A 57,671-nucleotide genomic window follows, 5' to 3' on the forward strand; every position below is an offset into this window, starting at 1 on the left:
GCCCAGTGATGCGCGCCCCCGCAGGCTTCCATGCCGACCTGGCAGGGCGGGAGTTTTTTGAAGAAATCGAGGACTTGCTCCCGGCGCAATTTCCGGGTGCAGACGACCTGTTCGTTGGCGTTGACGCCATGAACCTGGAAGACGTTTTTGGCAAGGTCAATGCCGATGCGGATAATGGTCATGATGGGCTCCTCGTTCCGTTTGGACTGGTTGGTGACACGTCCCAGTCTGGCACTTGATGCCGTTTCAGGAGGGAGGAGTCCATCCCATTGGCTTTCGCCGGAATGACGAACTGGACTTTGCTGAGGTAGCTACCTAATCAGGTTATGCTTTGGGCGCGGATTGTCCCGCCGTCCTCCATCCTGATGCCCGAGTGATTCGCGTCACGGTTGCTTCCCCGTTGATGGTGCGCTGCAAAAGGCGATGCGACAATGCCGCATCCTCCCTTAGCCAGGACTCGCCGTGACCGTTGCCGATTCCCCCTTGCGCCGCATGCCCGGCTGGCTGCAGCCGCGCCGCGCCTTTTCGCCGGCGCGCTTGCGGGCGACGGTGGCGGGGCGGCTGGTGCTGATTACCGGGGCGTCGTCCGGCATCGGCGCGGCGTGCGCGCGGCTGCTGGCGGCGCATGGTGCGCGCGTGCTGCTGCTGGCGCGCCGCGAGGATGAGCTGGCCGCGCTGTGTGCCGCCATCCGCAGCGCAGGCGGGCAGGCCGAATATCGCGCGCTCGATCTGAATGATTTGGCTGCCGTCAACGCGTTTGCCGAGAGCCTGACGGCAACGCCGCCCGATTTCATCATCAGCAATGCCGGCAAGTCGCTGCGCCGCAGTGTCATCGACAGCTGCACGCGCCCGCAGGACATCGGCCGCTGTCTGCACGTCAATTTTCACGGCCCGGTGCTGTTGCTGCAGGGCCTGTTGCCGGCAATGCGTGCGCGTGGCAGCGGCGGCATTGTCAATGTGTCCAGCGTGGTGACGCGGCTGCCGCCAGCGCCCTTGTGGTCGGCGTATCAGGCCAGCAAGGCCGGCTTCGATCTGTGGTTTCGTACTGCCGGAGCCGAGCTGGCGGGCGACGGATTGCGACTGGGCTCGCTGTATCTGCCACTGGTGCATACGCCGATGAGTGCGCCCACCGGCATTTATGCGCGCGTGCCGGGGATGACGACGGATGATGCGGCGGCCTGCGTTGCGCGGCTGGTGTGCCGGGGGGATGCGCGGCTGGCGCCGTGGTGGCTGTGGCCGCTGGAAGTGCTGGCGCCGTGGCTGGGGGCGGGCTGGCTGTGGCTGGCACGCCGGCAGTTCGCGCGGGGGCGGCACTGATGCTGGCCAGCGTGCGCGCCGTTTGGCGCATCCGCCATGCGCTGGCGCAGGCCGGCGTGTTTGCACCCGGCTTCTGGCGCGTGTGCGGCTGGCTGTTGTTGGCGGCGCTTCGCGAGGGGCTGTCGCTGTACACCCTGCTGGCGCTGGCCGTGCGGCGTGATCCCGGCGCGCTGGCGCTGATTGATGACGAGGGCGAGCTGGATTACGCCAGCCTGCAGGCGCAAACGCTGGCGCTGGCCAGTGCCTTCCACGTGCGCGGCATCGGCCGTGGCACGAAGGTGGCGCTGCTGGCGCGCAATCATCGCGGCTTTGTGCTCGGTCTCTTGGCTGCCAGCCGCGTCGGCGCCGATGTGCTGCTGCTCAACAGTCGCGCCGATGCGCCGCAACTGGCTGGCTGGCTGCGCCAGTTCAGCCCCGATCTGTTGCTGCTCGACGAGGCGCAATGCGCGCTGCTCCCGCCGGGCTATGCCGGCCGCGTGCTGGTGGCCGACCGGGCACTGGCGCATCCCGTTCCCGGCCTGGCGCACTGGCTGGCAACGCCGCCGCGCGCGCTGGGCTGGCGTTTGCCCGGTGGGCTGACGCTGCTGACCTCGGGCAGCACCGGCGCAGCGCGCGGCATCCGGCGCAAGCCCGATCTGGCACAGGTGGCCGGCGTGGTGCAGGCGCTGCTGCAGCAGCTGGGGCTGGCCTGCGGCCAGCGCACGCTGGTCAGTGTGCCGCTGTTTCACGGCTACGGACTGGCGTCACTCGCGCTGGCGCTGGCCTTGTCGGCACCCTGCATCATCAGCCGCCATACCCGTGGCGCCGCGCTTGCCGGGTTGCTGCGCCGCCAGCGTCCCGACGTGCTGGTGACCGTGCCCACGCTGCTGGAGCGCCTGCTGGCCGAGCCCGACTGGCCCGCGCCCGCGCGGGTGCTCAGCGGCTCGGCACCGCTGCCGGCGGCGCTGGCGAGTGCGACGCTCGCGCGTCTTGGTCCATGCCTGTTCAATCTGTACGGCAGCAGCGAAACCGGCATGCTGGCGCTGGCCACCCCGGCCGATCTGCAGGCCAACCCGGCGTGCGTGGGACGTCCGATCAGCGGGGTGACGCTGCGGCTGTTCGACCGTGCCGGCCAGCCGGTCGCTGCGGGTGAACCCGGTGAAGTGACGGTGAGCAGCGACTTGCTGTTCGACGGCTATCTGGGGCAGGCAGGCCGCGGGCGCGGCGCGTGGCGCACCGGTGATCTGGGGCGCTTCGATGCCGCCGGGCGGCTGATGCTGCTGGGCCGGCTGGATGATCTGCTGATCATCGGCGGTGAAAACATCGTCCCGCAGGAGGTGGAAGAACGGCTGCGCGCGCTGCCCGGTGTGAGCGATGCGGCCGTCGGCCTGTTGCCCGGCTCGCACGACCGGCTGGCCTGCTGGCTGGTTGGCGCGGCGCCGGCGCTGGCCGAACTGAATGCCGCGCTGCCCGGCCACTGGCGGCTGACGGCGTGCTTTGCCGTCACGGCCTTGCCGCGCAATGCCATCGGCAAGCTGCAGCGCCGCCAGCTGGCCGCACCGCCAGCCCAGTCTCAGGCTTGAGAAGCCGGGGGCTGTCATTGCCGTGTCATCACCCTGCGGTGTACTTGCGGGCAAATCCTGGCGGGAATCCCCATGAATCGCGTCTTGCAGTGTGTGCTGCCCCTGTTGGTTCTTCTTGTGCTGAGCGGCTGCGCAGCGGTGCCGACCACGGCACGACAGCCGCTGGCAGGTGGCGAGATCGCCGTGTTCAGTCGCCCGGGCAGTGCGCCGATCGTGGTTTTCGAAGCCGGGCTGGGTGATGGCAAGGCCGTATGGGGGGCGGTGATCGAGCGCTTGCCGAAGGGCCAGGCCGTGCTGGCCTATGATCGCCCCGGCTATGGCGACAGTGCCGCCCGCAACGGCGAGCGCTCGCCCTGCACGATTTCCGCCGAGCTGGCCGAATTGCTGGCGCAGCAGGCCGCGGATGCGCCGGTGATTCTGGTTGGCCATTCGCTGGGCGGGCTCTATGCCTATTGCTTTGCGCGCCAGTACCCGCAGCGGCTGGCTGGGCTGCTGCTGCTCGATCCCACGCACCCGGAGCACTGGCCGCGCATCCAGAGCGGGGCGCCGGAAATGGCGGCACTGGTCACCGGTTTGCGCCATACGCTGTTTACGCCGGCAATGCGGCAGGAATTCGACGAGCAGGCGCTGTGCCCGCAGGCCGCCGCACGGCCCGAGCCGCGCGCCGTACCCACGGTGCTGATGTTCAGCGGCCGGCGGCGTCCGGAAGAGCTTGGCCGCTTCCAGACCGTGCTGGAGTCCCTGCGGCGCGACTGGCAGGCGCGCTTGCCGCAGGCACAGGTACTCACGCTGCCGATGACCGGGCATTACATCCAGACCGAAGCGCCGGAGCGGGTGGCCGCGAGCATCCGCACGCTGCTGGCCGGCGCAGGCAAGCCGCGCCAGCAGCAGTAACGCTAAAGCCGATCAGGGCAGGCGGGCGAGTGCCTGCTCCAGTTCCGGCGCCAGACCCGTGTGTGCCGGGTCAAAATGCCCGCGCAGCGCCGTGGCCTGCTGGCGAAATGCCGGCTGATCGAGCAGCCTGCCCAGTGTGCGTGCCAGCCTTGCCGGGCTGAGGCGGCTCGCGGGCAGGCGCAGGCCGCAGCCCAGTGCGGCGATGCGTGCGCCGTTGTCGAACTGGTCCCAGGCAAACGGCGTGATCAGCTGCGGGATGCCGGCGCGCAGCGCTTCGGCGGTGGTGCCGATGCCGCCGTGATGCACCAGTGCCGCGGCGTGCGGCAGCAGCTGGGCCAGCGGTACATACGGTTGCCACAGCACGCTGGCTGGCAATTCGGCAGGGATTTGCGCGCGCTCGCGGCTCAGCAGCAGCGCACGCTTGCCCAGCCGCTGCGAGGCGGCGAGCGCACAGCTGAAAAAGCGCGCCGCGTGCAGATTGCCGGTGCCGGCGGTGAAGACCAGCGGCGGCGCGCCGTCCGCCAGAAAATCCGCCAGCTCGCGCGGCAGCGGCCGGCCGGCGTCGAGCTCAAAGAGTGGAAAATCGCCGCGCAGCAGCGGCTGCGGCCAGTCGGGCTGCGTGGGCGCGAACCAGTCGGGAAACAGCGCCAGCGACAGATCGGGGGCGTGCGCCAGGTGATCCATGAAGGACGTGACCGGCGCCAGCCCCTGCTCGCTGCGCAGCGTGTTGACCTCGGCCAGCGCCACCGGGTCGATCCAGCCGCGCTCGACAAAGCGCCAGTAGGCGCGCCGCCAGCTCAGGGGAACCCAGCGCGGTACGCTCAGCGGGCCGATGGTCAGCGGGTCGTGGCAGGTTTTCAGGTTCGACGGCGCGAGGATGCCGGCCACCACATGCGCCACCAGCCCCTGCTCGCGGGCGATGGCGGCGGCCGGCACGGCAAACGGGTGGCAGATCACCACGCTGGATGCCGGTGCGCCAAGCTGGCTGATCGCCGTGCCGATTTCGCGCAGACCATCGGCGTAGTTGGCCAGCAGCGCGGCAAACGATTTCTGCGGGTGCCAGATGTCGGGATTTTTCAGCAGCGCCAGATAGTCTTCGTCATTGCCTAGCGCGATGCAGCGCAGACCGGCCGCTTCGACCCGTGCGGCATGGTAGCTGTGCGTGAGCACAGTGACCGTGCGCCCCAGTGCCTGCAGCTGGCGGGCGAGGCTGACAAAGGGGTGCAGATCACCCGTGGAGCCGAGGGTGAGCACGAGGTAATGCGGTCTGGCTTGCGGCATTGGTGGCCTGCGATCTGCGTTGTCGCGATGTCGCTGAGTGTAGTGCTGCAGGGCCAGTGCAGGCTGCGCCGGGATTGCGATTGTGCCGTGTGGCAGTAAGGGCAGGAGGTGTACTTCTGAAGCTTGGCCATGATCAGGAATGAAGTCCCGGATTATGTCTCTGCTTCAGAATCGCCATTCCCGCGGACGCGGGAATCCAGATGAGGGTGTGAAATCAAGCTTTGCTCTGGAGGCCCGCCTTCGCGGGCATGACGAGAAATGGGTTTCTGAAAGATAGACATAATCAGGAATGAAATAAGGGTATATCGCCGTAGCCATTTCGCATAAATGGCTGTGGCGACATACCCGTCAAGTTGCTGCCTGAGGAAGAGCGTTCCGGCCGGTCTGGTTCCGGCCGGGAGGGTTACTTCGCGGCGACCTTGGTCAGCCGCGCATTCCACATCCTGGCGGCTTCTTCCAGCGCGGCCCTGGCCGGCTTGCGGCCTTCGATGGCGAGCTGCATCTGGTCGTTGAACTGCTTCATCATCGTCGTTTCATCGGGCAGCGCACCGGGCGGCAGCATCGGTGTGCGGGCGTATTGCATCGATTGCGCGGCGGCGGCGCGGGCGCGCTCGACCGGGGCCTTGCTGGTGGCGCCGGCGGTGAAGTATTTGTCCTGCAGCGCCTGCGCGGTGGACGGGAAGGTGGTTTCCGTCGTGCGGGCATAGGCGAGCTGGCGCTCGTCGCTGGTCAGGAACAGGCCGAGTTTCACGGCGGCTTCCGGTTTGGCATAGTTCTTCGGCACCACAAAGCTCATCAGCCAGGCGCCCATGGCCATCTTGCCGCCGGCGACCGGGAAGGGCATCACGTCGGTCTTGTTGTAGACGGCGTTGTTGTCGATCTCGACACGCTTGAGCGCGGTGGGCGAGGTGGTCATCATCGCCAGCCTGCCGGAGGTGTAGGCGGCGATTTCCTGTTCGTATTCCAGGCGGAAGCTGTCTTTCGGAATCACGCCGCTGCGGTACAGCTCGGCAAACTGCTCGACGGCCTTGACGTGCTCCGGCCCGGTAAACACGGCCTGGCCTTTGTCCACGATGGGCAGGCCCAGGTACATGAACCAGCGCAGCATGCCGCCGTCACCGCTCTTGGTGGCGAGCTTGGGCGAGAAGGCCGCGACGCCGGTTTTCGCCTTGATCTGCTTGGCCTGGGCGATGAACTGCTCGAAATTCTGCGGCTGGCTGCTGATGCCGGCCTTGCCGAAGACATCCTTGTTGTAGGCAATCACCGACACGCTGTTGTAGAACGGCAGGCCGTAGAGCTGCTGGTTCACGGTGAGGTCGTTCAGCGCCACCGGCAGGTAGACCTTGCGCTGCGCGCCGACCAGTTTGTCCAGCGGCTGAATCGAGCCCTTGCGGGCGAATTCGTGCGTCCAGGGCACGTTGAAGTTCACCAGCGCCGGCGGCGTGCCGGCGGCCATGGCGGTGATCAGCTTTGGCTGGATCTGGTCCCAGTTCATGTCCACCCATTTGGCTTCGAGATCGGGGTTGCTGGCGTTGAACTGTTTTACCGATTCTTCGAAGTAGGGCGCGAAGCTGGCCAGATTGAAGGTCCAGAACTCGACCGGGGTTTTCTGGGCGTGCGCGAGGCCGCTGGCCAGCAGGGCGATCAGGGGCAGGCAGGTGGCGAATTGGCGTGGGTGCTTCATTTGAGGTCTCCGCATGGGCAAGGCAGGAATGGGATGCTCCGGCAAGGCAGCCGCTGCATGTAATGGCATTTCCGGCACTACATGTGCTGCATTGTCGGGAAACGCCCGCCACAAAACTCCTGCTTTGGCTTGTTTTTCTCCATGATCGGCTTGCTCTTGCTGACGACAGTGTGGCAGTTTGCTGAAATTGTTGAGTTGCCACCTGCGAACCAGCCCATGCCCTTTCGTGAATGGATCACCAATCCGCGCCACCAGCCCTGGCACTACCAGCAATACATCGTGCCGGAGATCCCGTTTCGCGTGCATTACCACCCCGAATTCGAGCTGACGCTGACGCGCAATGCCTGCGGCTTGCGTTATGTCAGCGGCGAGATGGCGCGCTTTGACGGGCCGGATCTGGTGCTGGTGGCGCCCAACGAGCCGCACAGCTGGCAATCGGCGCGCAACACGGATGGCAGCAGCCAGCAGTTGCAGATCGTGTTTTTCAATGCCGGCTGGCTGCAGACGCTGGCCGAGCAGGGCCTGCCCGAGCTGCGGCAGATTTGCGGCTGGCTGGCGCGCGTGCGCCATGGTCTGTGTTTCAGCCCTGCGGCCATTGCGGCCGCGCTGCCGCTGTTTGCCCGGCTGCACGAGGCGCGCGGGCTGGAGCGCGTCAATCTGCTGTTCACGCTGTTCGCCGCCCTGCAGCGTGATGAGGGCGCCCAGCCGCTGGGCGACCCGCTGGCCCGGCAGGTGCCCGACGCGCGCATCGAGCTGGCGCTGGCGCATCTGCAGGGGCATTACCGGCACAAGGTGACGCTGGCCGAGGTGGCGGCGGCCGCGCGCTGCAGCGAGGCGACGCTCAAGCGCCTGCTGGCCGAGAAGCTGGGCCAGAGCGTGACCGGCATCCTCAATCAGCTGCGCGTCACGCATGCCTGCAATCTGCTGATCGGCAGCAAGCAGAGTCTGGACAGCATCGCCGCCGACAGCGGCTTTCCCAGCCCCAGCAATTTCTACCGCCTCTTCGCGCGGCAAACCGGCCAGACCCCGGCCGACTACCGGCGCAGCCGCCGGGTTTGAGGAGGATCGTGGTGGCGGCCTGCTGCTGCAGAGCGGCTGATGCTACGCGGGACTTTGGCGCAAGCACCGGGCTGGTCTGCAAGACTGCCCGACCAATGCTTTACCTGATGGTGTTGTTCTTTCAAGAGGCAAGGTTTTCAGCGCATGCGGCGCGATGTGTTGCATGCCGGGGGTGCCCGGCGGCACGTCAGGGGGCTTGTCTTGCCAAGCCCCCCGACACCCCCAAGGCGCGCCCGGCCAGCCGCCCCGCTGCGCGGGGTTCCTTGCGATGCTCGTTTTTCCGGGGACGCGGGACAACTCGGGCTTCGCCCTCAGACACGTCCCGCGCCTGATCCCGGAAAAACTGCGCTTCTCTTCAGGGCTGGGCGTGCTAAGCAATGCCGTTGTTTCTCGGACTTCCTGATTGGAAAAACATAATCGTGAAACCATGAATCAACAAAGGCAAAGCGGCACAGCGAAAACCTGCGCCGAACAGGCGGCATTGTCGCGCTTGTTGTCCGGTCTGGTTTTGCACTGTGCCGCTGCGGGGATATGGCTTGGGGCCGGAAGGTCGTGCCAATCAGCCCAGGCAGCTGCGCAGTTGCGCGTCCCAGTTGACCGTCTGCCAGTCATTGCTCATCACGAAGCTGCGGTAGCTGTCGCCACGGAAGCGGCGGTCGATTTCCACCAGCACATGCACGCCTTCCGGGCGCGGGATGCAGGTGATTTCCACTTCCTGCACGCTGGAGAAACCGCCCTGCACGGGGCGGAATTCGAATTCCTGATAGCAGCCCAGCGTGCTGGTGACATGGCCGATGCGCGCGGTGCCGGCTTCGACATCGGTACTGGCGTGCGCATAACCGAGGCGGGCCATGGCGGCGATCAGCGCCTGCATCTGCGGCAGCGGCTGTACGTCCAGCCAGTCGCGGTCGCTGGCGTCCACGGCGCTGGCGATGGCCAGATCGGTGTGAATCCAGACGGCGGCGCGCACCTGCGGCGCCCAGGGGCTGCCGGGGCTGGCCAGCGCCTGCGGGTTGTTGACCGGGGTTTCCAGCGGCAGCGGCAGGGCGAAGGGCAGGCGGATTTCCTGGCCGGCGGCGATGCGGGTACTGCCGGCGGCGCGAAAGCTCGCCAGCGGCCGCGCGACGCGCGCTTCGTGGTCGCCGCTTTCGGCTTCCACTTCAGCCATCAGTACCAGGTCAACGTGCTCGATGGTCTGTTCGACACTGCCGCCCTTGATCTGCACATGACCGCGCAGCGTGTCGCCGGGGCGCAGGCTGGGGTTTTCGAGGACGGTATCGACTTCGGCGCCGCCAACACCCATGGCGGCAAACAGTTTCTTGAACATCTCATTTCTCCAGTGTGAGGCGAGTAATGCGGGGTATATGGGGCGTGCCTTTATGATTTAAAGGCCTGCAGGCAATAGGTATGGCTGTATCAGCTGATCGCGCAGCCGCAGCGCCGCATTCGACGAATGCGCCCGGCAGAGGTTCCCGGTGCGTCTCAGTCTGTCGCGCCGGCGCGCCAGGCCAGCAGGCGCAGGTAGGCAAATCCGGCCAGGCCGGCCACGACGGCGCCCAGCAGCGTTTCCAGCGCGCGGTACTCGATGGTGACGAGCGCCTCATGACCATGCAGGCCCAGGAGGCCGAACAGCATCATGATCAGGAAGGTGGCGTTGGCCGCCAGCCAGGCCATGCCGCTGGCAAACGCGAGCGGCAAGAGGCAGATCGCCAGCGCCGAAAGCGCGGCATACACCAGCACATCATGGCTGAGCAGGAATACGGCCAGTGCGAGCAGCGAGGCGAACAGCACGCCGCAGACGCGCTGCCACACCAGCAGCAGCGTGCGTTCGTGATCGGGGCGCAGCACCATCAGCGTGGTCATCGCGGGAATCGCCGGGTGCAACAGCTGCAGCCGGCTGGTAATGACGAGGCTCAGCAGCACCGCCAGCATCATCACCACGCCGAACAGCCAGCCGACAAACTGGCCCGAGCGGCCACGCTGCCAGTCGGCGCGCCAGAACGGCGCGGCCGGAATCGGTGTGGGGTTGTGTGCGCGTGGCGCAAACAGCGTGCTCAGCGCAATCGTCCACAAGGCGCCGCCGAGCAGCCAGGGCAGCAGCGCCACCGGCAACAGGATGGGCACCTTGCAAAACAGATAGCCCAGGCCGATGTTGCGCAGGTGCATTTCCAGCGCCAGCCCGGCATTGAAGGCCGCACCCAGCATCACGAAGCCGGCCACGCCCAGCCACCAGGCCGGCGCGCTGGCGCTGCTGACCAGATAGCCGGCCGCGCCACCGGCCAGCAGGCAGGCCAAGCCGACCAGCATGTTTTCCATGCGCTCGCGGCGGCGCTCGCCCATGTCCAGCAGCAGCATGTAGAACACGCCCAGCCCGAACAGCGCCATCGCCGGCCAGCGGCCGCTGCTGCCCAGCACCAGCAGCGGCAGCATATAGGCCAGCACGATCAGCAGCACGCGCTGGCGCTGCCAGGGACGGCCATCGGGACGAAGGGCGGCAAGCAGCGGTGGGGGCATGGGTGATCAGGGCATTGGGCGGGAGTGTCCTTGAGTGTAGCGGCTTGGCGCACGATTCTCTGTGGACAATTTCCCGGAGGGCTGCAAGCACGGCGCGAGTACCCCAGCGGCTTGCAGGGCCGCAATCGGCCTGCCAGCCTGCGCCCCTGCAGAGCCACGGCATGACACACGCATTTCTGTGCAGTACGCCTGGTGCCCGGGGCTTGGCGCAGGCGTGAAGAAGCCCGTCAACGGGCTCTCAGGGCATGGGCCTGGTTTCAAGGCGTACGCCGTCGGGAGGCAAGAGCCGGCGCCGGTCGAAGCCTTTCAGGCTGGATGGGGTGAGCAGTTGGGTGACCGGATTGACCTCCTGCGCGAATTCGCGGCCTTCAAGCTGGCGTACCGCGAGGTCGACGGCAATGCGCGCCTCGATCACCGGGGCGTTGACGGCGACCGCGTCGAGCTGATTCTGCTGCAGTGCGCCGATGACCGCTTCGTTGCCGTAATAGGCCGCGACCGGCACGCGCAGTGCCGGGTTCGCCCTGAAGAGGCGTGTCGCGGCCTCGGCCGCCGGGGCGTTGAGCAGCAGTACGTCGGGGTGCTGCTTCAGCAGCCCGCGCAACAGCGTCATCTGCTGGCCCAGTTCCGGGCTGGCATAACCGCCGTGCAGCAGCACGGCCGGCGCGTCCTGCAGCGCTTGCTGCACGCCGTCTTCAGCGGCATCGACCCAGTCGGCGCCGCGCGGGCCGGGCAGCCAGCCAATTCGCAGCAGCAGGTAGGCGCCAGCCTGCCTTGCCATCTCTTTCGTGCTGCTGCGGACATGGGCACTGATGCCCGGCCTGTCGATGCCATTGCTGAGATCAATGACCGGTATGCCGAGCCGGTTGGCACTGGCCAGCTCGGCATCCAGCGCGCTGGCATCGATTGCCGCCAGCAGGATGGCGTCGGCCTTGCTGCGCAGGCAGCCGGCGAACTGCTCGCGCTGCCGGGCCTGATTGCGGTAGTCGCCGGCCTGGTAGATGCCCAGCTTCACGCCCTGGCGGCGCGCTTCTTCGTCCAGCCCCCAGGCCACGCCCCACCAGAATTTGTCCTTGCCGTGTGGCAGCAGCGCGCACAGCCGCCAGGGCCGGCTGGCGCCGGGCAGCGGCTCGTAGCGTTGCGGCTTGCCGTCGGCGAGCACGTCGACGGGATACCAGGCCTGCGCCGGTTGCAGGTGCAGCGCGAGCCAGAGCAGCGTCAGGATGCGGACGAAAATGGGTCTCATGCTCTTCATGCTAGTCCGTCGCCCGCGATCCGCGCGCTGACCGCGCGGCCGGCGCATCGTCCGGCATGGGAGGATGCAGCTTCTTGCCGCTTTTCGCCGGGTATTCAGTTGTGGCTGATTGTGTGAAAGGGCTGTGTGCTTATGGGGGGGGTGGGTATCTGCGAGGTGTCTGCCAGCGCCAGCCGGTAAATGCGCGTGGGCTGGCCGCTGAACAGATCATAGCCATCCTCGATGCGCTGCCAGCCGTAGCGCTCGTAATAGCCGTCGTGGTCGGTATTGATGTAGGCGGCGGCAAAGCCCAGCGCCGCGGCATCCCTTGCGGCGTGCGCGATCAGCCGGCTGCCGAGTTGCTGCCCGCGCTCGGAAGGGTCGACGAAGATGCCGCAAATCCACGGCGAGAGATCGCCCCGGCTGACGAAATCCGCGCTGATCAGCCCGCAGCAGCCGACGATGCGCTCGTCTTTCAGCAGCACGTAAAAGCGCGGCAGATGCGGCGCGCTGTCGGACGCGTGGCGCATGGCGTCGTCGAAAAAGGCGAAGTTGTCCGGCCCGCCCCACTGGCCGTGGTAGTAGCGGATGGCTTCGTCCGGATTGTGGTGCTGCTTGAAATTGATGATGCGGTACATGACGTTTCTGGCGATTGACCCGGTCTCGGGTAGAGGGAGCGAGCTTGCTTAGCGATCTGCACGGCTTCGCGAGCAAGCTCGCTCCCACGGGGTTCAGATTTCCGCTGGCCGGATCGACAAGCGGCCAATCGGTCAGGCGGTTTGCGGTGCTGCCAGGCGGGCTTCCCAGGCCGCGCGCAGTTCGGCGTAGGGCACGCCGGCTATCAGCAGACCGTCGAGCCGGCCGCCCTCGATGCGTGCGTCGCGCAGATCACAATCGACGAGCCGGGCGTCGCGCAGCTCGCAATCCGCGATGCTGGCGCTGCCCAGATCAACACGCTCCAGCCTGACCGGAGCATGATCGTCGTGCCAGCCACGGGCGAGATCGTGCAGGTAGGCGCCGCCCCACGAGGCATGGCAGAGCTCCAGCCCGGCCAGTCGCGCATCGCCGATGCGCAGGCCCGTGACATTCACATTGTGAAAGTGCGCGTCGATCATGGTCGAATTGGCAAGCCTCAGGCCCGGCAGGGCGCAGTCATAAAACAGCGCCTCGTTGAGCAGGCTGTCGTGCCAGTAGGGCTGTGCCAGTGCCACGCCGGAATAATGCCCGGGCTGGGGCTGACTTTCGCGGCGTTGCCGGCGGAAATAGCGGAATGCCGCGTCGCAGCCGGTCTCCTGATAGCCGCAGCGCAGGTAGAAACGCCGATTGTCTTCGCTGCGCAGGCTGGTTCCCAGATTCCAGCAGTCCACCTCGGGAAACTGCGCATCCAGTGCGGCCAGCGCCTGCTGGCCCAGACCCTGCTTGCCGAGTGCCGGATCAATGAATAACCAGGCGATGTAGCCCTCGCGACCGTAAGGACCTTCGACACAGACCGCGCCAGCCATCACGCCGCCCGCCTCGATGACCAGATAGTGCGCGCTGCGGATCAGGTAGCGGATCAGCTCGGGTGAATCATGGCCGCCGGGGCCGGCGGCAGCGCTGGCGTCCGGATTCCAGGGGCCCCAGCGCCGGGCGTGTTCGCGATAGGCTGCGGTCTGGAGTGCTGCCAGCAGTCCGGCTTCGCTTTCGCGTGCCGGGCGCAAGCGCACCGGAAAGCGGCGCGCCAGTTGCGGGCGCGGCAGCACGAAGAAATCGAATTCACCGTCATCGGGCAGGGTCGCAGTGCCGCGCGGCAGGAAACCGGCGCGCGTCACCACGCCGCGTGACGCGGCATGCCAGTCCTTGACGATGGCGACAATGGCCGGCAGGTCAGGGCATTGGGTATGCAGCTCGGAGCAAGCAGCAATAACGGCCTCGGACATATACCCTTGCCTGCGATGGTCGCGCGACAGCGCGTAGGCCACTTCGGGGAAGGGCGAGTCCAGCCCTTCCTTCGGCCACAGTCCCACCCAGCCGATCAGCTCACCGGAAGCGGTCAGGCACACCGCGTACAGCCAGGCAGGCTTCTGCGGATCAAACTGCGGGTAGTTGTCCTGCCACCAGTGCAGATAGTCCTGCAGCTGCGCGGCGCTCATCGCCCAGTCGGGCAGGATGTCGGTGATTTCCGGCTGGCGGGTCAGCGCAAACAGCGCGTCGAAGTCAGCGGGGGTAAAGCAGCGCAGCGTCAGCCGCGCGGTGGTAAGCGAAGAGCGCATCGGTATTTCCATGACAAAAGAGTGAACAGGCCCGTCCGCGCCGCTTGTCGAGCGCAGGGAGAATCGGGCGATGGGCAGCCGGCACCGGCTTGCAGCGGCAAGGCGGTGATGCAGGCGGCGGAGTGTTCAATCAATTCGGCACGGGATGCTCGCAGGTCGGAGGGGAACACGCCTGCGGTGGATACGACAACACCGCAAGGCTGCCGGCATGATGCCAGTGCCTTGCGGTGCCGGTTTGTCGGAAATTGCGTTTTCTGACCGCTTACTTGCGCGGGTCGCCCTCGTCGACCAGATTGTCGGCGCGCTCGACCCAGTAATCGGCATTCTGGATACCCAGCGGGCGCGGGTCGAATTGCGGTTCGATGCCTTTCGCCTGCTGGGCTTCGTAGTCGTCCAGTGCCTTCAGTGCCGGCTTTTGCAGCATCAGGATGGCGACGATGTTCAGCCAGGCCATCAGCCCGACGCCGATGTCGCCCAGACCCCAGGCCAGATCCGAGGTGCGCACGGCGCCATACACGACGGTGGCCAGCAGCATCACCTTCAGCAGGAAGAGCGCCGTGCCGCTGCCGGCGTGCTTTTGCACCAGATAGGTGAGGTTGGTTTCGGCGATGTAGTAGTAGGCCAGGATGGTGGTGAAGGCGAAGAACAGCAGGGCTATCCCGACAAAAATCGCACCAAAGCCGGGGAAGATGCTCTCGACCGCCGACTGCGTGAAGCCGGTGCCGGCCTCGATGCCGGGCAGGCCGCTGAACAGGAAGCCGCCGGCCGGATTGGCGACGTTGTACTTGCCGGTGATCAGGATCATGAAGGCGGTGGCCGAGCAGACGAACAGCGTATCCACATACACGGCAAAGGCCTGCACGATGCCCTGCTTGGCCGGGTGGCTGACTTCGGCGGCGGCGGCGGCATGCGGGCCGGTGCCCTGGCCGGCTTCGTTGGAATACACGCCGCGCTTCACGCCCCACTGGATGGCCAGGCCGATCATCGCGCCGAAACCGGCGTCGAAGCTCAGCGCCGAGCTGACGATCAGGCGCAGCACTTCGGGCAGGTCACGGATGTGCAGCGCGATCACCACGCAGGCCATCAGGATGTAGCCCAGCGCCATGAAGGGCACGACGATTTCGGCAAAGCGCGCGATGCGCTTCACTCCACCGAAAATGATCAGCCCCAGCGCGATCACGATGCCCAGTGCGCTGGTGGCCGGCGTGATGCCGAAGGCGTTGTTGAGGCCGCTGGCAATCCCGTTGGCCTGCATGCCGGGCAGCAGCAGACCGCAGCCGAGGATGGTGGCCAGGGCAAATACGACAGCGTACCAGCGCATGCCCAAGCCCCGCTCGATGTAGTAGGCCGGGCCGCCACGATACTGGCCGTCGACATTGGTCTTGTAAATCTGCCCAAGGCAGCATTCGACATAGGAGGTGCTGGCGCCCAGAAAGGCCACCATCCACATCCAGAACACCGCGCCGGGGCCGCCAAAGGCGATGGCGGTGGCCACGCCGGCGATATTGCCGATGCCCACGCGGCCCGACAGCGTCATCGTCAGCGCCTGGAAGGACGACACACCCTCGTCGGAGGCCTTGCCGTCAAACATCAGGCGCACCATCTCGCGCAGGTGGCGCACCTGCATGAAGCGGGTGCGGATCGTGAAATACACGCCCACGGCCAGACACAGATACACCAGTGCCGGGCTCCAGACGTAGCCATTGATCAGGTTGACAAGGTCTTGCATGGGCGACTCCCCCGGAATTGTTATGGTCTTCCTGGGGGCATTCTGTGCTGGTGTCGTGCAACTTCCTATCAGGGATGTCGGCAAGGTGGCGACATCGCCGGACCGGATTGGCAAGACTGCCCAGCAGAACCCGAATTAAGCACAGAGGCACAGAGATCACAGAGCAAAGCGGGAGCAAACCATCGGCATTGCTCAGGATTTTGCTTCCTCTGTGCCCTCTGTGTCTCTGTGGTTCAATAGGTTTTCTGGTTTGCCGGGCTGGGTTGCCAAGCAGGTCGCCGGATGCAAAAACGCCGGGCTGAGCCCGGCGTTGGGTGGCGGCATCCGGCCTCGCCGGAGGTCTGAGGTCTCGCCCGCTCAGAGCAGGCGGAAGGCGGCGGCGGCAACCAGTGTGGGCAGCAGGGCAGCCAGCGCCAGATAGCCGGCGTTGACCGCGCCATTGGCGAAATGCCCGCGCAGGATGGTGAGACCCGCCGGGTTGGGCGCGTTGGCAATCACCGTCAGGCCGCCGCCGGTAACCGCACCGGCGACCAGCGCGTACTGGAATTCGGGGCTCAGCCCCTCCACCAGCGAGCCCAGATAGGTCAGCGCGGCATTGTCGGTAAAGGCGGTCAGCGCGGTCGCGCCAAAGAACACCGCATCACTGCTCATGCCCATCAGCACCGGCTGCAGCCACCATTGCTGCAGACCGCCCAGCACGACGAGGCCAGCCAGGAAGAAGGCCACCAGCAGGCCCTCGCGCAGGATCAGCCGGTCCTGATGGCGGGAATAGGCGTGGGTGAGGCCCAGGAAGAACAGGAAGAGCCCCATGAACAGCGGCGGATAGTGGGCAAACACGACGACGCCGGCCAGGAAGGCAAAGTGGGCGATGGTCAGCGCCAGCGGCACCGGTGCGGCGGCGGCGCTGTCATCGGGTGGCGCCAGTTTTGCCAGCTCGTGCCGGAACAGCATGGTCAGCGCCACGGCGTTCACGACCACGGCAATGGCGGCCTTCCAGCCGAAATTCTGCAGCATGAAGCTGATGTCCCAGCCCCATTTGCCGGCAACCATCAGCACCGGTGGCGCGGCAAAGGGAGTCAGCGTGCCGCCGATGGAAATGTTGACGAACAGTACGCCGAGGATGGCGTACTTGAAGCGGTTGGAGATGCCCTGCGAGAAGAAGCGCTCGGCCAGGATCAGCGCGGCCAGCGTCATTGCCGCCGGCTCGGTGATGAAGGAACCCAGCAGCGGCACGGCAATCATCACGACCAGGAAATAGGCCATGCTGCCCGGCAGCGGAATCAGCTTCGCCAGCACGCGGATGCCGGCCGCCGACGCCTGCAGGATGGGGCGGGTGGCGGCAATCACCATGATGGCGAAGACGAACAGCGGTTCGGTGAAGTTGCGCGAATTGATGTATTCCTTGGCGGGCGCCGGGCCTTCGATGGCGAAAAACAGCACCATCAGCACCATGGCCCAGAAGCCGAAAACGACTTCGACCTCGGCAAGCAGGTGCCAGATGCCGGCATGCCGCGACTCGCCGTGCGCGAGGTTTTCGAAAAACTTGGTTGAAAAGGTGTGCAGGATCGCAATGGCGAACAAGGCCGCCGCGATCATCTGGATGGTTGTGGCTTGCACCGTTCTTCCTCCGGTTTTGTGATGCGTGAATGCGTATGCCGACCGACCGCAACGCCCGCGCGGGTGATGCCCGCCGGTCAGGTTTTGAATTGTGCTTTCTGAGCGACCCCCTGATAGCCCGGGGGTTCCATATCGCCGCGCATTTCGGGGGCAATTATGCCGGCAGAACGCCGCCGGGAGTATTTTCCGGCGCCGCATCCGCGCCCGGCATGCTGCAGCTGCGGTTGCGACCACCCGCCTTGGCCTGATAGAGCGCCAGGTCGGCCATGGCCAGCAAGGCATCGAGTGTGTCGCCATTGTCGGGGTAGCTGGCCACGCCCGCCGAAAAGGTGACCGGCAGCAGCCGCCCGTTGCACGACGGCTGCTGCTGCTGCAGCCGGGTGCGCCAGAAGGCCGAGCGCAGGACGGCGAGCTCGCGGCTGGTTGCCGGCAGCAACAGCAGAAACTCCTCGCCGCCGAGGCGGAACAGGAAATCGCTTTGCCGGATGGCGCCCTGCAGCAGCCGGGCCAGGTGCACGAGCACGGCATCGCCGGCGGCATGACCATGCTCGTCGTTGATGCGCTTGAAGAAGTCCAGGTCCAGCATTACCACGGCCAGTGCCTGGCCCGAGCGCTGTGCGCCCGCCAGCAGGCTGGGCGCCACTTCTTCGAGGAAGCGGCGATTGTAGAGGCCGGTCAGCGCATCGCGGATGGCGGCTTCGCGCAGCCGGGCGTGCAGCGCGGCGTTGGAGTCCAGCTGTTCTTCCAGCGCCTGCAGCGCCTGGCGCAGCTCGATCTGGATCTTCTGGTGCGCGCTGATGTCGCGCAGCAGCAACAGGCGGCCGATGGCATGCTGGCGGTAGAGCACCGGGGCGGTATGCAGGTCGAAGTGCTGTTCGCCGATCTGCAAGCCGCCAGCCAGCGGGGGCGTTCCGCTCGCCAGTTGCGGCGCCAGCGCACCCAGGCAGGGCAGGTCGGCCAGGCGGCGGCCCTCGGGGTGCGGAGCCAGGCCGGGCAGTGCGGCGGCGGCCCGGTTGCACTGGACGATGCGCTGGGCATCGTCGATCAGCAGCACGGCGTCGGGCAGGGCATCCAGCAGGATGTCGTGGGCGACCGGGTGCATGTCGAACAGCTGGCGCTGGCTGATCAGCCAGTAAAACACCGCGCCCATCAGCAGGAAGCTGAAGGGGGTCGGGTCAAAATCGAAGACCAGCAGCAGGCCCGAGACATGTGCGGCATTGCTCAGCCAGGTCAGCGCCATGGCCAGTGCAAAGCCGAGGTAGTGCCGGCGATACAGCGGTGTGGCGCGCGCCAGCGCGTTGATGATGACCAGCATGCTCAGCGCCATGTAGCCATACAGGTAGAGCGTGCACACATAGAACCACGGGCCGTGGCTGTAGCGGATGGCAGCGCCCGGTGCCGGGCTGACCGGCGTGGTGGCGGTGTACATCAGCAGATGGCTGTCATTGCTCAGGGCGATGGCCACGGTGAAGAGCGGCATCAGCAGCATGGCGGCATGCCACAGCGGGCTCGGGGGGCGGTAGTCGCCCTTCACATAAGTCCAGATGAACAGTGCCCAGTAGCTGGGCGCTGCCACGATGCCGGGCCAGGCCAGCTTGGCTAGCAGCACTTTTTCGGCCGCACCGGGCAGGGCCAGTTCGAGGCCGGCCGCACCGCTCCACCAGCTGGCCGACAACAGCATGCCGATGAAATGAAATTTCCCCGGAAACAGCCGCCGGCGCCAGGTATGGGCTGCCAGCCCCAGCGTCAGCAGGGTGGCGGCAAGCAGCAGAAGCGCGGCGGCATTCACGGAACGCTCCCGGGGCGGAGTGTGAAAAGGCGCAAAGCTTGCTTTTTCAGCAAGCTTTGCTGCAGCTGCCGATTATGCGCGCAGGCACACCGGCAGACAACACTGCACCGCAGGGGGACGTGCGATCCGGCTCAGCGCGGGAAGAAGCTGCTCAGCGGCTGCTTCAGGTGCAGCAGCCACAGGGTGGTGGCTTCCCGGTTGGCCTTGAGCGCGTAGCGGCCTTCCTGCAGCTTGCCGTCGATGATCAGGCCGTCTTCGGCATCCTTGCTGGCCGCGCCGCTGATCTCGGCTTTCAGGCCGAAATCATTGTCGTTGATCACCGCGATGCGGCCTTCGACCAGCGCCAGGCCTTCGGCCTTTTCCGCCTGCCAGCCCAGCTCGCGCAGATCGAGCACGCGCTGCTTGCGGACGGTTTTCAGACCGGCCAGTTCTTCAGCCTTGGCGTATTCGAATTCGCGGCCATCGGCGAGCTTCTTCTCGCCCAGATCGTCGGCGCCCGCCAGGTCGATGACATACAGCACATTGCGCATGACCTTGTCCGCGCCCTTGCCCTGCTCGACGGTCAGGAAGCGCGTGTTGTCGATGGCGACCAGATCGCCCAGCTTGGCGTCGCCGTTTTTCTTGTAGCCGCTGTCGATCGGGTAGGCGAACATGCGGGTGGCGCCGCTGCCCGGGTCGTATTCGACCACGCGCACAAAGGCAGCCTGATGGCGGGTTTCCCGGTTGATGTCCAGCGTGGACTGCATGATCGCGTAAACCTTGCCGTTCGGAGCGACGGCAACCCCTTCGAAACCGCGGTTCGGGTAGCGTGCCGCCAGCACTTCGGGCAGACCCTTGCCCGGCGCCAGTTGCTTGAGTACCGCGCCGCTGGACGGATCGATGCGGGCAATAAACGGACCGTATTCGTCGCTAACCCAAAGCTTGCCTTCCTTGTCGGGCGATACCCCTTCAGGATCGATGCCAAGCGGCGAGTTGCCCAGCAGCGCCAGCCGGTCGGACAGCGCCGCTTCGCCGGTCGCGCCGGTCGTGCCATCCGGCAGCGGCAGGCCGCTGGCCGGCTTGCCCTCATAGCTGATGGCCTGGCTGGCGGTCACGCTTGCGCGTTCGGCCAGGCTGACGCGGATTTCCGCCAGGCGCGGCACATAATCCGGCGTCGGGAAGACCTTGCCGCTGCGCTGCTTCTCGCCGGCGTTCACCTTCGGGGCGTCACCGTTCGGGCCGCGGTCACCCACCGCCCAGAAGACCAGCGCGCCATCCTTGTCGATTTTCTTCAGCGCCAGCCCCGAACCGGGGGCAAAGGGAAAGCCCTGCGGAAATTCGCTGCTGAATTCGCCCTGATAGGGCACGTTCAGCGCCGGCGGGCTTTGCAGCTCGTAACGCTCGACCACACTCACCACCGGGTGCGCCGGGGTATCAAGGGCGTAGGGCGCGGCAAACGCGGCGAGGGGACTCAGCAGCAGCGGCAGGGCAAACAGATGGCGGCGCATGGACGATTCTCTGGGCAGGATGGAAAGCCAGCGACTGTAGTAGCTGTGGATGACCGCAAGATGACAGCCGTGTTGCCTGACTGTTGCTGCACGGTGACATTTTTCTTGCGCATGGTCGGCGTGGATTGCGCACAAGGATGGCATCACCTACAACGGATGGCGCGCAATGCGCCCACGATATTCCAATCAGCCGGAGATGATGCAATGAGCCTTGCCCGATACAGCCTGATGGCTGCCGCCGTGATGTCCCTCGCCGCTTGTGGCGACAAGCAACCCGAAGCCGCACCGGAAGCCAGCGCGCCGGCGGCCAGTGCCGCCGCTCCGGCTGCCAGCACCGAGTCCGACGTGATCGTGATCGGCCACGCCGGTCCCTTGACCGGCTCGATTGCCCACCTTGGCAAGGACAACGAGTATGGCGTGAAGATGGCCATCGACGAAATCAACGAAGCCGGCGGCGTGGACATCGGCGGCAAGAAGATGAAGATCGAAATGATCTCCGAAGACGACCAGGCCGACCCGAAGGTCGCCACGACCATCGCCCAGCGCTTTGTCGACAAGAAGGTCAACGGCGTCATCGGCCACCTGAATTCCGGCACCACCATCCCGGCGTCCAAGATCTACAACGAAGCCGGCTTTGCGCAGATTTCGCCGTCCGCCACCGCCGTGGCCTACACCGCCCAGGGCTTCAAGACCGCGTTCCGCGTGATGGCCAACGACGCGCAGCAGGGCAAGGTGCTCGGCGAATACGCGGTGAAGAAGCTCGGCGCGAAGAAGGTCGCGATCATCGACGACCGCACCGCCTACGGCCAGGGCCTGGCCGACCAGTTCGAGGCTGCCGCCAAGGCCGCCGGCGGCGAAGTGGTGAAGCGTGAATTCACCAGCAATGCCGAAACCGATTTCAGCTCGATCCTCACCAACATCAAGGCCGCCAAGCCGGATCTGGTGTTCTTTGGCGGCATGGATGCGCAAGCTGCGCCAATGAAGAAGCAGCTGGCCAAGCTGGGCATCAAGGCCAAGATGATGGGCGGCGACGGCGCGCAGACTCCCGAGTTCGTGAAGCTCTCCGGCAGCGACGCCGAGGGCATGGTCGCCTCGATCCCGGGCGTGCCGAAGGAGCAGATGCCGGGCGGCAAGGAGTTCCTGGAAAAATTCAAGGCCAAGAACGGCGCCGAAGTCCAGCTGTACGCCCCGTTCTGCTATGACGCGGTGATGGTGATGGTCGACGCGATGAAGCGCGCCGGCTCGACCGACCCGGCCAAGTACCTGCCGGAGCTGGCCAAGACCAACTACAAGGGCGTGACCGGCGAGATTGCCTTCGACGAAAAGGGCGACATCAAGAACGGCGCGGTGACGCTGTACACCGTCAAGGGCGGCAAGTGGGAAGTGCTCGACATCATCGGCGGCGGCGCAGCGCAGTAAAGCGCGCAGCCCAGCAAAAAAGGAGCCGCGAGGCTCCTTTTTTGTTGCTGTGATCCGGTTCCTGATCGGCAAGACTTCTCGGCAAAACCCAAATGAACCACAGAGGCACAGAGATCACAGCGAAAAAGCAGGAGGAGACTTGTGCATTGCTCGGGTTTTTCTTGCGCTGTGGCTTCTGTGTCTCTGTGGTTCAAGAAGGTTTTTGTTGCATGCCGAGAAGGCTAGCCAGTCAGGATCCGGCTTACTCCCGCTCTTTCTGTTGCAGCACCTTGCCGATGAGCGCGCGGATGACGGAAGGCTCGAAGGGCTTGTCGCAGATGCCGGAAACCCCCGCCTGTTCGACCGCCGCCAGCCGGCCGGCATGGGTTTCGGACGACACCATCAGCACGGGCAGCTCGCTTTGCCAGCTGTGGTGGCGGATGTATTCGATCAGTTCGCGGCCGTCCATTTCCGGCATGTTGTAATCGGTGAGCACCAGATCGAAGCTGCTGGCTTCGAGCAGGTTCATCGCTTCCCGGCCGTTCGCGGCCTCGGTGATCAGGCGCACGCCGACCTTGCCGAGCACCTGGCGCATGTAGTTGCGCGCCGCGCGCGAGTCGTCGACCAGCAGCACGCGCAGGCTGTCCAGCGACACTTCCTCATCGAAGGAGGTGTCGTCGGACAGGTAGTCGAGCGTGGTATTGAGCGCGCGCGCCAGCAGCTCCTGCGTGAAGGGCTTGGGAACAATGGCGCAGACGCCGAGCTGGCGCACCGGCTCCAGCATTTGCGGACGGGTTTCGCTGGAAACGAGGATAAAGGCCAGGTTCTGCGTTTCCGGCAGGCTGCGCATCAGCGTCAGCAGCTCGACGCCAGTCATGTCAGCCAGGTACATGGCGGACAGCACCAGTTCGTATTCGCCTTGCTGCAGGCGGGCCATGGCCTGCTGCGCGGTGCCGACGTGGTCGATCTGCGAGGCGCCGAGCTTTTGCAGATAGCTGGTGATGACGCTCGCCTGCACGCCGGATGGCTCGATCAGCAGGATGCGCAGTTGCGTGGCGGAATAATGGCGGGCCATCACGATTTTCCAGGTTGTCAGCTTCTTATCGTAGAACGCCGTGTCAGGAAAGACAGAGGAACGCGGCCTGTCCTTGCCTGGCGTAAACTGGCGTTTTCACCGCCGGGCTTTCACGATGAACATCACCGTGCTGTTTCCCACCGTCACCGAGGCGCGCTGCCTGAGCCGCAGCGATGTTGATGTCGCCGTGTGCGGCGTCGGCCTTGTGCAGGCCGCGCACGCGACGACGAAGCTGATCCTGCAGCAGCGGCCGGACTGGCTGATCCTCGCCGGCATTGCCGGCGTCTACCCCGGCTCGGCACTGAAAATCGGCGATGTCGTGCTGGTCGCCAGCGAACGCGAGGCCGACCTCGGCTTTTACGGCAAGACCGGCTTCACGCATCTGGCCGATCTGGACATCGACATGGAGTTCAGCGTGCGGCGCGTGCTGCACTGCCCGTGGCTGCCCGCCCAGCCGCCCTTGCCGCTCGCCAGCAGCAATTCGCTGAATGTCGCGCTGGCGCCCTTTGTCGCGCATGCCGGCGTCGATGTCGAGAACATGGAAGGCGCGGCGTTTTTCCATGCCTGCCTGCAGGAGGAGCAGCGCTTTCTGGAAGTGCGCGCGGTTTCCAACCGCGTGACGCTTGACGACGAAGCCTGGGATTTTCAGGCCTCGCTGCACGCGCTGGGGCAGGGGCTGAACCGGGTGATCGACCATTTGCTGGCTACGCCAGGTAACCGATGAATGGTGATCCATATACATTATGCTGTATGTGCCTAGATCCATTTTATATGTTTGGTTTGGCTGATATACCCATGTTTTTCTTGCCTGTTGCCATTTCATGAACAGGACAGGCTGGGTTTGTCATGCGGGTTTTGTATAGTTAACTGAATAAAACCTGACAATTTTTCTAACAATGATCGAATCCCGGCGGCCGCTGCACGCTTCTCCTGTCCCGCCTGTCGCGTTCTGGCCGCATCCGGCCATCCAGGAAGGCTTGCCGCTGCGCATCCTGCTCGACCGCAGTCTGCCGCCAGGCCCGCGTCGTACGCTGGCGCTGGCCTGGGGGTGCAGTCTTGTCCTGTGCATTCTGTTTGCGCTGCTGACGATCTACTGGGAGCTGACCGGTCAGGCGCTGCGCTTTGGCGGCGCCCAGGTGTACGTGACCATCTATCCGCCACTGGTGCTGTGCACGCTGTGGGTGCTGTGGTTTGGCGTGCGCTGGGGGGCGGTGCCAGCCTATCTGGCGACACTGGCGGTGGCCGTCGTGTCGGGCATGCCCTGGTACTGGTCCCTGCTGTTCGCCTTTTCCAATGTGCTGGGTTATCTGGTGCTGGGTACGGCCTATCGCGCCATCCAGATGCCCTGCGCGCTGCGCAGCGCCCCGGCCATCCTGTTCTTTGTGGCCATTGCCTTTATTGCCAATGTCTTCAGCGCGACCGGTTCCTTTGTCTGGTCGCACACCAATGCCCTGAACCAGCATGATGCCTTTGCCGTGTGGCAGGGCTGGTGGCTGGGTGGTTTCCTGCAGACGGTGTTCATCGTTGGCCCGGTGCTGGCGCTGTGCACGCCGGCGGTGCTGCGCTGGCGGCAGACGCATTTCCCGATGCCGGATTGCGGCCTGCTGGAAACCTGGCGCCTTTTGAGCGCCGGTGCGCTGGGCGTGCTGGGCGTGCTGGGTTTTCTGTGGCTGTCCTTCGTGCTGAGCAACCGCAGCGTGCAGATTCGCAGTGAAAACGCGGCCGAAGCCTGGCGGCAGCTGGCGGTGGTCACGCACGATGCCACCGTGGCGGTGTACTGGATCCTGACCGTGCTGTTTCTGGCAATGGTGTTCCTGGGGTACCGCTTCTTCCTGCACTGGACCGGCCAGCTGGAAGACGCTGCCGAGCGGCTGGCGCAGGAACGCGACATGGCCATGCGTCGCCAGCAGGAGGCGGAGGAGGCCCGCGCCGAGCTGGAGCGCGTCAACCAGGAGCTGGCGGTGCGCATGGTCGAGGTGGAAAGCCTGCAATACCAGCTGCAGGAGCAGGCGATCCGCGATCCGCTTACCCACCTGTATAACCGCCGCTATCTGCAGGACACGCTGCCGGTGGAGTTGCAGCGCGCCCAGCGCCAGGGTTATCGCTGCTGCGTGGTGATGATCGACCTTGATCACTTCAAGGCCGTCAATGATGTGCATGGCCATGCCGTGGGCGATGCGGTGCTGGTCACGCTGGCTGGCGTGCTGCGCATGGGGCTGCGCTCGGTCGATTTCAGCGCGCGCTATGGCGGCGAGGAGTTCTGCCTGGTGCTCTCCGACCTGACCGGTGCACAGGCGCAGGGCTGCGTACACCATCTGCAGCGCCTGTACGCCAGCCAGCGCGTGATGTCGCCGGGAGGCGAGCTGAGCGGGCTGACCTTTTCCGCCGGCGTGGCCGAATATCCGGCCCATGGTCTGGATGAAGCCAGCCTGCTGCTGGCTGCCGATCAGGCGCTCTACGCCGCCAAGGAAGCCGGGCGCAACCGGGTCTTTATCGCGGCCAATGCCGTGCCTGATTATTGATCCGGCCCCCTGATGTTTTCACTCGTAGGAGCGAGCTTGCTCGCGATAAGCAATGTTTCGCGAGCAAGCTCGCTCCTACGGAAATTCATACTTCTGAGGGCCGGATCAATAGGTAGTTATCTCAGCAAAGTACAACTCGTCATTCCTGCGGGACGCCGGGATGACGAGTTGCTGAGCTGGCTAGCTACTCAGGTTTCTTCTTGGGGTATTGCCATGCAGCCAATGGTAGTGATGGGCTGCAGGTTCATACCCTGCCTACTCGGCCGCCAGTTGCGCCAGTGCGGCGGCCACGTCGTCGTGTGCCACGCCTGCGCCGAGGCTGACCGGCGCATCGCTGAGCGCCGCCGCGCCTTCCTTCTTCAGCTTGCCTACCCATTGGCCCGCATCGCGGCCGGCGTCGAAGCCTTCGCTTTGCAGCAGCACGCGGCCGTCGTGGCTGGTGAGCTTGAAGTAGAAGCGGCCGTCAGCCTCGCGGTATTGCTTGAACAGCGGCAGTGCACCCTTCGCTTTCTCGGCATGGTCAGCCGGTTTGGCGATGGCGTTGAAGCGGCGCAAGCCCACGGCGTGGCGCAGTTCCTGCAGCAGCGGGGTGGCAATTGCCCGTGCCTTGCGCGCGCCGATCTGCAGCAGTTCTTCGATCTGCTCCGGGTTGGCCATCAGCGTTTCATAGCGGGCGCGCATCGGTGCGATTTCGCGCTCGATCAACTGCACCAGCTGCTGCTTGGCCTCGCCCCAGCCGAGGCCGCCCACCAGCGCCGCACGGAAGGCCGCGGCTTCGTCGGCACTGGCGAAGGCTTCATAAATCGTCACCAGGTGCGAATTGTCGGGCTCTTTCGGCTCGCCCGGCAGTTTCGAGTCGGTAACGATGCGGGCAATCGCATCCTTGATGGCCTTGGCACCGCCCTCGAACAGCGGAATGGTGTTGTCGTAGGACTTGCTCATCTTGCGGCCGTCCAGACCCGGCAGCGTGGCCACGTGCTCTTCGATATGCGCTTCCGGCAGCACGAACAGTTCGCGCCCGGCGCCAAAGGTGTGGTTGAAGCGGGCGGCGACGTCGCGCGCCATTTCGATGTGCTGGATCTGGTCGCGGCCGACCGGAATCTTGTGCGCGTTGAAGATCAGGATGTCGGCAGCCATCAGGATCGGGTAGCAGAACAGGCCCATGGTCACGCCGTGATCGGGCTCTTCGCCGGCGGCTTCGTTGGCGTCGGTGCTGGCCTTGTAGGCATGCGCGCGGTTCATCTGGCCCTTGGCGGTGACACAGGTGAGCAGCCAGTTCAGCTCGGTGATTTCCGGAATATCGCTCTGGCGGTAGAAGGTCACGCGTTCCGGGTCCAGGCCGGCGGCGAGCCAGGTGGCGGCGATTTCGATGCGCGAGCGCTCGATGCGCGCCGGATCGTCGCACTTGATCAGCGCGTGGTAGTCGGCCAGAAAGAAAAACGCATCAACATCGGCCTTGCGGCTGGCTTCGATGGCCGGGCGGATCGCGCCGACGTAGTTGCCAAGGTGGGGAGTACCGGTGGTGGTAACGCCGGTCAGCACGCGCGTGGTCATAAGTCCTGGTCCTGTCAGAAACGGAAGAGCAATCAAGCTCGCGAGTTTAGCAGGACTGGACAGCTTACTGGTATTGCGCCGGTGGCTTGAAGCGGGCCAGGGCGTCGAAGATCTGTTGCTGGACTTCGGGGTTCAGACTGCCCTTGCGAAAGCCGAGGTAGAGCGGGTCGCTTTTCAGCGGCTCGTCGAGAATCATCACCTCGCCGGCGCGCGGTGTCAGCTCCGGATCGTTGCGCACCACATCCTCCAGCGACTTGGGGCTGGAGGACATCAGGATCACATCGATATTGCCGGCAAAGAGGTTGCGGATGCGCACTTCCAGGCTGGTGTCGCGCACCATGGTGATCGTGCCGGCCCGCACTGCCGTATCGACGGCTTCGCCATAGCTGGCTCCAAGCTGGCTGCCGATGCGCTTGCCGCGCAGATCGTCAACGCTCTTGTAGCGGAAGGCCTTGCTGCGCAGGGTGGCGATGCGGATTTTCGAGTCATACACCACCGGCGAGTAGTCAAACAGCGTGGTGCGCTCCCTGGTATAGGACAGGCCAATGATGCCGCCCTTGCCGGCCAGTGCGGCGTTGTAGCTGCGATTCCAGGGCTGCAGCACCAGCCTTACCGGCAAGCCGGTCTGCTGGCGGACGTGCTCGACGGCGGCAACGGCAATGCCCTGCATTTCGTTGTTTTCCAGCCAGGACATCGGCTTGTAGTCGATGTCGCCATAGATGAGGATTTCATGGGCGCGCAGCAGGCCCGGCAACAGGCCAAGCAGCAACAGCAAGGGCAGCAGTCGTTTCATGGCGGGCTTCAGCAAGCATGAACGGGATGTAAGTCTAGTGCACAGCGTCAGGCCGGGCGCAATCTTGCTAGACTGGCGGTATGTCTGCATCCCCCCTTTTTTCCGGCACCGGCGTGCCTTCACCCTGCATCAAGCGCTGTGCGCTGGATGCCGATGGCGTGTGCAGCGGTTGCCGGCGCACCATCGCCGAAATCAGCCAGTGGTCGGCGCTGAGCGCCACCGAGCAGCGCGCCGTCTGGCAGCGCCTGCTGGCGCTGCCGCCACGCAGTGCAGAGAAACGCTGCAGCCAGTGTGGTGCGCTGTTTGTCTGTGGCACTGGCGGCCAGAATGGCGGCTGCTGGTGCGCCGATCTGCCGGCGCTGCTGCCGCTGGGCAGCGGGGCGGATTGCCGCTGTCCGGCCTGTCTGGCGCAGGCCGCACTGCTTCTGCCAGTAGCTTGATGGTGCCTTTTTGTCCGGGTATTGGCTTGAAGCTCAATTTGCGTATGGGTTGGGTGCTTATGGGGTGGCTCTCGTCGGGCTTGCCCTTGTGTGCGCCATCCTGGCCGCTGGCCTGGCAGCCCCCGCTTCCCCTGCCGCAGCGGCATGCCGGCTGGCGCCGTCAGCGCTGTGCCGATCCGGCTGCGCGGGGCGCTGGCGTGCAGCGGCTCAAGCCGCGCCGTGTCCGGCCTGTTATGCTGTTGCCCTTCAGCTGCTGTTGAGGTTTTGCTTGCGCAGCCGCCGGCGCAAAACGCGCCCAGCCGGATGGCTCATCAAGCTGCCGGTTTGGCTGTTTTTGGCCTGATGATGCGTTGCAAAGCCCGCACATCGAATCGCCATGCTTCGGGCTTCGCGCCTGGCATCAGGCCCAAACAGCACAGATGGGCCGTGCAAACATAACGTCAGCAGAACCAGGCAGGTGTTGAAGAAGCCGGATTTGCGGCCGGCCTCAGGCGCCGGGCAAAGCCCGGCGCAAATCATTGCCTGTAATATCAATGGCTTGTTTTTGGTTGAGCTGCGTTTTTTTGGCGAAGCCGCAAAAACGGGCCGCAGGCTGTGTTTACCAGCCTGTTAGCGAGGAGAGAGCCATGCAGGCATTTGAAGTGGAAATCGATCAGGACTACATCCCGCTGAACGATTTGCTGAAGATCACCGGAGTGGTGGACAGCGGGGGCGCCGGCAAGGCGCTGGTGGCGACCGGGGTGGTGCAGGTCGATGGTCAGCAGGAGCTGCGCAAGACCTGCAAGATTCGCCCCGGACAATGCGTGCTCGTCGATGAGGCGGTGGAAATCCGCGTCGTGGCGGCGGGCGCGTCCGAATAGCGGGGTATGTGACCAGAACCCTTTATTGGAAAAGGTTGTGGGATGGTAGGGGTTTGGGTATGCTGCGGCGGCAGCTGCTCATGCCCCTGGGGGCAGGAAGCCTGGCAGCTGTGCCAGCAGTTCCCCCGGCGCCTGCCAGTGGCGGGCGTTGCTGCTTTGCAGGCTGATGACACGCTCGCGATAGGCGGCCGCCTGCACGGGCTCGCCAAGCTGTGCGCAGTAATGCGCGGCCTGGCGGCACAGCCGCGCCTCGACATGGGTCATGCGGTCTTCGGCGACGATGCGCAGGGCGCGCTGGATCAGGTCCAGCGCCAGCGTCAGCTGTTCGTGGCGGGCGTAAAGGTCGGCCAGCAGCCCCAGCAGATTGGCTTCGCACCAGTGCGAGGGCGTGAAGACCAGCAGGGAGAGACCTTCTTCGGCCAGGTTTTCCGCTTCGTCCTGTCGACCGTGCTCCAGCTCGATCTCGGCCAGGCGCAGCAGGATTTCCGGCTGGAAAAAACGGAAATCGTGGGTGCGGCACTCGGTCAGCGCATCTTGCAGAATGCTTCTGGCCTCGGCGCTGTTGCCCAGCTCGCGCAAGGTCCAGCCCAGGCTGATGGCCGCCTTGCTGTGCAGATAGATATTGCCCAGCGGCATGGCGAGCGCCATGGCCGCGCGATGAAAGCGTGACGCCAGCCTGGTCTGGCCAAAGGCGCTGCAGCAATGGCCAAGACCGATGTAGCTCATGCAGCGCAGCTCGTCGCTCAGCGCCACGCTGGCGCCCAGTTCCAGCGTGAAGGACCAGTGGCGCAGTGCCGGAACGTATTCGCCCGCGGTGTAGAATTCGCGCCCCAGCCGCTCGTGGATGGCGGGTTCCAGCGTCAGCAGGTGGTGGCGGCGACAGGTGGCCAGTGCTTCGAGCAACTCGGCGCGTGCGCCGACCTGCTGGCCGAGCTGGTCTTCGATCAGGCCCAGCAGGATGGCGGCGCGGATCTGGCCTTCGGCATCGTCGTTTTGCCGCAGGCGCGCCAGCAGCCGCCGGCAATGCTGCAGCGTGATCATCGGCTCATTGAAAAGATTGCGTTCCAGTGCCGCGAGTTCCTGAGCGAAGGGGGTCATGCCGCGCGCTCCTTTGCGTCGGCCATCACCGCTCCGCGCAGGATGCGCTGCACATCCTGCACGCCGGGTTGCAGGCTTTCCTGCAGGCTGCGCAGCGCGGCCTCGCTTTCGGCGTGGCCGCACATGAAAAGATCAATGGCGGCATAGCCGTGTTCCGGCCAGGTATGGATGCTGATGTGCGATTCCATCAGCAGCAGCACGCCGGTCACGCCCTGTCCTGCGCCGAAATGGTGGAAGTGCTGTTGCAGGATGGTGGCGCCACCAGCCCGGGCGGCAGCCAGCAGCGCGGTGGTGATGCGCTGCGGGTCGGCCAGCAGCGCCGCATCGCAGCCGTGAAAATCGGCCAGCAGGTGCCGGCCCAGTGCTTCGGGCATTACTTGTGGCCTCCACCGGAGCTCCAGCCGCTGGAAGAGCCGCTGCTCCAGCCGCGTGTGCTGCTGCCGCCGGAGCACGAGCTCATGTTGAAGAGCGTCGCCAGCGACACGATGGCAATGCAGTAGGCCTTGTAAAATCCGCGCCCCATGACCTTAGTCGTCCTTGTTGAATTTCAGTGGCAGGCGCAGCAGCCACCAGGCGAGCACGGTCCAGAACAGTCCGCTGCCAAAGCTGCCAAACAGCAGCAGCGGTACATTGATCACCAGCAGCCAGACAATGGCCATGATGGAAAGCTTGTTCAGATCGGCCGGATCATCGGCCTCGCCGGTCTCGTATTTGGGCGTGACAATCTCTTTCTTGCCAAACCATTGCGCCACCAGTTCGTTGGTCAGCTTTTTCGAGCGCGACCAGTTGATTTCGCTGGCCGTGCTTTCCTTGGCCAGTCGCACGCCATTGCGTTCGTATTCGCGGTAGGTGGTGATGTCGCCGACCTTCACGCGCCAGTTGAACGCGCCGGCGGCGTAAGTCACGCGCGCGTCGTAGGCCGGGTAGAGCTTGCGGTACTGCTCCTTGTTGAGCGTGACCGAGTTTTCGCTCCAGGCTTCCGGCCACTTGTCGAGCACGCTGGCGTCGTACCAGCCCTCGCGCGTTTCCACCAGCCAGCGAAAGCCCTTGTGCTTGTGGTAAAGCAGGTATTCGCTCCAGCCCGAATCGTCATCGCCGACTTCTTCCAGCTCGACCAGGCCGATGATGCTCCACCAGTGATCGCCATCAATCGTTGCCGAGTCGCCAACATCCAGCGTGGCGTGATAGCGGTTGGCTTCCTCGTGCTTGGCCAGCACCGTGGCACGGTCACCCGAGCAGTCGACCTCGCTGTGGCAGGCGGGGCAGACCAGCTGGGTGGCGACGCCGGCCTTGTAATTGAGCGGGCTGCCGCAGTTCGGGCAGTCGAGCACATTGTTGGCGCCCTTGAGCTTGCCGGCGCTCTGCAGGATCTGGTCGCCATCGCGCAGCAGCTGGCAGTTGAGCTCCGCAAGCGTGACCGGCGAGCCGACATAGAGCCTCGGGGCGGCATCCGAATAGTCGATGGTCAGGAAGCGGTCGCCCGAGCGGCAGTCGACGACCTTTGCTTCATAACCCGCGCCGACGACAAAGGGCAACTCGCCCTGGCCGCCGACACAGCGCGCCGTGCGCACATCGGTGGCGACAAAGCTGCGCCCGGCGTGTTCAAAGCGGAATTCGGGCCGCATCTGCTCGAAGGGCGTGGCGTTCTTGGCCGGGCCGATGTCGAGCGTGACCATGTACTGGCCCGACGCGTCGGCCAGCCAGCCGCCCTGGCCGTCGTCGAACATCACATACCATTCGTTCCACAGCCCTGCGTCGTAATGCAGCTGGATGCGGCCGACGACGGTGAAGCTGCGTTTGGCAAACGTGCCCGAGGTGCCGATCTGGATCGGCGAATAATCCTCGAGTACCTTGCCGATCTTGCCGATGTCCCTGACCTCGTCGGCATCGCGCAGCACGGTGCTCTGGCAGTACTCGCATACGGCGATCGTCGAGATCGTCGAGCGGAACAGCACTTCGGCGCCACAACTGGGGCAGGCGGTACGGTACATAAAGTCGTTCAAACCTCAACGCAGAGGCGCAGAGACGCAGAGAAAACCGGAGAAGCAAATGTCATCTGTGCAAGCATGGAATTTCGCATTTCTCCGCGCCTCTGCGTCGCTGCGTTGGGTGTTGATTTCCGGTGAAGCCCGGGTAGGGTGTGCAAATCCCACTGGGATTTGCGCACCGCTCACCCCAGCAACTTTTTCAGCACTTCGGCCTTGGCCGTGTCGTAATCGGCCTGGCTGATCAGGCAGGCGTCGAGCAGGCCCTTGAGCTTGGCGAGTTTGGCCTGCGGATCATCCGCTTCAGCAGCGGCCGGCGCTGCGGGAGCCGGCGCGGCAGGCGCCGCTGGCGTGCTGCCGGCGACCATGCCGACGCCCACGCCGCCATCCGCCCCCATGACCACACCGGCCGCCGCCGGAGCGACAGGCTGCTGGACTGCGCCCGGATTGAGTGCAGTCTGCATCGCGCCCGCCATCACCTGGCCCATGCCGATGCCGGCGGCCATGCTCGCGCCGATGCCGGCCATGCCGCCCTCGTTCTGCGCGGCCAGCGGAATCGCGTTGGCGGCCTGGTACTGCGTGTAGGTCTGCATATTGCCGATCATGCCCATGCTGATGCGGGTGTCGAGCGCCTTTTGCAGTTCTTCGGGCAGCGAGACGTTTTCAACGGCGAAGTTGTCCAGCAGCAGGCCGTACTTGGCGAATACCGGAACCAGCGCTTCCCTGATCTTCTCGCCCATCAGGCCCTGGTTGCCGGCCATGTCGATGAAGGGGACGCCGGAGGCGCCCAGCGCGCTGGTCATGGTGGAGACCACCAGATTGCGCAGCTGCTGCTCGACCTCCTCGCGCGTGTAACTCTCGCGCGTGCCGCTGATTTCGGTATAGAAGAGCCTGGGGTCGGCGATCTTGTAGGAATAGATGCCGAAGGCGCGCATGCGCACCATGCCGAAATCCGCATCGCGGATGGTGATCGGCTGCGGCGTGCCCCACTTGCGACCGAGCTGCAGGCGGGTGCTGAAGAAGTAGACATCCGACTTGAAGGGCGACTGGAACAGCTTGTCCCAGTTTTTCAGGTAGGTCAGCACCGGCAGGGTCTGCGTGGTCAGCTTGTACATCCCCGGCGCAAACACGTCGGCGATCTTGCCTTCGTTGACGAACACCGCTGCCTGTGATTCGCGCACGGTGAGGCTGCCGCCGTACTGGATTTCGTTGTCGGCCATCGGATAGCGCCAGGACAATACGCCATCCTGATCCTCCTGCCATTCCAGGATGTCGATAAACTGTTTCTTGATGAATGAACCGAGACCCATGTTGCTGACTCCAGTGACTTAGATCGGTTTGTGGGTATTGATCGGCAGGGCTTCTGCCGCAATGGTCATGCCAATATGCGTGGCTGGGTATGTGTCAGGACAGGCTGCCGGCGTTGATGATGCCCACTGCCAGCGACACGCTGCCCGAGAAGGCGCCGACGGCGATGTTGTTTTCGATCAGCGCCTGCGCGAGCCCCTTGATGCAGCGGCTCAGCACGATATGCACCAGGATCTGCACCAGCATGGCCAGCGCGCCCCAGATCAGGAAATAGTGCAGCATGTTGACGTGCCAGGCGCTGGAGGCCAGCGTGAGCGAGAAGCCGATCAGCGCGCCGCCGTAAGACAGCGCTGCCGCCGTGCAGCCTTCGCGGATCAGTTTCAGCTCGTCCAGCGGCGTCACTTTTGCATACAGCACGGAGAACACGAGCAACAGCGCGATGCCGCTGCCCAGATAGCTCAGATAAGTCAGCAACAGCGGCAGATACGTGGCGAACATGCGGGTTCCTTGCGGCAATCAGGCATAATGCCGTTCATTCTTACCCAAATTACAAGTTTTTGCCATGAGAGACCGGCTGCTCATCCTTTCCGTATTCGTAGTTGCATCTTGCGGACTGGCTTACGAGCTGATTGCCGGTGCACTGGCGAGCTATCTGCTCGGCGACTCGGTGCTGCAGTTCTCATCCATCATCGGCACCTATCTGTTTGCCATGGGGCTGGGTTCGCACTGCTCGAAATATGTGCGCGACGACCGGGTGCTGGCGACGTTTATCGATGTCGAACTGCTGGTCGGCCTGATCGGCGGGCTCTCGGCGCTGTTCCTGTTTCTGGTGTTCGCCTGGGCCAGTGCACCGTTCCGCACGGTGTTGTATGCGCTGGTGGTGATCACCGGTGCGCTGGTCGGCATGGAAATTCCGCTGGTGATGCGCGTGCTCAATCAGCGCAAGACGGCCTTTGCCGACATTGTCAGCCGCGTGCTGACCTTCGATTACATGGGCGCGCTGGCCGTCTCGCTGCTGTTTCCGTTGGTGCTCGCGCCCAAGCTGGGGCTGGCACGCACCGCCTTGCTGTTCGGCGTGCTCAATGTCGGAGTCGCGCTGTGGACGACGCGAGTGTTTCGCAAGGAACTGCCTTCGCCGTTTGCCCAATATTTGCGCGGCGGGGTGGTGATGATGGCGCTGGCCGGTGCCTTTATCGCGTCCGAGCGGCTGACGGCGTTCAGCGAAAAGGCCATTTATGGCGATGAGATCATTCATGCCGAAAGCACGCCGTATCAGCGCCTGGTGCTGACCAAATGGAAGGACGATCTGCGGCTGTACATCAACGGCAATCTGCAGTTTTCCAGTCGCGATGAACATCGTTATCACGAGGCGCTGGTGCACCCGGCGCTGGAGCGCCTGCCCTGGGCGCGGCGCGTGCTGATTCTCGGTGGCGGCGACGGGCTGGCGCTGCGCGAGGTGCTGCGCTATCCGAACGTGCAGGCCGTGACGCTGGTCGACCTTGATCCCGCGATGACCAGGCTCTTCAGTACGTCGGCGCCGCTGTTGGCGCTCAACAAGGGGGCGCTGCTCGACAAGCGCGCCAGCATTGTCAATATGGACGCCGGGCTGTGGCTGGAAGGCGATCATGGCGTGTTCGATGCGGTGATCATCGATTTTCCGGATCCGAGCAATTTTGCGCTGGGCAAGTTGTATTCCCTGCCTTTCTACCGCCTGCTGGCGCGGCATGTGGCCGAGCGCGGGCTGGTGGTGGTGCAGTCCACCTCGCCGATGCATGCGCCGCGCTCCTACTGGGCGATCAACAAGACGCTGCAGGAAGCCGGCTGGCAGACCACACCCTACCACGCCTATGTGCCTTCCTTCGGCGAATGGGGTTTCATCCTCGCCGGCAGGCAGGGCGGCTACCAGCCGCCGCAAGCGTATCGCCTGCCGATGCGCTTCCTTGATGCCGAATCGACACGGCAAATGTTCTTCTTTCCGCCGGACATGCAGCCGGTCGAGGTCGAGGCCAACCGGCTCAACAACCAGTCGCTGGTGCATTATTTCGAGCAGGACTGGTCGCGGGTGATCCGCTGATGCTGCTGAATCGCCGTCGCATGCTGCAGCTGGGGGCGGCCATGGGGGCTGGCTGGCTGCTGGGCGGCTGCCGCCACCCGCTGCAACTTGGCTTGGATATCACCGGGTATTGGCCGGGGATGCAGGAGGGCCATTGGCTGCGTGGCAATACCCCTATCCCCGCCCCGTCCGGTGAGCGCAAGGTTGGCGTGGCGATTCTCGGTTCCGGCGTGGCCGGACTGTTCGCCGCCTGGCAGCTGGCGCGGCAGGGCCGGCAGGACATCCTGCTGGTCGAGGGCCCCGAGCGCTATGGCAACTGCGCCGCTGGCAGCATGGGCGGCGAGCCCTATCCGCGCGGCGCGCATTATCTGCCACTGCCGTCGCTGGAGTCGACGCATGTGCGCGAACTGCTGTTTGAAATGGGGGTGATCGAAGCCGATCCATTCGGCGAGCGCCCGCGCTACGACGAGCGCGTTCTCGTGCATGCGCCGGAAGAGCGGCTATGGGTGGACGGGCGCTGGCAGGAGGGGACGCTGCCGCGGATCGGCATGGGCGCGGACGAGCTGGCGCAGCAGCAGCGCTTTCTGGATTTTGTGGCCGGCTTGCGCGAGCGCAAGGGCCGCGACGGCCGGCGCCTTTTCGTGATTCCGCTGGCGCTGTCCTCCAGTGACCCCGAGTGGCGGGCGCTGGACAAGCTGACCTTTGCCGCCTGGCTGAAGCAGCAGGGCTACACCGCGCCCGGACTGCTGTGGTATCTCGATTACGTTTGCCGTGACGATTACGGCGCTGGCAGCGCCGAAGTCTCGGCCTGGGCCGGCCTGCACTATTTCGCCAGCCGTGGCGGCCATGCCGCCAATGCCGAAAACGGCGCGGTGCTGACCTGGCCGGACGGGCTCAACCCGCTGGCGCGGCACATGCTGTCCCGGCTGCAGCCGCAGCAGCGCCTGCCCGGCATGGCCGTGCGCGTGACGGATAGGGGCCGGCATGTCGAGGTGGATGTGTTCGACGTGCGGCAGGGCCGCAGCGTGCGCCTGCTCGCCGACCAGGTGATCTGCGCGATGCCGCTGCACGTGGCCAGCCGCGTGGTGACCGGCATCCGCGATCTGGGCTACGACCCGGAGCGGCACGCCTTGCCGCATGCCGCCTGGCAGGTGAGCAACTTCCTGATCGACGCCTTTCCCGAAGAACCGCACGAGCATCCGCTGGCTTGGGACAATGTCGTGTATGGCAGCAACAGCCTCGGCTACATCAACAGTACCCACCAGCTGATCCGCCAGGGCAAGCCGGCGCAAAGCGTGTTCACCGCCTACCACGCCTATTCCGGAGTTGACCCCCGCGCGCTGCGGCACCAGCTGGAGCGCGCCAGCGCCGACGATCTCTACGAAATTGCCGCGCAGGATCTGCACGCCGTGTATGGCTGGCGCTGGCGGCACTACGTGAAGCAGGTCGAAATCACCGTGCGCGGCCACGCCATGAGCACCCCCGCCCCCGGTTTTCTCGACAACCCGGGCCTCAAGGCACTGAGGGAAGCCGACGGCCGCATCCGCTTCGCGCATGCGGACCTGTCAGGCTTGTCGGTGTTCGAGGAGGCGGGGTGGTGGGGGAGCAGGACGATTGCTTGATTGGCTGGCGACAGATAGGCTGGTGGGTATTGTGATCAAGGCCATGTTTTTCGAAGGCTACCATCCTATACAGTAGGCTTATGGCCTGATTGCTATCAGGCTAACCCCCGCTAGCCGTGATGCACAGGCATGGCTTTCCATGACCCTGAATCCACAGTCTTCAATGAGCCGCAGAAGATTCTCGGTGCTGAACAGCTGCTGGCGCAAGGGGTTGCCCCAGCATGCCATTTCATCTTCCGTTTCCTTCATTTTCCAGTATGGGCTTGCGCTGTTGCTGATGCTGGCAAGCAAAACCCCGCCGCTGGCCAGCAGTGAAAACGCCTTTTGCAAGTAGTCGCGCGGAAAGGGGGTCGTCTCCAACGCACCTTGCAGGGATATCACCTCAATTGTTTGGCCAGAAATCTCGAGATCAAGAAAATCAGCGTGTGCAGTTTGGCCACCCAGCGTTTGCAACCGTTCTGACATCCGGTAGGACGCGGACAGTCCGGTCAACGCGGCTCCTTGTTCGAGGGCTGAGGCGTAAACCCAGGGCGTGTCTGGATCAACTTCCAGCCATACAAGTGGGTAGCCACGCTGACGCAGTGCCCGCCATCCTCCCGCATTTGCGAATGCTCGCTCGACTAGCTGGCCCGCATCATGGCGATGCAGCATGGATGGATCGGAGCGCTCGGATGGGCACATTTCATTCAGCTGCTCCTGCGCATCTTCGCTCCAGTAATCGAGCGTATAAACATGCTCGCAATCCGCGCATTGCCCCCAGTGAATGCGTTGTGGCAGGCTGGTGGCGGCTTCGCTCTCGAATTCAAGCTGTGCGATTCGCTCTCCGGCCAGATCTTCGCCGCCACACACAGGGCATTTTTCCTGGGGATGCCGCCACTTTTCTGTGTCTCCATCGGTCGTCGCATCAAGATTGACTTCCACGGTCGGGATGCAATCGGCAAATGGCACTTCTCGTTGAGGGAGGGCCGGAACGTCGATATCAGCCGGTGGCAAGCCCGTTTGCCAGCGCTCGGCCATCATGGCGTAGGCGCGCTCAAGATGCCGGGTAAAGCGCTCAGTATCGAATAGCGGGGCTTGGAGGCGCATCTGGACCAGCTTCTCTTTTAATGCGCGTAGCCGCTCTGGCGATCTGGCCAGCGCAATCGCTGTTTCGCACAGCGTTTCCCAATCGGGCTGGATCAACTCGGACATCCCGCACGCGGTAAGCAGGCTGGCCGAGACCCGGCTGGCAAAGTGGGTTCCCGGCACGGTGAGCACCGGCACGCCAGCCCACAGCGCATCGCTGGTCGTGGTGTGGCCGTTATAGATGCGCGTATCGAGCGCAATATCGGCCAGGCTGATGCGGGCAAGGTGCAGCGCGGTTGCTGTTTTTGGGGCAAAAATCAGCCGATCTGCGGAGATGCCTCTTTTTTGCGCTTCGGCTCGCAAGTTCTGCTTGGCCAGCTCACCCGTTTCCAGTAGCCACAAAACGCTTTCGGGAATGGCCGAGAGAATGCGCATCCAGTGTGTGAATGCTACTTCTTCGATTTTATAAGGCTGATTGAAGCAGCAAAATATAACCCCGTTTTTAGGTAATGTATGCTCATCCCGGGAAATGGGGTTGGCTGCAATTGCACGTGCATTGTCATTGCATTGATAAGTTTCGGGAAGCCTGCAGAGTTTTTCCGTATAGAATGGTTTGCTGGATTCCGGGGTGACAATGCCATCACTGATGATGTAATCAATGAAATCAGCCCCGCTGCTTCCAGGGAATCCAAGATAAGAGGCAGATATTGGAGCGGGGGTTAAGGTGAAAATTCCAAGTCGGCTTCCCTGGGTCGGTCCTTTCAGATCAATCAAAATGTCGATGGCATCCGAATAGATGCGCCGAGCTGCTTCCTCATCACTAAGGTTGGTTATGTCAACCAAGTTATCAATTGCATTGACAAAACGCTGGCGTTGTTCCGATTGATCGGCCCTGCTATGACAGTAGGCAAATATTTCGAATGTCTTCCTGTCATGCTTCTCGAATACGCCAGCCATTAACTGTAGGGTTGCATGGTTATAAAAATCGCTAGAGACATAACCAATGCGTAAGCATCTAGGGTGGCGGATTATAGAGTGGTCGAAAAGTGCAGACTTCTTTCCAAATTCATGCAGTGTTGTGGCTTGAGCTGTTTGTTTGTTGATTTTCTCGTCCATGCACCATGTTATATTGCTAAAGGCGGACTCATGGATATTTTCCGATTTATTTGTTTGATGATTTTCCTGGTAGTGGGTGGCCAGTTTCTGGAATAGGTGCCAGTCGCAATTGTACTGTGAGAGATATAGGGCCTGGTCATGGACGGTGTCTATGTTTTGCGAAATTTCAAGAGAGTGGCATATGGCGTGATATGCTTGGTCAAAGTTGCGGTTCGCCATGAAGATGGTGGCGGAAATAAATAGCTCTTCAGGCTTATTGCTATTGTTTAGTAGCCATTTTGCATGTGGTGTAGCGGCACGATACCATTCACTTTTATACAAGCATTGGCAGAGCAAAGCTCTGGCCTCGGAAATGGTTGGTTGAAGGCGAATGGCATTTTTTGCCAGTGTGATGGCTTGCCGTGCATCCCCTGCCATGTGGCAGCAGTAAGCTGCGTAATAGTAGCAGTAAGCTTCATGCTGCCCCCCTTGGATTGCGAGAGTGCGAAACTGTTGGGCGGCTTCAGCATGACGTCCAAGTTGTCGAAATGCGTGAGCCTGTATCCAGGTAATTGCAGGCTGTGTATGAATGTTGTGAGGCAACTCCTGAATGAAATCCAGAGCTTGCTGTGGTCGTCCAGCTTGTAATTGGCCTTGCAGTATCTGCTGCAGCTCGGCTAAATCTAGATTGTCTTGCACGCTGATTTCCATGTTGTTGTCACGTATGTTGTACAGAACACCTTCTTGGTACAGATTTCCAGCGTGTTGGGAGGTGACTGTCGTTAGGTAAAATTTGGACCTGATAGATAATAGGTTTACCCATGCAAAGGAAAGCCGGATTAGCGACCCTTCTCAGAAAATTCTAGAAATCCGCCGTTCCCGTATAGGCAGAAACCCGGCAATATAAGCAGCATGCTGGCTGGCCGTGCGTAGACGAGCTGATGCGTTGTCAATCAAGAGGCGCATTGAGTGGCAATGGCTTTACGGATTAAGCTGATAATTTGAGGTTACATCAATAAATCACAATAAGTGATCGGGCATCCTGTCCAGTACCCGATCACTTGGAGCGCTTTTAGCCACGCAGCCAGGCTTGACGCCATACGTCTAGATTTTTTTCCAGAATCCAGTTCTCCATAATGTGTTGGCGCAAATTGTCTCCTCGTCTCGCCAACTCATCCCGATCAGCAATATGCTCGCGGATCGCATTCACCCAATCATCCACCGATGCGCCGACATTGACAATCGGAAAGCCACGATAGGACGGTAAGTCGCTAGCTATGACTGGGTAACCAAGAATGCCAAATTCAAGGATACGAAGTGAAGTACGGCTGCGATTGAATCGATTATCCGTAAGTGGAGCAAGCGCAAGATCAAGCTCTAAGTAAGCAAGTGCCGCAGGGTAGCCTGAAATATGCACACCCTGATGATACTCGTGAACGTAAGGCCGCATTGCTTCGGGTACTGTTCCCAGAAAGACCCATTCCACTTCGTTGTGAAGAATTTTTACCACATCCGCAATCATTGCCAGATCCGGTCCATGCGTACTTCCCCCGGCCCAACCAACGCGCGGCTTTTTGCCTAGGCGGCGGGCCGGTCTCAGCATTCCCCAGCGATCCAACGGCATAAAATTTGGAACAATAACGGTTTCCTTGGCCCATTCCGCATAGCTTTCTGCAATCAACGGTGTGCTTGCTATCAAGCGGTCGGCAATGGATAGCGCCTTTTTCAACTTGTCCGTTCGCTCTAGCGCATCGCTCTTCGTGAAGTCCGGATGCCAGCTTTCCGTGATCAGGTCATCAAGCTCATAGATAATGAAGGCATCAGTACGGTCGCGGTAGCGCTGCATTGCTGCAAGCTGGTGATCTTCCAGTTGACGCTGGAAAATGACCGAGTCTGGGTTGATGCGCATGATTTCACTGGGGCCATACAGTCGTTCAGTGATTGAGCCATCAAGCATGCCTTGCCGCATCAATGCACGCATTGGCGCCTTGACACGATATTCTCCGCAGCCGAAATGATCGGCTGGGCAGGCTAGCGCGAGCGGCGCAGGACGGAAACAGCGATGCCCTGTAAGGGCTGGATCGGTTTCAAGTGCCGCAGTGCGGCTAGCCAGCGTTAGATTGGGGTTATATGCCGGGTCGTTGGAAATCACCTCACGCCAGCGCGTGAAGAATACGTTGCGCTCTAGTTCAATGCGTTCGTTGCGTGCTTTGGTTGCGGCAGCTGGCTGGCGTCTGGCTAATTTGTGTGTGGTTTTCGAGCCATCGTGCAGCAGCCTGGTTGAAGGAGTCCAAATAATGCGTTTGCCAAGTTGCTGTCGGATTTTCAAGCAAAGATCGACATCTTGCAGAGTCAGTGTCAGTACCTCCGCATCCATGCCGCCCACAGCCAGATAATCTGCTCGCCGCAACAGCATGCAGGCACCTGTGACCGCAGAGTATTGCTGGAGCAGCTTGTTGCGGTTCATCAGCTGCGTGTCTTCGGGGCGCGTATCGATGAATACATGCTCGGCAGGCATATGATCGATACCCAACACGATCCCGGCATGCTGGATCTTGCCATTCTCAAAAACCAGCATGGGGCCAACGACTCCTGCATCGGTTTCTTCGGCGATCCCAAGCATTTTGTCTAGCCATTCTGGGTCGAGAACCTGAGTGTCGTCATTGAGCAAAAGGACATACTCGCCATCGAGTTGTGCAATAGCTTCATTGTGCATGGCAGAGAAATTAAATGGGGCATCATAAAGAATAATATCCGCCATGCCGCGTTGCTTAAGATCCTCAAAATAAGCCAGTATTTCCTGCTGCTGGCTTTGATTGTCAATAATATGAATTTTGTAATTTGGGTAGCGCGTTAGTGAAACTAAAGAATCGATGCAGCGCTTCAAATCAGCCAGTCCATCGCGGGTTGGAATTATAATGTCAACGATTGGAGTGTTATTCGTGCGGTAATCGATTGAAAAATAACGCCCTTCGAATGAATTTACTTCGGCCTGCCAACCCAGTGAGTGTAAATGGCGATTTAAAGCCTGTTGAGCTAGATTCTGCTCTTCATCTGGCGTGTGATAACTAAGTCTGCCATTTTCAAAACGGTGGTACAAAATTTCGGCAATATGCCCTATATGTTTTGGCGCGAGACGCGCACTGGCGCGCAGAGCAAAGTCAAAATCCTCGCAGCCTTCGAATTCAGCATCAAACCCTCCCAGGCTGGCAAACAGTGCACGAGAATACAGTGATAAACCACCGATATAGTTGCTGCTGCGCAGCAAATCAGCATCAAAGTCGGGTTTAAGCAATGGAGAATTTCGCTCAATTTTAATGGTTAAGGTGTCCTCATCGGAATACAGCCATTGCAATTCTGGATTTCGACGCGACATATTTGCCAGCAGATACAGTGCTTCGGGGGCTAGTCGGTCGCCCGGATAGATTCGCCCAACCCAATCTGAATTAGTTTTTGTCAGAATTATGTTGGTGGCCTCTAGGCTATCATCATCATCACTTAGAGTCTGCCAGGAAATGCGGCTATCACTAGGTAAATCGGCTGGAGGGGGGGAGAAAGAGATGATGTCTAAGTTCCAGTGCGGATAAATTTGTGCAAGTAGGGCAAAGCATGTGTCACGGATTTCTGCGTGTTGCTTTTCAACTGCAAAGGTCGTGATGGTTACCTTTGGATAGATCCCCCAATAGAGCATACTCTTCTCATAAATCGACAATGGAAGTGCTGATTTACGGTGAAGGTCGAGCCAGATGTCGTAGTAATTTACATTGCTATTTTGGGATGGGGGCTTTAGTTCCGCGTGGTCTAATTCTTCAATTTGATTGTGCTCACGAAAAATCTGAGGGTCTTCGTTAGAGTTATAATTTATCGTGCTATTGGTTGGCTCCGATTTGCTGATAAGGAGTGATTGATGAGACAGTTCTTGCCATGACAATAATTTCAGACTGTAATGGGTTGATATTGCAGCTGGGGAATAATTTTTCTTTGCTAGTCCAAGAATAAATGTAAAGGTGTCCAGCCACGCAAGCCGGGATTTATCCAAAATTATCCTATCTGTTTCATTGATGGCCGCGCGCCAGCAGTAGTCAAATAGGAGGTCGTTGCTGGTGGCTATTTTTTCTAGGAGGGCAACACTTATTTCTCTTGCGCGCTCTAGGATGTACGCGATTCGTATATTGCATTCTTCAACATATTTTTTAGCAAAGAGCGTGCTGTTAAAGTTTCTTTCTGTGCCTGCGTCAAATATGCAAAGGGCTTCATCGATGTGGCGAAATTTTCCTTTGCCTTCATTGTCTCTTGCGAGTTCTATATATCTGAGGCTGAAGTCAAAATCAGCGGCCCAGTCGAACCGATAATCAAATCTTGGGATTTCACCGACTAGTGTTCTGAAGAACTGTGAAGAGGGGCCGCCCGGGGTATTGCCATTCAACATGCATTTAATTACTGTCTCGTTTGGGTCAAGAATGAAGTCGTTGAATTTTTTTATTTCCGATTCTTGGGGTTCCCCTTGTAAAATTACTTGGTTGCGAACGGAAACTAAGGAAACTGTGCAATCATTAGCGAAGGCGTCAAGTGCATTTTTGCATGCTGTGGGGGCCAGTTGGTCATTAACCATCATTAGTTTGAAGAAAGGTGAGCAAATAAAATTGATCGCCCTGTTCCAGTTGTGCGTTCTTCCAATGTTGCAGTTAAAGTGAAAGTATACGACACGTTCATCCATGTCCGCGAATTTCATGGCGATTTTCGATGAGTTGTCTGTAGAGTCGCTGTCGATAATAGCAACCATCAGATTTACATCTATTTGATTTAGTATGCTTTCGAGGCATCGGGAGAGATTTTTCTCTGCGTTAAATATAGGTATTGCTATGAATAGTAAAGGTTTTGATTTCTTAAGTTTTGCGTAACGATCTTTCGGATATGAGGTGCATCCGATTTCAATTTGGTCGTGGCTTGATATTGAATGCTGATTTATATTGTTTTTTATTGCGTGGCTTGATATTTCATTTGCGTAGTTGGTGGTGATTTTGCGAAGGAGCTGATTGTTGGCGCTTCTGACATGGCGATTCATGCCACCCAGTGTCGCATCATTGAAGCCCAATTTAATGGTATGGGTTGATTCATTGAGCGTGGCAAGCCATTCCAGACCATGTACTCTTGCACTTTCAATTAGGCTTTGGTCGAAACCCTCGTTTAGATTATCAGAGAGCGAAGAAATGATTTTCGTAGTTGGGGTAGAGCATGCTTTGCCGGGAGTGTATGAGCGCGCAAGGGAAAGCCAGTCTTTGTGCACCATTATGCTGCGAGGGTTGATATCACTTTTTGGGTACTTTCTATTAGAAATACCAAATTGCTCTTCGGTGTCTAGAACGATGAAGTTCGCAGCTATGAAACGGTTTGAGTTTTCGATATTGCTGACGGAGAGCGGGAAAATTGACACGTCTTTTTTAGCCCCGAAGGTAGAGCTCAAAAGTCCCCTAAGAATATATTGCTCGGGAGTAACCGACATTTGCCAAGTGCCAAGCTCTTGATAGAGTACGCTGGGGTAGAACATGCTGTGTATATCGGTGTATTCAGCCTTCTCTTGAGAAAACAGAACGGCGATATCATTCTTTTCGCCGAATGCAGCCCAGTCTGAAGGGTGAAATGGATATGGTGAATATGGTGTTGCTTTTCTTGTAAAAAAACTGGGGATAATGATTCTTTCAGAAAAGGCTATCCAGTCTGGCTGGCGCTGTGGCCACTCTTGCGTGTAGTACTTAATTAAGTTTGCGCTGGTGAATATGATATCAGATCTTATTTTGCATATATAATTACGCGTCGCAGCCTTGATCCCTTCACGTACACCAATTAGTAGCCGATTAACGTTGTTTTGCTGGCCGACAACGCCAGGATCATCTAGCAGGAGTATGTGGTCTGCATCCAATTTATCGAGCGACTCGCCCTCCCAGGTCGAAATTATTATTTCTGCCCCAGGGAAGTGCTTTCTAATGCTGGAAATACAGTCAAGCGTCGAGTGGTGAGGGGGCCTAGATATGGATCCCTGAACGATAAAGGTAATGTCTTCAGGTGTCACTTTGCATTCCTGTACGTGGCTTCGAAGAGCTGTAAATCATGAGGAGTTCCTAACCCATGCATTTTTTCTCCAATGTTGTAGCTGGCTACTACCCCTCCTCTCTCAATTAGTATATTGAATACTGGAGCGACATAAAATTCGTTGTTGACCATGCAGTTTCTAGATATTATTTCTTCCGCTGCGGAAATAAAATCACGGCCAGTTCGGAAGTTATATATACCTGTGGTAGCTTCGGATGAAATAACTTGCTTTTCGACAACAAGATCGATATATCCGTTTTTGCCTTTTCGAACGTATGACCATTTTGGGTCACTGGCGGGCATAGTCATTATTACGCCGTCGAATGTGTTCTCTGTGGAGAATTTTAGATAGTGATCAAAATTTATGTCGACGAATTGGTCGCAGTTTGCAATTGTCAGTGGTGAGTCATTGTTGATATAGTCTTTTGCGCAGAGCACGGTTCTTAGCGCACCATCGGTCACGTCTTTAACTGAAATTATTCTTGATTTGTGACATATTTTTCTAATTTGGGAGTCTAGGTCATAATCTCGAATATGAGCTTCTTGGCAAATGAAGATGAATTGGTGTTTGAGGTCTGTTTTTATGTTTTCAATGACCCACTGAATCATTGGCTTGCCAAGTACAGGGATTAGGGGTTTGGGGGTTGTATAACCAGCGTCGGCGAATCTGCTGCCTCGCCCAGCCATGGGGATTACAATGTTCATTGTATTTAATCCACGAGGTATTTGTCATTAAGTTCGCCAGGAACTTTAACTACAACGGTTCTGGCATCAGTTATGGCTTCAAAATCAGTGGCATTCCCTGGTGGTATTACGATTATATCGCCTTTTTCGTAGGTCTGGCCATTCATCAGAATTGTTCCATCGATCACTACTGTCAATTCTGTAGATATTTTATGGTAGTGTTTCGCTTCTTTTTCGCCTGCTGCGTATGTTTTTATTCCTACCTCCGCGGCTTTTGTTTCAAATGCGGTTGGCTTGAAATTGCCGACAAACCACCCTTTTAACATGTCGTCAAGGTTGAAAATTTTTTGATTCATTGTTTATTTCCTGCCAAGAGTGATTCATAGTCCTGAATCTTCTGAGGGGTATAAAATGTGAAATAATGTTCATTCTTAATTGGGGTGGCATATGTTCTTTTGCCGTCAAGAATTAATTCGTTAATGGTTGGTGCTATGTAATATGAGTCATTGACGGATGCATTTTTGAAAATTGTGTTCATCGACGCCTTGACAAAGTCTCTACCGTTTTTGAAATAATATAGCCCGGCAATTGCATTTCGGCTTATAGGTTTTTTTTCAACTGCTTCAGTGATTGTGTGGCCATCTAGTCGCAGGTAGGACCATCTTGGCAGTACTGAGTTAAAATATACGCACCCAGCGTCTGCTTTAGCTCCTCGAAAGGTTGGGATGAATTCTTCAATGCCCGATAAAAAAAGTTGATCTCCATTTGCAATAATCAACTCGTCTTCGTTGTTTATGTGGTCGACGGCGAGTAAACAACTGCATGCGGCTCCTTTAGTAATGCCTTCGGAGCGTATTATTTTTGCGTTGCTTGTAATGAGGGATAAGGTTCTGTCCAAGTGAAAACGTTGACAGTCTTCTCGCTGCACAATAAATATAAATTGGCTATCTTTGTGTAAGTCACGCAAATTGTTGACAACAAGCTCAATGATTGGTTTTCCATGTATTTCTATGAGTGGAAGTGGATAAAAATACTCATCCTCTGGAAAAAAAAGAGACTTGCCGGCTAGTGGTATAAGTATATTAACCATGGTGGCTTTCGATTTCGTTAATCTTGGATATGATATTTTGATAGTTTACGTCGTTGACGGTGCTGACTTCAAATACATGGGCCCCTGACTCTATGCCGGCTTTAATCCCGTTTGGGTTGTCTTCGATGATTAGACATTCTTCGGGGAGTAATTTAAATCGCGATATTGCTTTAATGTAGATTTCTGGATTTGGCTTTGAGTTTACAACATCTTGATTTGAAAGGTAGAAGTCAATGTGACGCAGTAGATCGGCTTTCTGAAGCATCATCTCAATGGTTTGCTTTATTGAGTTTGAGCATACAGCTATCAAGTAACCATTTGATTTTAAATTCGAAAGCGCAAACTGATGCTGAAATTGTGGCTTGCAGTTGGCGAACACTAGTTCAGAAGTGAATTGTTGCTTTAGATTATTAATGAACTGGTGTAGTCCAACTGGAAGTCCTCGGTCAATCGACAGCATCTGCAATTTTTGCTTTGTAGGAAGTCCATCGTATGTGACTAGATGCTCGTATTTTGAAATTTCTATGCCAAAATATGATAATGCTCGATTGAGGGCTGAATAGTGCCACTCTTTTGCATCAATGAGGACGCCGTCCATGTCAAATATGACTGCCTTGATTTTAGTCATTAAAGTAGTCCCTGGCCTCTTGGGGGTAGTCTGTGCATAAATAGAGTGATTGTGATTTGTAAAGCTGGCTGTTTTTTATAAGTGCCCAGAGTGGTTGGTGTTCTCGATTGTGTAGTTCTGGAGATACCAAACACACCTTGGTGGTTTTAATTAAAGACTTGATATATGCTTCACTTGGCCAGTCGTGATTAAACATGTCGAGCCAGATGCCTGCGCACTTGTTGATTAGTGTGGGTGGCTTTTCGTATTCACTGATTCTTGCGAAGGTTGCCAAATTGAGTTTTATATAGCTCAGCATGTCTGGAAATGACATGTCAAATATAAAATAGTCAGATATGTCGTGGCGAATGAGCTCTGCTGCTATCAGGTTGGCGAGACCGTCTGACTTTATATTTAGGGCAAGTGGTCCGGCTCCACGATACTTTGTGCACAACTCTATAAATTTACGCGCAGGCATTTCTTTTCCTGAGGCTGGGTTGTGCGATATAACTAACAGTCCATTATGGTCACGAATGTCCGTTTCGATGCCGAAACCACTTTCAAGTGCGCGATGAAAGGCATGGTAGGAGTTTTGCTCATTCTGGTTTATCCAATATCCTCTGTGGCTTATTATTTTCATGGGGTATGCCTGCTAATGGTTGCTTGTTGTATTGGAAGCTCTGTCTATGCTATGTCGACGTAATGAATATTCTTCTTCTAGGTTTAAGCTAGTCATTCTTCCTTCTTTATGTCGGTAATAAAGGTTTTCAGGAAGATGGAAGGCTTCGGATTCGGGTAGGGTTTTTGCTGCTCTTACGGCAATATCGAAGTCTTCGACACCTTCGAATGCGAGATCAAATCCGGAGAGTTTACTAAATAGCTCTCGTCTATAAAGGTTTAAGCCGCCATGATAATTGCTGCCATCCGTTAGTTCATGCTGGAACTGCGGATTGGAAATCGGATTGTGGATAGTGCCATCTTGGCTTATTTGCATTTCATCGCTATAAATCCACTGCAAATACGGAGTGGTATGTAATTTCAGTGCAAAATGAAAGAGACCCTCCTCGGGTAGTCTGTCGCCAGGATAGATTGCGCCAACTAAGTCCCCATATTCGTTCATTAATATTTTGTTTATAACTTCTAAGCTGTCATCATCATCGCTAAGTCTGTGCCAAATGATGCGTGAGTCATTTGGAAGGCCTGCGGGTGCAGAGTCGAAGCACACGATATGGAAATTCCAGTTCTCATGGATTTGTGCCAGTAAGGATTGACAGGTTTGTATAATCAGGTCGAACTGGCTAGTCGCTACAAACGAACCAAGAATAATTCGGGGTGGGTGTGACCAGCCTGCTTGAGCCAAACGATAAAGTTCTTGCGATGGTGGCAATCGGATGGCTGCGCTGGCTTGGGCGGCACTATTTGCTACGCACTTTTCCAGTTCTAATTTAAGTGCGTGGGCGCGGGGACGATCATGCCAGCTGGCCCGCAGCACATAGTCATAGGCGGTTGCGGTCAGCATCCTCGGCTCACCGAACAGCTCGATGTCTTTGCCTGCAAGCTTTCCTGCGATGTTCAGCTGCAGATCAGCAATTTCTTTTGAAGTGGTTAGCGCTCTTCCGGCGATCTGGTTGATGCTCCAGAGCTGTGCAGCACGGTTGATTGTCGCGGCGATTTCCATTCCAATTTGGGCGGAATTACGCAACACATTGTCACCAATGCTGAGGTTGCCGCCATGAATCCTGTATTCGGTGAGGATTTCCGGGAGGCGCGCCATTTCTCCGATGGCCAATAGCCGGACCCATAGATCATAATCATGCAGGTAGGTTAGCGTGGGCTCCAAGCCTCCCTGCATTTTCAGTGTGTTGGCGAGAATTAGTGCGGAAGGAGCATTGAGAAAGTTGCCATGCAATAACTGATAGCGCAAATTATTGATCGGCATATTGAAAAGTGCAGCTTCTTCATCAAGTTTCTGGTCCGGAAGTCCTTGCGCGTTGATTGCCCGGATCATGGTAAAAACTCCGACATGGTCGGGGTGGGATTCCATGAATTCAACCTGCTTGTGAATACGATCTGGCAGCATGCGGTCATCGGAATCCAGCAGGGCAATATACTTGCCGCGCGCTTGCTGGAAGGCATGATTTCTGACGAGGCAGGGGCCGATATTTTCTTCGAGCAGAAACGGCCTGATTTTTTCCGGGTAGGCCTTGGCATACTCGGCGATGATGCCGGGTGTTGTGTCGCTTGAGCCGTCATCGACCACGATGATTTCGATATTCGAATAGCTTTGCGCCAGCGCGGAATCGATGCTTTCACCAATGAAATCTGCGCGGTTGTAGGCACAGATACAGATGCTGACCAAGGGGGGCATGGTGCTTCCTTTAGTTTTTTCGGCCGATATAAAGCACGGATTGCGGGGTGATGCCGTGCCGAGGGAATTGCCCGGAGCCGAAGTGGCTTTCGCTCAGGGCCTGCACGGTAAAACCGCCTTGCTGCAGACGAGCCACAAAATCATGTTTGCAGTACATGCGAAGGTGATCGTTCTGGCCAAAACGCCGCCAACGCTCTTCGATGCGTGTTTCGTGCGGATCTTCATCGGTGCTGGTGGCGCTTAGCAGGATGGGAACCATGAGAATGGCGACCCCGCCCGGCTCGAGTACGCGATACAGCTCGCGGATCGCCGAGGAATCGTCTTCGACGTGTTCCAGTACGTGGGAGCAAACAATGAAATTGAAGCTGTTATCACGATATGTTCGCATGTCGCAGATATCGACGCGCTCATCGGCCAAGGGCGAGGAGAGGTCAGCCGAGCGATAGAGCACACCCGGGAGATTTCTTAGCATCTTCCCCAGCGCTGGTGCTGGGGCTATGTCCAGGATGCGCAAAGGCGGGGGGGTGTATTGCGCCAGATGGCGCCAAATGAACAGCGCATATAGCCTGTCCCGATCCGAAGATCTGCAACTGGGACAAAAATGCTGTCCTAGATTAAGTGTTTCAAAATCGTCCAGCGAATAACGTGCCCCAACTTGATTGAAGATCGCATGGAAATCGGCGGGCAAGGGGAAGAAATTTGGACTGTTCTGATGACAGACTGGGCAGTGTGGCATAGGTTCTTGGGTATGCTGGTGTGGTCTTTTTTTGTAAGGGACTCATCGGTATACCCGTGGGGGCATTAGCGCGCCTGACCGATTTGCATGACTATGTGCTCCAGTGAGGTCTGCGCGCGCACGTCATGCAGGGTGTGCCCAGCCTTTTCCAGTTGCGCAAGCTTTTCCCATAACACATCGCGATGTGCCGTAAGCACCCAACTGCCCGAACTGTCCTGCGCCATTCCGGGCAAGGGGGCCGTGCCTGCACTACGGATCAGGTAGTCATTGCTCTGCTGCATGATGTCCGCCAGCGTGGTGTTCAGGGCGATCTGGCCTTTTACGATCATTACGAAGCGGTTGGCCAATCGTTCTACGTCGTGCAGTACGTGTGACGAGAAGAAGAGCGTGCCACCTTGCTTGTGGTAGTCGTCAAGAATGTCCACCACATCCTTGCGGCCGATGGGGTCAAGGCCAGAGAGCGGTTCGTCAAGTATCAGCAGCTTGGGTTTGATTGCCAATGCATGTGCCAGCGCAGTGCGCTGTGTCATTCCCTTTGAGAAGCTGCGTATGGTTTTCTTGGCGACAGTCGCTAGGTCGAAACGCTCCAGCCAGCCCATGCAATGTTTTTCCAGATTGTCGACTTTCAATCCGTGCTGGCGACAGCCCATGGTCAGTGTTTCGAGTGGGGTAAGATAGTCGTAAAGATAAGGGTTTTCTGGGGCATAACCAAGCCCGGCGCGCGCATCTGGTTTGCAAACGTCGACGCCGAATAACTGCGCGCAGCCATTGTCGGCACGGATGGCACCGGTTAGAACGCGGATGGTGGTGGTTTTGCCGGCGCCGTTCGGGCCGATAAAACCGACGGCTTCGCCTTCGGAGACGCTGAGGTCAATGGCATCCAGCGCCTGCTGGGTTATGACACGTGCGAATTTCCTTTGTTTGTAGCTTTTGGAGAGGGAGCGGATTTCAATGGCATTCATGGTGTTGCCCGGGTTTGAAATGGCAGGATTAACTACTGTATTCGTTTGGGGCCTTGCCTGATGATCATGATGGGCTGGCCGTTTGCGTCGACGTCATAACCGATACCTAGCGGGTCAGCCGGAACTTGGTCAAGTAGGCCGGCGACTACCAGATCTTCTAGATTGCCAATCGGTTTGCCATTGAGCTTGCGGTATTCGTGGGCTTTTTCTCGTAAGATTTGCAGCCGGAGAATGCGGTATTGGCGGGCCAGCAGATGTTGTTTCAGGGCCGGGTCTCTAGCTGTTTGTCGCAAGTGTTCTATGGTTTTGATCGCCAGATCCAGGTCGTCGGTGTGAGTGTAGAACTTTGACGCCATGTGTAGATAAGCATCGCGCTGTTTGCTGTCGTGCGTAGTTGCGGCGGCTTTCTCGAAAGCTGCGCCTGCTGCTTGGTAATTGCGTTCGAATTGCCAGTGGTTGAAACCCAGGAAAAAATACGGGTTCGGGTCGTTAGGCAAAGCCTCCGCCGCACGGATCAGAATGCGCTGGGTGGATTCCAGCTCGCCAGCCCAGGGCAGGATGGCTTGGGCAATGTAGTAGTTGTCATTGCTGCGCGGATTGAGTAGGGATGAATCGTCCTGAACGCGTGCCAAAATGGCATAGTCGCTGGCTGTCAATTTTTCAACGCTCAGGAATAGTGCGCGTAGGGTGCCAATATTGGCGGCCAGGTAGCGGTCGCCACCGGACAGTACCGTTTGCATCGGTGGGGAGATTGCGACATTGATGGCATCTGCTTGCAGGGGGGCACGCTGTTGCAGCAGGTAGTTCGTCGCCGGAATATAAATCGCCAGCAGAGTGCCGAAAAACGTCAGACCAAGTGTGACGGATTTGCGCATGACTTTGGGTCGTACTCAGTTGAATTGCCGACGCTGAAACGCCACGCAGGCTAGAACAAGCATCATCAGGCTGAAAACCAGGGTCTGGCTTGCCGCTGCAGCGATGGCGGTCTTGTCGGGGGCGATTTGATACAGGGCAATGTGGCGAACATCTAGCCGGCTGAGGTCGGGAAGGAGCCAGCCGAAGCGCTCAATGCTGGCGCTCACCGCCTGCACTCGTGTGATACCCTGGCTCTCGGGCGAGGCCAGGTATGACAGCGTTGGCCCTATGCTTCTGGCGCAAATGGCAAAAGCTAGGCCCATGAAAAATGGCAGCATCGGTACCGTGGCGATACTGCTGACCAGTAGCGTGAAGCTGCTGACGGCGAGCAGATCGACCGCGAACAGGGCGATGGTCAGCCAGTAGGCGCCGGCGCCTGCTACGGCAGTGGTCTGTTGATAATCCCCTAGCGCCAACTGGCCGGCTATCAGCGTGGCTGTGGCTAGAAAGGTTAGGGCCAGGGAGATCAGAATGAAAATGCCGAGGTATCTGCCGACAAGGAAAGTGTTTCGCGACTGTGGATAGGATAGGGACCAGAGTATGGTTTTTCGTTCAACCTCTTTGGCGACGAGTTCCTGCACCCAGTACAGCGTCAGCAAGGTCATCAGTATCCGAAGCACCGAGATGCCGACGTCCAGCGCCACTGTTTGTGGCTGACGTGGTGAGAAATTACCGCCTAGCCAGGCTACACCCAGCAGCAGCAGGCTCAAGACAAGGACAATGCGCGCGCCATGGTTGCGATGGCCCATGCGCAAAGTGTTCAGGGCGATTGTGGAAAGCATGGTGTGATGCCTGCGGTGGGTTACGCGCGATTGAGCCGGGGCTTGCTTTTGCCAAAAGCAAAAACCACCGTAAAGGTGGTTTTTGCTGGCCGGATCAGCCTTGGCTGATGCTTAGCAGCCGCCGCTGGTGGCGGTAGGTGCGCTGCCGGAGGTGTAAGCACCGGTGGTCATCGAGCCGCCGTTGGTGGTCAGGCCGAAATTGGTTTTTGCATCGACGCTGTTGCCGCAGGCTGCAAAGTAGCCAGTGGTGTCGCTAATGCCCATACGCACACCATTGGAGCCCGTGAAAGTGAAGGCCACTGCTGAATAGCCGGCAGTGTCAATCGAGCAGGAGAGTGCGGTAGATTTGTTCGTTGCAGATGTGCAGGTAGAGGCGGCACTCGCTTGCTGAGCGGGGAGCAGAGCGCCTACGGACATGGCAGCGCTGACGGTAAGGGTCGCAATTTTGGCTTTTTTCATGATCAATGTCCTTAATATAACTAATGGCTGTAGCTTTACTGAACCGCGTTGGCGGCAACGGCTGTAATCAGATTCTTCACATCGGACTGAGCGGCCTTGTCGCGGGACTTGCGCTGATAGTCGGAAAATGCGGGGATGGCGATGGCGGCCAAGATACCAATGATGGCAACTACAATCATCAGTTCGATCAGGGTGAAGCCTTTCTGTTGCTTTTTCATGGTGAACTCCGTTTTGTGTGGGGTGGCAATGCACTGCTGAATTCTGGCAAAAAGCATGCCAGGGGTTTATGTGGGGTCAGTGGAGTCTCTATTGAACCGCTTGGGTGCTCACTGCTGTGATCAAGTTTCTCACGTCACTTTGTGCTGCCTTGTCTCGACTGCTTCGCTGCGCATCGAAAAAAGTTTGGAGGGAGATGCTCGCTAAAATGCCGATGATGGTCACCACGATCATCAGCTCAATCAGTGTAAACCCACGTTGGTTCATCGCGCACTCGCATTCTTGGGTTGTTGTTGTCGCAAGTATTGTCTGAGCAGGGATCGTGCCAGGTGTGAGCGATGCGGCACCCGGCGTGGCAGGGCTTGGCTGACGAAAATGGTCACTGGCCTGCCGAAATTCGGGCTGTCTGGCTGTGCCGGTGTTGTTTTCATGAGTTGCGCCGCCCCGCTGTCAGGTGCTGCGCTTGTGATAGGCCTCGGGCTCGCCTTATGATTTCAACTGGCCTGCCTGTATGTAGGCTGATCTTTTTTGATCGAGGCCGTTTGACTGGTCAGCCGCAGCGGATTGCCGGGCTTGCCTACTTGCCTGTCCGGTGATGGCGGGAAATGCATTATTCAGATTAGATTTCATTAAGAGGTGCGGTTCAATGAGCAGTCTTGCCGGCGTAAAGGTCATGGTGATCGACGACAGCAACACCATCCGCCGCAGTGCCGAGATTTTTCTGGGGCAGGCGGGGTGCGAGGTCATTCTGGCCGAGGATGGTTTTGATGCGCTGGCCAAGATCGCCGACCACCATCCCGACCTGATCTTTGTCGATGTGATGATGCCGCGGCTCGATGGTTATCAGACCTGTTCGCTCATCAAGAAAAATCCGCGCTTCAAGGCCACGCCGGTCATTATGCTGTCGAGCAAGGACGGCCTGTTTGACCGTGCGCGCGGCCGCATGGTCGGGTCGGACGAGTATCTGACCAAGCCCTTTACCAAGGACAGCCTGCTGGCCGCCGTTGGCGCGCATGTCCAGCCGAATTGACGCCTGCGGCATTACTCTTTAAGTTTCCTCATTTTCGACAAAGTCAAAGTACAAGCACATGGCTATCAAGAAAATCCTGATTGTTGATGATTCTCCGACCGAGCGTCATTTCCTGGGTGAGCTGCTGACGAAAAACGGCTTCCAGGTCATCGCTCTGGAGTCTGGCGAAGAGGCAGTGGCCAAAACCCGCGATCTGCAGCCCGACCTGATCCTGATGGATGTCGTGATGCCGGGCATGAACGGTTTTCAGGCTACCCGCACCATCAGCAAGGATGAAGCGACCAAGCACATCCCCATCATCATGTGTACCTCCAAGAATCAGGAAACCGACATGGTATGGGCGCGTCGCCAGGGTGCGTCCGAGTACGTGGTCAAGCCGGTCGATCCGCAAGAGTTGCTGACCAAGATCGGCAAGTTGTGACAAAAATTGTCACTCGTTGTCGTGATGCTGCCCTTCCCGGATTTGCTACCTGCGAAGAGGGAAGTGCCAGGCCTCGGGTAGGCCGGCATCGACAGAGTTGAGTGAACAAAGCTTTACAGACAAGAACAATTCTCTTCCGGCTTGGCCGGGAAGGAAATGGGCCACAGGCTGCATGCCGCAGCCTGCTGGGGTGTGAGGGGAGAGGGCAATGGCCAAACGTGTCAGCTTGCGGGAATATCAGGAAGGGGTGGTTGCACGCTTGCAGTCTGCCGCAGCGGTCGCCCAGGTCGATGCCCGTCTTGGGGTTCAGATTGGCGGTCGCAACTGGCTGGTTGATCTTGCCGATGTGGCCGAAGTGATGCCCGTGCCCGTCATAGCCGGTGTGCCGCTGGCGCACTCCTGGTTTCGTGGTGTGGCGAACATTCGCGGCAACCTGGTCAGTGTGGTTGATGCTGCCGCCTTTTTTGGCGAAGCATCGCTGGCACTCAATCCGGCAAGCCGCTTGCTGCTGATCCAGCCCCGTTTGTTGCCGCATGCGGCGATTCTTGTCAGCCGCATGCTGGGCCTGAAACATCTGGCCGATTTGCAGGAAGAGCCGCAGCAGGCCAGCGATGTGCCCTGGCTGGGCCCGTGTTACCGGGATGCCGCCGGGGGCAGCTGGCATATCCTGAACGTGAACGAACTGGCAAGTACACCAGCCTTTTTGCAGGCAGGCATCGCATAACAAAGCAAGACAGCACGCATATTCAGTGCGGCATGAGGAGAGGGTAGCATGGCAATCATGGAGCGTATCCGCAGCCTGTTTTCCGGAGCGGGAAAGCAAGGGGGCGAACAGCCGGCTGCAGCGAAGAAAGGTTTCGACCCGCTGAAAACCACCTGGATTCTGGATCGCATCCGTGTTCCGGATGCCGATGAATCAAAGCTGCTCAAACCTTTGCCATTCATCGGCCACTGGACCGCCCGCCAGCAGATGGCGCTGCTGCTGCTGGTGATGCTGGTATCCGCCCTGCTGTTCGTCGTGCTAGCGCTGCTGTCATTCCAGGCGTCCAGCCGCAATGCCGAGCGACGTTCGATCGCCACCGAAATGCAGATGCTGTCCCAGCGCCTGGCGCGGGCTTCCACCCAGTCCGTCCAGGGTATTCCGGCCGCCTTCCCTGTGCTCAAGGAATCCTACGAACGCTTCAACGAGAGCCTGGCGCAGCTGCAGGAAAGCCGCGGCTTTTTCTCCTTCAGCATGGGCGTCGATGACGGCATCGAACGTGTGAGCAGCAACTGGGAAGCGAATTTCCGCCCCAATCCCAACAAGGTCATTCCCAACGTTGAAACCATTCTGCAGCAGAAGGCTGCGCTGGAAGCCGTGGGCAAGGCGGTGGAAGGCATCAACGCCAACGATGCCAACCTGCTGGAACAGATTCAGCAATTCAGTGGCTCGCTGGCCGAAAATGGCGCCACGGCGCGTGAAATGGAAGCCGCCAGCCAGCTGGCGATGCTTTCGCAGCGCATGGCGAAGAATGCCAACGCCACCCTGGCCAGCGAACTGATCAATCCGGATGTGGTATTCCTGCTGGGCAAGGATGTGGCCACTTTCAAGGACATCGTCGACGGTTTTCTCGAAGGCAGCGATGAGCTGGGGCTGCGCCCGGTTTCCTCGTCGAGCCTCGTTACCGAACTGGGCGGCATCAAAACCTCGTTCGCAGATTTCGAAAAGGTGGTCACGTCCTTCTCGAAAAACATGCAGCCGCTGGTCAATACGCGTCTGGCCAACCAGAACATCGTGAAGCAGTCCGAAAATCTGCTCAACGACACCAAGGAACTGGCCGAAGCCTATGAAAACAAGGCCGGCAACCTGATTACTACCGTGCTGGAAATCGTGCTTGCCGTACTGGCTGCCGGCTCGCTGTATTTGCTGATCCGCGTGTTCAACCAGGAATCGGTGCGCCGCCGGATGAATTCCGAAGCGGAAAACCGCAAGAACCAGGACGCGATTCTGCGACTGCTGAACGAAATGTCCGATCTGGCCGATGGTG

General features: G+C 59.8%; 49 protein-coding genes and 2 pseudogenes (1 of these 51 only partly in view). 15 read left to right on the forward strand and 36 right to left on the reverse strand.

What is annotated here, in order from left to right; translation table 11 throughout:
* Positions 1–182: pseudogene (locus C515_RS24135) on the reverse strand (IS110 family transposase); the annotation flags it as partial.
* 280 nt (positions 183–462) lie between these two features.
* Here C515_RS24135 and C515_RS21700 point away from each other — a divergent pair.
* The 3 genes from C515_RS21700 (at position 463) to C515_RS22760 (ending at position 3,773) form a co-directional block, all read left to right on the forward strand.
* Positions 463–1,317, forward strand: a complete 855-nt coding sequence (locus C515_RS21700) for an SDR family NAD(P)-dependent oxidoreductase (protein WP_051305046.1) — start codon at positions 463–465, stop codon at positions 1,315–1,317.
* On the forward strand, positions 1,317–2,879 hold the full coding sequence (locus tag C515_RS0116710) for an AMP-binding protein (protein ID WP_028456426.1): 1,563 nt from the start codon (positions 1,317–1,319) through the stop codon (positions 2,877–2,879). The genes C515_RS21700 and C515_RS0116710 overlap by 1 nt, the downstream gene beginning before the upstream one ends.
* Before the next feature lie 72 nt (positions 2,880–2,951).
* On the forward strand, positions 2,952–3,773 hold the full coding sequence (locus C515_RS22760) for an alpha/beta fold hydrolase (protein WP_028456427.1): 822 nt from the start codon (positions 2,952–2,954) through the stop codon (positions 3,771–3,773).
* Positions 3,774–3,785: 12 nt separating this feature from the next.
* On the opposite strand, the gene C515_RS21710 is transcribed toward C515_RS22760, so the two are convergent.
* On the reverse strand, positions 3,786–5,054 hold the full coding sequence (locus tag C515_RS21710) for a glycosyltransferase (RefSeq protein ID WP_051305047.1): 1,269 nt from the start codon (positions 5,052–5,054) through the stop codon (positions 3,786–3,788).
* 403 nt (positions 5,055–5,457) lie between these two features.
* On the reverse strand, positions 5,458–6,738 hold the full coding sequence (locus C515_RS0116725; RefSeq protein ID WP_051305048.1) for an ABC transporter substrate-binding protein: 1,281 nt from the start codon (positions 6,736–6,738) through the stop codon (positions 5,458–5,460).
* Between the two features lie 216 nt (positions 6,739–6,954).
* Between C515_RS0116725 and C515_RS21715 the strand changes: the two genes are divergently transcribed.
* On the forward strand, positions 6,955–7,797 hold the full coding sequence (locus tag C515_RS21715; protein WP_158380858.1) for a helix-turn-helix domain-containing protein: 843 nt from the start codon (positions 6,955–6,957) through the stop codon (positions 7,795–7,797).
* Positions 7,798–8,356: 559 nt separating this feature from the next.
* Here C515_RS21715 and C515_RS21720 read toward each other — a convergent pair.
* The 9 genes from C515_RS21720 to C515_RS0116780 all read right to left on the reverse strand — a co-directional run bounded on the left by C515_RS21720 (position 8,357) and on the right by C515_RS0116780 (position 20,416).
* Entirely contained in the window at positions 8,357–9,124 is a 768-nt protein-coding gene (locus C515_RS21720; RefSeq protein ID WP_051305050.1) for a sporulation protein, read from the reverse strand.
* Between the two features lie 155 nt (positions 9,125–9,279).
* Positions 9,280–10,311: an FUSC family protein gene (locus C515_RS0116740; RefSeq protein ID WP_028456429.1), complete on the reverse strand. Its 1,032-nt coding sequence runs from the start codon at positions 10,309–10,311 to the stop codon at positions 9,280–9,282.
* A 238-nt stretch (positions 10,312–10,549) separates the two neighbouring features.
* Positions 10,550–11,554 (reverse strand): TMAO reductase system periplasmic protein TorT, encoded by a 1,005-nt coding sequence (gene torT / locus C515_RS0116745; RefSeq protein WP_028456430.1) that lies wholly within the window; start codon positions 11,552–11,554, stop codon positions 10,550–10,552.
* A 104-nt stretch (positions 11,555–11,658) separates the two neighbouring features.
* Complete coding sequence (locus C515_RS21725) at positions 11,659–12,180, reverse strand: GNAT family N-acetyltransferase (protein ID WP_051305051.1); 522 nt, start codon at positions 12,178–12,180, stop codon at positions 11,659–11,661.
* A gap of 132 nt (positions 12,181–12,312) precedes the next feature.
* Complete coding sequence (locus C515_RS0116755) at positions 12,313–13,794, reverse strand: GNAT family N-acetyltransferase (RefSeq protein ID WP_028456431.1); 1,482 nt, start codon at positions 13,792–13,794, stop codon at positions 12,313–12,315.
* 262 nt (positions 13,795–14,056) lie between these two features.
* Entirely contained in the window at positions 14,057–15,523 is a 1,467-nt protein-coding gene (locus C515_RS0116760; RefSeq protein ID WP_028456432.1) for an alanine/glycine:cation symporter family protein, read from the reverse strand.
* A gap of 357 nt (positions 15,524–15,880) precedes the next feature.
* Positions 15,881–17,140 carry a putative Na+/H+ antiporter gene (locus tag C515_RS0116770; protein ID WP_245575056.1) on the reverse strand — a complete coding sequence of 420 codons (1,260 nt, stop codon included), beginning with the start codon at positions 17,138–17,140 and terminating at the stop codon, positions 15,881–15,883.
* A gap of 154 nt (positions 17,141–17,294) precedes the next feature.
* Positions 17,295–18,929, reverse strand: coding sequence for a histidine kinase N-terminal 7TM domain-containing diguanylate cyclase (locus tag C515_RS21730; protein WP_051305052.1), 1,635 nt, complete (start codon positions 18,927–18,929; stop codon positions 17,295–17,297).
* A 131-nt stretch (positions 18,930–19,060) separates the two neighbouring features.
* The gene (locus C515_RS0116780) at positions 19,061–20,416 is read right to left on the reverse strand and encodes an esterase-like activity of phytase family protein (RefSeq protein ID WP_051305053.1); all 1,356 of its coding nucleotides are present in this window, start codon (positions 20,414–20,416) and stop codon (positions 19,061–19,063) included.
* Between the two features lie 204 nt (positions 20,417–20,620).
* On the opposite strand from C515_RS0116780, the gene C515_RS0116785 reads away from it, so the two are divergent.
* The gene (locus C515_RS0116785) at positions 20,621–21,835 is read left to right on the forward strand and encodes a branched-chain amino acid ABC transporter substrate-binding protein (RefSeq protein ID WP_028456435.1); all 1,215 of its coding nucleotides are present in this window, start codon (positions 20,621–20,623) and stop codon (positions 21,833–21,835) included.
* Between the two features lie 241 nt (positions 21,836–22,076).
* On the opposite strand, the gene C515_RS0116790 is transcribed toward C515_RS0116785, so the two are convergent.
* Positions 22,077–22,889: a response regulator gene (locus tag C515_RS0116790; RefSeq protein ID WP_028456436.1), complete on the reverse strand. Its 813-nt coding sequence runs from the start codon at positions 22,887–22,889 to the stop codon at positions 22,077–22,079.
* Between the two features lie 115 nt (positions 22,890–23,004).
* On the opposite strand from C515_RS0116790, the gene C515_RS0116795 reads away from it, so the two are divergent.
* Together C515_RS0116795 and C515_RS22765 are read left to right on the forward strand one after the other, a co-directional pair.
* Positions 23,005–23,613 (forward strand): phosphorylase family protein, encoded by a 609-nt coding sequence (locus C515_RS0116795; protein WP_028456437.1) that lies wholly within the window; start codon positions 23,005–23,007, stop codon positions 23,611–23,613.
* A gap of 172 nt (positions 23,614–23,785) precedes the next feature.
* Entirely contained in the window at positions 23,786–25,411 is a 1,626-nt protein-coding gene (locus tag C515_RS22765) for a GGDEF domain-containing protein (protein WP_028456438.1), read from the forward strand.
* A 255-nt stretch (positions 25,412–25,666) separates the two neighbouring features.
* Here the strand turns inward: C515_RS22765 and C515_RS0116805 are convergent, their stop codons facing one another.
* Together C515_RS0116805 and C515_RS0116810 are read right to left on the reverse strand one after the other, a co-directional pair.
* Positions 25,667–26,965, reverse strand: coding sequence for a tryptophan--tRNA ligase (locus C515_RS0116805; RefSeq protein WP_028456439.1), 1,299 nt, complete (start codon positions 26,963–26,965; stop codon positions 25,667–25,669).
* Positions 26,966–27,029: 64 nt separating this feature from the next.
* The gene (locus C515_RS0116810; RefSeq protein WP_028456440.1) at positions 27,030–27,758 is read right to left on the reverse strand and encodes a substrate-binding periplasmic protein; all 729 of its coding nucleotides are present in this window, start codon (positions 27,756–27,758) and stop codon (positions 27,030–27,032) included.
* Between the two features lie 80 nt (positions 27,759–27,838).
* Here C515_RS0116810 and C515_RS0116815 point away from each other — a divergent pair, with 80 nt between their 5' ends.
* A complete protein-coding gene (locus C515_RS0116815; RefSeq protein WP_043650208.1) occupies positions 27,839–28,198 on the forward strand; it encodes a DUF1289 domain-containing protein in 360 nt (119 codons plus the stop codon).
* A gap of 626 nt (positions 28,199–28,824) precedes the next feature.
* Complete coding sequence (locus C515_RS0116825; protein ID WP_028456443.1) at positions 28,825–29,058, forward strand: RNA-binding S4 domain-containing protein; 234 nt, start codon at positions 28,825–28,827, stop codon at positions 29,056–29,058.
* 78 nt (positions 29,059–29,136) lie between these two features.
* Here C515_RS0116825 and C515_RS0116830 read toward each other — a convergent pair whose 3' ends face one another.
* The 6 genes from C515_RS0116830 to C515_RS0116855 all read right to left on the reverse strand — a co-directional run bounded on the left by C515_RS0116830 (position 29,137) and on the right by C515_RS0116855 (position 33,947).
* Complete coding sequence (locus tag C515_RS0116830) at positions 29,137–30,156, reverse strand: hypothetical protein (RefSeq protein WP_028456444.1); 1,020 nt, start codon at positions 30,154–30,156, stop codon at positions 29,137–29,139.
* Positions 30,153–30,530: an adenosylmethionine decarboxylase gene (gene speD, locus C515_RS0116835; protein WP_028456445.1), complete on the reverse strand. Its 378-nt coding sequence runs from the start codon at positions 30,528–30,530 to the stop codon at positions 30,153–30,155. The genes C515_RS0116830 and speD overlap by 4 nt, the downstream gene beginning before the upstream one ends.
* The gene (locus C515_RS24285) at positions 30,530–30,679 is read right to left on the reverse strand and encodes a hypothetical protein (protein WP_169719583.1); all 150 of its coding nucleotides are present in this window, start codon (positions 30,677–30,679) and stop codon (positions 30,530–30,532) included. Before C515_RS24285 ends, speD begins: the two co-directional genes overlap by 1 nt.
* Before the next feature lie 4 nt (positions 30,680–30,683).
* Positions 30,684–32,147 (reverse strand): DUF4178 domain-containing protein, encoded by a 1,464-nt coding sequence (locus C515_RS0116845; protein WP_028456446.1) that lies wholly within the window; start codon positions 32,145–32,147, stop codon positions 30,684–30,686.
* A gap of 179 nt (positions 32,148–32,326) precedes the next feature.
* Positions 32,327–33,451, reverse strand: a complete 1,125-nt coding sequence (locus tag C515_RS0116850; RefSeq protein WP_028456447.1) for an SPFH domain-containing protein — start codon at positions 33,449–33,451, stop codon at positions 32,327–32,329.
* A 94-nt stretch (positions 33,452–33,545) separates the two neighbouring features.
* Entirely contained in the window at positions 33,546–33,947 is a 402-nt protein-coding gene (locus C515_RS0116855) for a DUF350 domain-containing protein (RefSeq protein ID WP_028456448.1), read from the reverse strand.
* Between the two features lie 64 nt (positions 33,948–34,011).
* Here C515_RS0116855 and C515_RS0116860 point away from each other — a divergent pair, with 64 nt between their 5' ends.
* A complete protein-coding gene (locus C515_RS0116860; RefSeq protein WP_028456449.1) occupies positions 34,012–35,523 on the forward strand; it encodes a polyamine aminopropyltransferase in 1,512 nt (503 codons plus the stop codon).
* A complete protein-coding gene (locus C515_RS0116865) occupies positions 35,523–37,124 on the forward strand; it encodes an FAD-dependent oxidoreductase (protein WP_211234097.1) in 1,602 nt (533 codons plus the stop codon). The genes C515_RS0116860 and C515_RS0116865 overlap by 1 nt, the downstream gene beginning before the upstream one ends.
* A gap of 78 nt (positions 37,125–37,202) precedes the next feature.
* Here C515_RS0116865 and C515_RS23275 read toward each other — a convergent pair whose 3' ends face one another.
* The 15 genes and pseudogenes from C515_RS23275 to C515_RS24975 form a co-directional block, all read right to left on the reverse strand.
* Complete coding sequence (locus tag C515_RS23275; RefSeq protein ID WP_144290521.1) at positions 37,203–39,995, reverse strand: O-linked N-acetylglucosamine transferase family protein; 2,793 nt, start codon at positions 39,993–39,995, stop codon at positions 37,203–37,205.
* Positions 39,996–40,356: 361 nt separating this feature from the next.
* Positions 40,357–45,354, reverse strand: a complete 4,998-nt coding sequence (locus tag C515_RS23280) for a WavE lipopolysaccharide synthesis family protein (RefSeq protein WP_081687029.1) — start codon at positions 45,352–45,354, stop codon at positions 40,357–40,359.
* Entirely contained in the window at positions 45,351–46,079 is a 729-nt protein-coding gene (locus C515_RS23285) for a glycosyltransferase family 2 protein (RefSeq protein ID WP_211234098.1), read from the reverse strand. Before C515_RS23285 ends, C515_RS23280 begins: the two co-directional genes overlap by 4 nt.
* Positions 46,080–46,084: 5 nt before the next feature.
* The gene (locus C515_RS0116890; RefSeq protein ID WP_043650212.1) at positions 46,085–46,414 is read right to left on the reverse strand and encodes a cupin domain-containing protein; all 330 of its coding nucleotides are present in this window, start codon (positions 46,412–46,414) and stop codon (positions 46,085–46,087) included.
* On the reverse strand, positions 46,411–47,148 hold the full coding sequence (locus C515_RS23290; RefSeq protein ID WP_081687030.1) for a glycosyltransferase family 2 protein: 738 nt from the start codon (positions 47,146–47,148) through the stop codon (positions 46,411–46,413). The genes C515_RS0116890 and C515_RS23290 overlap by 4 nt, the downstream gene beginning before the upstream one ends.
* Positions 47,141–47,776 carry an HAD family hydrolase gene (locus C515_RS0116895; protein WP_028456453.1) on the reverse strand — a complete coding sequence of 212 codons (636 nt, stop codon included), beginning with the start codon at positions 47,774–47,776 and terminating at the stop codon, positions 47,141–47,143. The genes C515_RS23290 and C515_RS0116895 overlap by 8 nt, the downstream gene beginning before the upstream one ends.
* Positions 47,769–48,395 carry a PI-PLC domain-containing protein gene (locus C515_RS23790; RefSeq protein ID WP_144290522.1) on the reverse strand — a complete coding sequence of 209 codons (627 nt, stop codon included), beginning with the start codon at positions 48,393–48,395 and terminating at the stop codon, positions 47,769–47,771. Before C515_RS23790 ends, C515_RS0116895 begins: the two co-directional genes overlap by 8 nt.
* Before the next feature lie 12 nt (positions 48,396–48,407).
* On the reverse strand, positions 48,408–50,123 hold the full coding sequence (locus C515_RS0116900; RefSeq protein ID WP_028456454.1) for a glycosyltransferase family 2 protein: 1,716 nt from the start codon (positions 50,121–50,123) through the stop codon (positions 48,408–48,410).
* 10 nt (positions 50,124–50,133) lie between these two features.
* Positions 50,134–50,811, reverse strand: coding sequence for a class I SAM-dependent methyltransferase (locus C515_RS0116905; protein WP_211234099.1), 678 nt, complete (start codon positions 50,809–50,811; stop codon positions 50,134–50,136).
* A gap of 113 nt (positions 50,812–50,924) precedes the next feature.
* The gene (locus tag C515_RS0116910) at positions 50,925–51,821 is read right to left on the reverse strand and encodes an ABC transporter ATP-binding protein (protein ID WP_028456456.1); all 897 of its coding nucleotides are present in this window, start codon (positions 51,819–51,821) and stop codon (positions 50,925–50,927) included.
* Positions 51,822–51,853: 32 nt separating this feature from the next.
* Positions 51,854–52,696, reverse strand: coding sequence for a hypothetical protein (locus C515_RS0116915; RefSeq protein WP_028456457.1), 843 nt, complete (start codon positions 52,694–52,696; stop codon positions 51,854–51,856).
* 15 nt (positions 52,697–52,711) lie between these two features.
* Positions 52,712–53,518 (reverse strand): ABC transporter permease, encoded by an 807-nt coding sequence (locus C515_RS0116920; RefSeq protein WP_028456458.1) that lies wholly within the window; start codon positions 53,516–53,518, stop codon positions 52,712–52,714.
* Positions 53,519–53,629: 111 nt separating this feature from the next.
* Positions 53,630–53,977: a hypothetical protein gene (locus tag C515_RS23795; RefSeq protein WP_144290523.1), complete on the reverse strand. Its 348-nt coding sequence runs from the start codon at positions 53,975–53,977 to the stop codon at positions 53,630–53,632.
* 124 nt (positions 53,978–54,101) lie between these two features.
* Positions 54,102–54,195: pseudogene (locus tag C515_RS24970) on the reverse strand (prepilin-type N-terminal cleavage/methylation domain-containing protein); the annotation flags it as partial.
* A gap of 88 nt (positions 54,196–54,283) precedes the next feature.
* A complete protein-coding gene (locus tag C515_RS24975; RefSeq protein ID WP_043650215.1) occupies positions 54,284–54,460 on the reverse strand; it encodes a type IV pilin protein in 177 nt (58 codons plus the stop codon).
* A 379-nt stretch (positions 54,461–54,839) separates the two neighbouring features.
* On the opposite strand from C515_RS24975, the gene pilG reads away from it, so the two are divergent.
* The 4 genes from pilG to C515_RS0116955 form a co-directional block, all read left to right on the forward strand.
* Entirely contained in the window at positions 54,840–55,223 is a 384-nt protein-coding gene (gene pilG, locus C515_RS0116940; RefSeq protein ID WP_028456460.1) for a twitching motility response regulator PilG, read from the forward strand.
* Between the two features lie 58 nt (positions 55,224–55,281).
* Positions 55,282–55,644 carry a response regulator gene (locus C515_RS0116945; RefSeq protein ID WP_028456461.1) on the forward strand — a complete coding sequence of 121 codons (363 nt, stop codon included), beginning with the start codon at positions 55,282–55,284 and terminating at the stop codon, positions 55,642–55,644.
* Between the two features lie 208 nt (positions 55,645–55,852).
* Positions 55,853–56,368: a chemotaxis protein CheW gene (locus tag C515_RS0116950; RefSeq protein WP_028456462.1), complete on the forward strand. Its 516-nt coding sequence runs from the start codon at positions 55,853–55,855 to the stop codon at positions 56,366–56,368.
* A gap of 48 nt (positions 56,369–56,416) precedes the next feature.
* Positions 56,417–57,671, forward strand: the 5' portion of a protein-coding gene (locus C515_RS0116955) for a methyl-accepting chemotaxis protein (protein ID WP_028456463.1). It continues 932 nt past the right edge of the window; only the first 1,255 of its 2,187 coding nucleotides appear in the window; its start codon is at positions 56,417–56,419; the stop codon falls past the right edge of the window.

It is taken from the genome of Chitinilyticum litopenaei DSM 21440 (genome assembly GCF_000428145.1).
In the GTDB taxonomy this organism is placed as follows: Bacteria; Pseudomonadota; Gammaproteobacteria; order Burkholderiales; family Chitinibacteraceae; genus Chitinilyticum; species Chitinilyticum litopenaei.

Coding starts and splice junctions, on each gene's coding strand:
- C515_RS0116845 (WP_028456446.1), bottom strand. CDS start 32,147: ATGTACCGTACCGCCTGCCCCAGTTGTGGCGCCGAAGTGCTGTTCCGC.
- C515_RS24285 (WP_169719583.1), bottom strand. CDS start 30,679: ATGGGGCGCGGATTTTACAAGGCCTACTGCATTGCCATCGTGTCGCTG.
- C515_RS0116760 (WP_028456432.1), bottom strand. CDS start 15,523: ATGCAAGACCTTGTCAACCTGATCAATGGCTACGTCTGGAGCCCGGCA.
- C515_RS0116900 (WP_028456454.1), bottom strand. CDS start 50,123: ATGCCCCCCTTGGTCAGCATCTGTATCTGTGCCTACAACCGCGCAGAT.
- C515_RS0116825 (WP_028456443.1), top strand. CDS start 28,825: ATGCAGGCATTTGAAGTGGAAATCGATCAGGACTACATCCCGCTGAAC.
- C515_RS23275 (WP_144290521.1), bottom strand. CDS start 39,995: ATGGAAATCAGCGTGCAAGACAATCTAGATTTAGCCGAGCTGCAGCAG.
- C515_RS0116805 (WP_028456439.1), bottom strand. CDS start 26,965: ATGACCACGCGCGTGCTGACCGGCGTTACCACCACCGGTACTCCCCAC.
- C515_RS0116795 (WP_028456437.1), top strand. CDS start 23,005: ATGAACATCACCGTGCTGTTTCCCACCGTCACCGAGGCGCGCTGCCTG.
- C515_RS0116815 (WP_043650208.1), top strand. CDS start 27,839: ATGTCTGCATCCCCCCTTTTTTCCGGCACCGGCGTGCCTTCACCCTGC.
- C515_RS0116860 (WP_028456449.1), top strand. CDS start 34,012: ATGAGAGACCGGCTGCTCATCCTTTCCGTATTCGTAGTTGCATCTTGC.
- C515_RS0116895 (WP_028456453.1), bottom strand. CDS start 47,776: ATGACTAAAATCAAGGCAGTCATATTTGACATGGACGGCGTCCTCATT.
- C515_RS0116890 (WP_043650212.1), bottom strand. CDS start 46,414: ATGAATCAAAAAATTTTCAACCTTGACGACATGTTAAAAGGGTGGTTT.
- C515_RS0116910 (WP_028456456.1), bottom strand. CDS start 51,821: ATGAATGCCATTGAAATCCGCTCCCTCTCCAAAAGCTACAAACAAAGG.
- torT (WP_028456430.1), bottom strand. CDS start 11,554: ATGAGACCCATTTTCGTCCGCATCCTGACGCTGCTCTGGCTCGCGCTG.
- C515_RS0116920 (WP_028456458.1), bottom strand. CDS start 53,518: ATGCTTTCCACAATCGCCCTGAACACTTTGCGCATGGGCCATCGCAAC.
- C515_RS21715 (WP_158380858.1), top strand. CDS start 6,955: ATGCCCTTTCGTGAATGGATCACCAATCCGCGCCACCAGCCCTGGCAC.
- C515_RS0116830 (WP_028456444.1), bottom strand. CDS start 30,156: ATGACCCCCTTCGCTCAGGAACTCGCGGCACTGGAACGCAATCTTTTC.
- C515_RS0116740 (WP_028456429.1), bottom strand. CDS start 10,311: ATGCCCCCACCGCTGCTTGCCGCCCTTCGTCCCGATGGCCGTCCCTGG.
- C515_RS0116755 (WP_028456431.1), bottom strand. CDS start 13,794: ATGCGCTCTTCGCTTACCACCGCGCGGCTGACGCTGCGCTGCTTTACC.
- C515_RS0116725 (WP_051305048.1), bottom strand. CDS start 6,738: ATGAAGCACCCACGCCAATTCGCCACCTGCCTGCCCCTGATCGCCCTG.
- C515_RS21725 (WP_051305051.1), bottom strand. CDS start 12,180: ATGTACCGCATCATCAATTTCAAGCAGCACCACAATCCGGACGAAGCC.
- C515_RS0116850 (WP_028456447.1), bottom strand. CDS start 33,451: ATGGGTCTCGGTTCATTCATCAAGAAACAGTTTATCGACATCCTGGAA.
- C515_RS0116785 (WP_028456435.1), top strand. CDS start 20,621: ATGAGCCTTGCCCGATACAGCCTGATGGCTGCCGCCGTGATGTCCCTC.
- C515_RS23795 (WP_144290523.1), bottom strand. CDS start 53,977: ATGAAAAAAGCCAAAATTGCGACCCTTACCGTCAGCGCTGCCATGTCC.
- C515_RS0116810 (WP_028456440.1), bottom strand. CDS start 27,758: ATGAAACGACTGCTGCCCTTGCTGTTGCTGCTTGGCCTGTTGCCGGGC.
- C515_RS23290 (WP_081687030.1), bottom strand. CDS start 47,148: ATGGTTAATATACTTATACCACTAGCCGGCAAGTCTCTTTTTTTTCCA.
- C515_RS0116915 (WP_028456457.1), bottom strand. CDS start 52,696: ATGCGCAAATCCGTCACACTTGGTCTGACGTTTTTCGGCACTCTGCTG.
- C515_RS24975 (WP_043650215.1), bottom strand. CDS start 54,460: ATGAACCAACGTGGGTTTACACTGATTGAGCTGATGATCGTGGTGACC.
- pilG (WP_028456460.1), top strand. CDS start 54,840: ATGAGCAGTCTTGCCGGCGTAAAGGTCATGGTGATCGACGACAGCAAC.
- C515_RS0116790 (WP_028456436.1), bottom strand. CDS start 22,889: ATGGCCCGCCATTATTCCGCCACGCAACTGCGCATCCTGCTGATCGAG.
- C515_RS0116710 (WP_028456426.1), top strand. CDS start 1,317: ATGCTGGCCAGCGTGCGCGCCGTTTGGCGCATCCGCCATGCGCTGGCG.
- C515_RS22765 (WP_028456438.1), top strand. CDS start 23,786: ATGATCGAATCCCGGCGGCCGCTGCACGCTTCTCCTGTCCCGCCTGTC.
- C515_RS21720 (WP_051305050.1), bottom strand. CDS start 9,124: ATGTTCAAGAAACTGTTTGCCGCCATGGGTGTTGGCGGCGCCGAAGTC.
- C515_RS22760 (WP_028456427.1), top strand. CDS start 2,952: ATGAATCGCGTCTTGCAGTGTGTGCTGCCCCTGTTGGTTCTTCTTGTG.
- C515_RS23790 (WP_144290522.1), bottom strand. CDS start 48,395: ATGAAAATAATAAGCCACAGAGGATATTGGATAAACCAGAATGAGCAA.
- speD (WP_028456445.1), bottom strand. CDS start 30,530: ATGCCCGAAGCACTGGGCCGGCACCTGCTGGCCGATTTTCACGGCTGC.
- C515_RS21710 (WP_051305047.1), bottom strand. CDS start 5,054: ATGCCGCAAGCCAGACCGCATTACCTCGTGCTCACCCTCGGCTCCACG.
- C515_RS0116855 (WP_028456448.1), bottom strand. CDS start 33,947: ATGTTCGCCACGTATCTGCCGCTGTTGCTGACTTATCTGAGCTATCTG.
- C515_RS23285 (WP_211234098.1), bottom strand. CDS start 46,079: ATGAACATTGTAATCCCCATGGCTGGGCGAGGCAGCAGATTCGCCGAC.
- C515_RS0116945 (WP_028456461.1), top strand. CDS start 55,282: ATGGCTATCAAGAAAATCCTGATTGTTGATGATTCTCCGACCGAGCGT.
- C515_RS0116865 (WP_211234097.1), top strand. CDS start 35,523: ATGCTGCTGAATCGCCGTCGCATGCTGCAGCTGGGGGCGGCCATGGGG.
- C515_RS0116950 (WP_028456462.1), top strand. CDS start 55,853: ATGGCCAAACGTGTCAGCTTGCGGGAATATCAGGAAGGGGTGGTTGCA.
- C515_RS0116780 (WP_051305053.1), bottom strand. CDS start 20,416: ATGCGCCGCCATCTGTTTGCCCTGCCGCTGCTGCTGAGTCCCCTCGCC.